The 57671-nt window shown below is 39.1% G+C and carries 50 protein-coding genes, 1 tRNA gene and 1 pseudogene (1 of these 52 running past the window's edge); 5 read left to right on the forward strand and 47 right to left on the reverse strand.

The window, feature by feature from the left end:
• Window positions 1–74: 74 nt before the first annotated feature.
• The 3 genes from EVJ47_08630 to EVJ47_08640 all read right to left on the reverse strand — a co-directional run bounded on the left by EVJ47_08630 (window position 75) and on the right by EVJ47_08640 (window position 1863).
• Window positions 75–569 carry a twin-arginine translocation signal domain-containing protein gene (locus EVJ47_08630; GenBank protein RZD13838.1) on the reverse strand — a complete coding sequence of 165 codons (495 nt, stop codon included), beginning with the start codon at window positions 567–569 and terminating at the stop codon, window positions 75–77.
• Between the two features lie 62 nt (window positions 570–631).
• Window positions 632–1189, reverse strand: a complete 558-nt coding sequence (locus EVJ47_08635; protein RZD13839.1) for a DUF302 domain-containing protein — start codon at window positions 1187–1189, stop codon at window positions 632–634.
• Between the two features lie 68 nt (window positions 1190–1257).
• Window positions 1258–1863, reverse strand: a complete 606-nt coding sequence (locus EVJ47_08640; GenBank protein RZD13840.1) for a TetR/AcrR family transcriptional regulator — start codon at window positions 1861–1863, stop codon at window positions 1258–1260.
• A gap of 337 nt (window positions 1864–2200) precedes the next feature.
• Here EVJ47_08640 and EVJ47_08645 point away from each other — a divergent pair, with 337 nt between their 5' ends.
• Window positions 2201–3847 (forward strand): peptide-binding protein, encoded by a 1647-nt coding sequence (locus EVJ47_08645; protein ID RZD13841.1) that lies wholly within the window; start codon window positions 2201–2203, stop codon window positions 3845–3847.
• A gap of 2 nt (window positions 3848–3849) precedes the next feature.
• Here the strand turns inward: EVJ47_08645 and EVJ47_08650 are convergent, their stop codons facing one another.
• Entirely contained in the window at window positions 3850–6300 is a 2451-nt protein-coding gene (locus EVJ47_08650; GenBank protein RZD13842.1) for a cation-transporting P-type ATPase, read from the reverse strand.
• Between the two features lie 347 nt (window positions 6301–6647).
• Here EVJ47_08650 and EVJ47_08655 point away from each other — a divergent pair, with 347 nt between their 5' ends.
• Together EVJ47_08655 and moaC are read left to right on the forward strand one after the other, a co-directional pair.
• The gene (locus EVJ47_08655) at window positions 6648–9005 is read left to right on the forward strand and encodes a cation-translocating P-type ATPase (GenBank protein RZD13843.1); all 2358 of its coding nucleotides are present in this window, start codon (window positions 6648–6650) and stop codon (window positions 9003–9005) included.
• A 125-nt stretch (window positions 9006–9130) separates the two neighbouring features.
• A complete protein-coding gene (moaC, locus tag EVJ47_08660) occupies window positions 9131–9616 on the forward strand; it encodes a cyclic pyranopterin monophosphate synthase MoaC (protein ID RZD13888.1) in 486 nt (161 codons plus the stop codon).
• Between the two features lie 27 nt (window positions 9617–9643).
• Here the strand turns inward: moaC and EVJ47_08665 are convergent, their stop codons facing one another.
• The 40 genes and pseudogenes from EVJ47_08665 to EVJ47_08860 all read right to left on the reverse strand — a co-directional run bounded on the left by EVJ47_08665 (window position 9644) and on the right by EVJ47_08860 (window position 53454).
• On the reverse strand, window positions 9644–10753 hold the full coding sequence (locus EVJ47_08665; protein ID RZD13844.1) for an N-acetyl-gamma-glutamyl-phosphate reductase: 1110 nt from the start codon (window positions 10751–10753) through the stop codon (window positions 9644–9646).
• Between the two features lie 83 nt (window positions 10754–10836).
• Window positions 10837–11232 carry a 30S ribosomal protein S9 gene (locus EVJ47_08670; GenBank protein RZD13845.1) on the reverse strand — a complete coding sequence of 132 codons (396 nt, stop codon included), beginning with the start codon at window positions 11230–11232 and terminating at the stop codon, window positions 10837–10839.
• Between the two features lie 87 nt (window positions 11233–11319).
• A complete protein-coding gene (locus EVJ47_08675; GenBank protein ID RZD13846.1) occupies window positions 11320–11727 on the reverse strand; it encodes a 50S ribosomal protein L13 in 408 nt (135 codons plus the stop codon).
• Between the two features lie 130 nt (window positions 11728–11857).
• Window positions 11858–12406 (reverse strand): HPP family protein, encoded by a 549-nt coding sequence (locus EVJ47_08680; protein RZD13847.1) that lies wholly within the window; start codon window positions 12404–12406, stop codon window positions 11858–11860.
• Between the two features lie 40 nt (window positions 12407–12446).
• The gene (locus EVJ47_08685) at window positions 12447–13049 is read right to left on the reverse strand and encodes a CBS domain-containing protein (protein ID RZD13848.1); all 603 of its coding nucleotides are present in this window, start codon (window positions 13047–13049) and stop codon (window positions 12447–12449) included.
• Window positions 13050–13138: 89 nt separating this feature from the next.
• The gene (locus tag EVJ47_08690; protein ID RZD13849.1) at window positions 13139–14254 is read right to left on the reverse strand and encodes a hypothetical protein; all 1116 of its coding nucleotides are present in this window, start codon (window positions 14252–14254) and stop codon (window positions 13139–13141) included.
• A 5-nt stretch (window positions 14255–14259) separates the two neighbouring features.
• A complete protein-coding gene (gene mobB / locus EVJ47_08695) occupies window positions 14260–14811 on the reverse strand; it encodes a molybdopterin-guanine dinucleotide biosynthesis protein B (GenBank protein RZD13850.1) in 552 nt (183 codons plus the stop codon).
• A gap of 23 nt (window positions 14812–14834) precedes the next feature.
• A complete protein-coding gene (locus EVJ47_08700) occupies window positions 14835–15824 on the reverse strand; it encodes a tRNA dihydrouridine synthase DusB (protein ID RZD13851.1) in 990 nt (329 codons plus the stop codon).
• Between the two features lie 26 nt (window positions 15825–15850).
• Window positions 15851–16087 (reverse strand): hypothetical protein, encoded by a 237-nt coding sequence (locus EVJ47_08705; protein RZD13852.1) that lies wholly within the window; start codon window positions 16085–16087, stop codon window positions 15851–15853.
• 5 nt (window positions 16088–16092) lie between these two features.
• On the reverse strand, window positions 16093–17421 hold the full coding sequence (locus tag EVJ47_08710; protein ID RZD13853.1) for an NAD(P)/FAD-dependent oxidoreductase: 1329 nt from the start codon (window positions 17419–17421) through the stop codon (window positions 16093–16095).
• 16 nt (window positions 17422–17437) lie between these two features.
• Entirely contained in the window at window positions 17438–17992 is a 555-nt protein-coding gene (locus EVJ47_08715; GenBank protein RZD13854.1) for a 4Fe-4S dicluster domain-containing protein, read from the reverse strand.
• Window positions 17993–18012: 20 nt separating this feature from the next.
• Window positions 18013–19014, reverse strand: coding sequence for a molybdenum cofactor guanylyltransferase (locus tag EVJ47_08720; GenBank protein ID RZD13855.1), 1002 nt, complete (start codon window positions 19012–19014; stop codon window positions 18013–18015).
• Complete coding sequence (locus EVJ47_08725) at window positions 19011–19499, reverse strand: hypothetical protein (protein ID RZD13856.1); 489 nt, start codon at window positions 19497–19499, stop codon at window positions 19011–19013. Before EVJ47_08725 ends, EVJ47_08720 begins: the two co-directional genes overlap by 4 nt.
• Window positions 19500–19684: 185 nt before the next feature.
• Window positions 19685–20527, reverse strand: coding sequence for a radical SAM protein (locus EVJ47_08730; protein ID RZD13857.1), 843 nt, complete (start codon window positions 20525–20527; stop codon window positions 19685–19687).
• A gap of 2 nt (window positions 20528–20529) precedes the next feature.
• Entirely contained in the window at window positions 20530–21816 is a 1287-nt protein-coding gene (locus EVJ47_08735; protein RZD13858.1) for a molybdopterin molybdenumtransferase MoeA, read from the reverse strand.
• A 94-nt stretch (window positions 21817–21910) separates the two neighbouring features.
• Complete coding sequence (locus EVJ47_08740) at window positions 21911–22156, reverse strand: hypothetical protein (GenBank protein ID RZD13859.1); 246 nt, start codon at window positions 22154–22156, stop codon at window positions 21911–21913.
• A gap of 88 nt (window positions 22157–22244) precedes the next feature.
• The gene (locus EVJ47_08745; protein ID RZD13889.1) at window positions 22245–22808 is read right to left on the reverse strand and encodes a 4Fe-4S dicluster domain-containing protein; all 564 of its coding nucleotides are present in this window, start codon (window positions 22806–22808) and stop codon (window positions 22245–22247) included.
• A 221-nt stretch (window positions 22809–23029) separates the two neighbouring features.
• Window positions 23030–25573 carry a hypothetical protein gene (locus EVJ47_08750; protein RZD13860.1) on the reverse strand — a complete coding sequence of 848 codons (2544 nt, stop codon included), beginning with the start codon at window positions 25571–25573 and terminating at the stop codon, window positions 23030–23032.
• A gap of 49 nt (window positions 25574–25622) precedes the next feature.
• Window positions 25623–26534, reverse strand: a complete 912-nt coding sequence (locus tag EVJ47_08755) for a hypothetical protein (protein RZD13861.1) — start codon at window positions 26532–26534, stop codon at window positions 25623–25625.
• 416 nt (window positions 26535–26950) lie between these two features.
• Window positions 26951–27382, reverse strand: a complete 432-nt coding sequence (locus EVJ47_08760) for a hypothetical protein (GenBank protein ID RZD13862.1) — start codon at window positions 27380–27382, stop codon at window positions 26951–26953.
• Between the two features lie 207 nt (window positions 27383–27589).
• Window positions 27590–28066 (reverse strand): annotated as a pseudogene (locus tag EVJ47_08765) (hypothetical protein).
• Window positions 28008–28394 carry a hypothetical protein gene (locus tag EVJ47_08770; GenBank protein ID RZD13863.1) on the reverse strand — a complete coding sequence of 129 codons (387 nt, stop codon included), beginning with the start codon at window positions 28392–28394 and terminating at the stop codon, window positions 28008–28010. Before EVJ47_08770 ends, EVJ47_08765 begins: the two are co-directional and overlap by 59 nt.
• Before the next feature lie 426 nt (window positions 28395–28820).
• Window positions 28821–28896, reverse strand: a tRNA-Phe gene (locus EVJ47_08775).
• Between the two features lie 99 nt (window positions 28897–28995).
• Window positions 28996–29319 (reverse strand): F0F1 ATP synthase subunit C, encoded by a 324-nt coding sequence (locus EVJ47_08780; protein ID RZD13890.1) that lies wholly within the window; start codon window positions 29317–29319, stop codon window positions 28996–28998.
• Window positions 29320–29440: 121 nt separating this feature from the next.
• Window positions 29441–30097, reverse strand: a complete 657-nt coding sequence (gene atpB / locus EVJ47_08785) for an ATP synthase F0 subunit A (protein ID RZD13864.1) — start codon at window positions 30095–30097, stop codon at window positions 29441–29443.
• A 400-nt stretch (window positions 30098–30497) separates the two neighbouring features.
• Window positions 30498–30713 (reverse strand): hypothetical protein, encoded by a 216-nt coding sequence (locus EVJ47_08790; GenBank protein RZD13865.1) that lies wholly within the window; start codon window positions 30711–30713, stop codon window positions 30498–30500.
• Between the two features lie 115 nt (window positions 30714–30828).
• On the reverse strand, window positions 30829–32628 hold the full coding sequence (locus tag EVJ47_08795) for a cytochrome c (GenBank protein RZD13866.1): 1800 nt from the start codon (window positions 32626–32628) through the stop codon (window positions 30829–30831).
• A gap of 22 nt (window positions 32629–32650) precedes the next feature.
• Window positions 32651–33757: a cytochrome bc complex cytochrome b subunit gene (locus tag EVJ47_08800; GenBank protein ID RZD13867.1), complete on the reverse strand. Its 1107-nt coding sequence runs from the start codon at window positions 33755–33757 to the stop codon at window positions 32651–32653.
• A complete protein-coding gene (locus EVJ47_08805; protein RZD13868.1) occupies window positions 33757–34278 on the reverse strand; it encodes a Rieske (2Fe-2S) protein in 522 nt (173 codons plus the stop codon). Before EVJ47_08805 ends, EVJ47_08800 begins: the two co-directional genes overlap by 1 nt.
• Window positions 34279–34567: 289 nt before the next feature.
• Window positions 34568–37402 (reverse strand): excinuclease ABC subunit UvrA, encoded by a 2835-nt coding sequence (uvrA, locus tag EVJ47_08810; GenBank protein RZD13869.1) that lies wholly within the window; start codon window positions 37400–37402, stop codon window positions 34568–34570.
• Window positions 37387–38415 (reverse strand): 4-hydroxythreonine-4-phosphate dehydrogenase PdxA, encoded by a 1029-nt coding sequence (gene pdxA / locus EVJ47_08815; GenBank protein RZD13870.1) that lies wholly within the window; start codon window positions 38413–38415, stop codon window positions 37387–37389. The genes uvrA and pdxA overlap by 16 nt, the downstream gene beginning before the upstream one ends.
• Window positions 38416–38432: 17 nt before the next feature.
• On the reverse strand, window positions 38433–39458 hold the full coding sequence (locus tag EVJ47_08820; protein ID RZD13871.1) for a hypothetical protein: 1026 nt from the start codon (window positions 39456–39458) through the stop codon (window positions 38433–38435).
• Window positions 39459–39467: 9 nt separating this feature from the next.
• Entirely contained in the window at window positions 39468–40436 is a 969-nt protein-coding gene (locus EVJ47_08825; GenBank protein ID RZD13872.1) for a hypothetical protein, read from the reverse strand.
• Between the two features lie 61 nt (window positions 40437–40497).
• Window positions 40498–43746: a transcription-repair coupling factor gene (gene mfd, locus EVJ47_08830; GenBank protein RZD13873.1), complete on the reverse strand. Its 3249-nt coding sequence runs from the start codon at window positions 43744–43746 to the stop codon at window positions 40498–40500.
• Window positions 43747–43763: 17 nt separating this feature from the next.
• Complete coding sequence (locus EVJ47_08835; GenBank protein ID RZD13874.1) at window positions 43764–46415, reverse strand: pyruvate, phosphate dikinase; 2652 nt, start codon at window positions 46413–46415, stop codon at window positions 43764–43766.
• A gap of 106 nt (window positions 46416–46521) precedes the next feature.
• Window positions 46522–48666, reverse strand: coding sequence for a glycine--tRNA ligase subunit beta (locus tag EVJ47_08840; protein RZD13875.1), 2145 nt, complete (start codon window positions 48664–48666; stop codon window positions 46522–46524).
• A gap of 65 nt (window positions 48667–48731) precedes the next feature.
• A complete protein-coding gene (locus EVJ47_08845; GenBank protein ID RZD13876.1) occupies window positions 48732–49598 on the reverse strand; it encodes a glycine--tRNA ligase subunit alpha in 867 nt (288 codons plus the stop codon).
• A 111-nt stretch (window positions 49599–49709) separates the two neighbouring features.
• A complete protein-coding gene (gene nadA / locus EVJ47_08850; protein ID RZD13877.1) occupies window positions 49710–50636 on the reverse strand; it encodes a quinolinate synthase NadA in 927 nt (308 codons plus the stop codon).
• 4 nt (window positions 50637–50640) lie between these two features.
• Window positions 50641–52776, reverse strand: a complete 2136-nt coding sequence (acs, locus tag EVJ47_08855) for an acetate--CoA ligase (GenBank protein ID RZD13878.1) — start codon at window positions 52774–52776, stop codon at window positions 50641–50643.
• 75 nt (window positions 52777–52851) lie between these two features.
• On the reverse strand, window positions 52852–53454 hold the full coding sequence (locus tag EVJ47_08860) for a hypothetical protein (protein ID RZD13879.1): 603 nt from the start codon (window positions 53452–53454) through the stop codon (window positions 52852–52854).
• A gap of 151 nt (window positions 53455–53605) precedes the next feature.
• Between EVJ47_08860 and trpS the strand changes: the two genes are divergently transcribed.
• Together trpS and EVJ47_08870 are read left to right on the forward strand one after the other, a co-directional pair.
• Window positions 53606–54649, forward strand: coding sequence for a tryptophan--tRNA ligase (gene trpS / locus EVJ47_08865; GenBank protein RZD13880.1), 1044 nt, complete (start codon window positions 53606–53608; stop codon window positions 54647–54649).
• A 110-nt stretch (window positions 54650–54759) separates the two neighbouring features.
• Window positions 54760–55137: a peroxiredoxin gene (locus EVJ47_08870; protein ID RZD13881.1), complete on the forward strand. Its 378-nt coding sequence runs from the start codon at window positions 54760–54762 to the stop codon at window positions 55135–55137.
• A 104-nt stretch (window positions 55138–55241) separates the two neighbouring features.
• Here EVJ47_08870 and EVJ47_08875 read toward each other — a convergent pair whose 3' ends face one another.
• From EVJ47_08875 to trxB, 3 genes are all read right to left on the reverse strand, one after another.
• Window positions 55242–55901, reverse strand: coding sequence for an ATPase (locus EVJ47_08875; GenBank protein ID RZD13882.1), 660 nt, complete (start codon window positions 55899–55901; stop codon window positions 55242–55244).
• Between the two features lie 168 nt (window positions 55902–56069).
• Window positions 56070–56978 (reverse strand): hypothetical protein, encoded by a 909-nt coding sequence (locus EVJ47_08880; protein ID RZD13883.1) that lies wholly within the window; start codon window positions 56976–56978, stop codon window positions 56070–56072.
• Between the two features lie 120 nt (window positions 56979–57098).
• A protein-coding gene (trxB, locus tag EVJ47_08885; protein RZD13884.1) for a thioredoxin-disulfide reductase crosses the window boundary here: on the reverse strand, window positions 57099–57671 show its 3' portion. The gene runs 342 nt beyond the window's last position; the window shows 573 of its 915 coding nt (coding positions 343–915); its start codon lies beyond the right edge, outside the window; its stop codon occupies window positions 57099–57101.

Genomic DNA, 57671 nt, shown 5'->3' on the forward strand with positions numbered 1-57671 from the left:
TACAATTAATGAATTTGATATTACCGTATCAAAAAATCCTTTTTCAAACGGCAGAAACAAATTCGGCATCGGTTTCAAAGTATCCATAGACGCCGGCGAAAATATTCAGGCTGTCGTCCCTTCGTAAGGAGGGCTATGCCCGTTCCCTGCCACGAATCCCCCGTATCGAGCATTATCGTCTTGCCGTGCCTTTCTTCCTTTATTTTATTAAAGACGGCTGCCATATGCGCGTAACCGCCCATAGGGCCGTACTGATTTGCATGCTTTGCGAAATTATTATATGAACAGAAATAATCCATTGCGGAACCGGGGTTTATATCGTAGTAAAGGTTGAAAGAATCGCCGACAAGGTGTCCCGGCCTGCCGTTCATTGCGCGGGGGCCGATATTGACGGAAGGCTCGCGGTATAATACGGGCTTGAGATGGGCGTGCGAATCGGAGTTCCACATTATGGTAAGGTTGCCCACGGGCTTAAACTTTAAGAGATTAACCGGATTAATCGCGGCAGCGCCCGCGAAAAGAGCCGTGCTTTTTATGAAGTCCCTTCTGGTAATCTTTCGTAAATCCATTTACTATCAGCCTCCTGTTTTTGAAAGTTTTGTATAAGTTTATATCAGGGATGCAAAGATCTTTAAAATCCGGTCTTTACGGAATCCATAATTTGAATAATCTGTTTCGTTACGGCTATGATTGTTTTTTTCTGCTCGGCATTATTCTTAAAAAATCTGGAGAAATAAGAGGGCAGAAATGAAATCATTACGGTGTATTTACCCTCCTTATAAATGGCAATCCTGCAAGGCATAAACGCGGCATAGTTCATATTGTATTTTAAAAGTTTATAGCCGTCCATCAATTTGCAAAAATCGATAACTTTAAGGTCCGGAATCTTGTATCCTATCCCTTTTATGCCGGTGGATATAGGGGCAATCGCAAGAATGCTGTAATTCGCATCTTCTATTCCCTGCTTCAGGTCGAACAGGGCGCTTTTAAAGCTCTTCTTGACCTTGACGATATAAAACGGCCCCTTGGGAATTTTTGTAGCAAACGAGTTTGCGGGAAAAAAAACCGCGATAAAAAAGGATAAACCTAAAATAAACGCCAGACCGGCAACGGGAGGCGTTACAGCAAGCCTTCTTTTCTTCATCTTTACCTCTTGGTTTGTATTATAGTCAAAGTGTAAAAATAACATTCAAAAATTAACTTACAGAATTATAGTTGTAAATTTCCATGACAAACCGACCCGACCCAGTTTTTGCATTAATCACTGCCTTCTGGTTTGAGAATACCCCAAACTATCTCAAAAACTTTATCTTTATAGTCGGCTATGTTGCCTTTAATAACACCATCCCAGCTAGAAATAATAAACCTTATCGCAATTCCGGTTAAACTAATAACACCTAAATTTATATCAATAACCCTTAATCTCTTATTTTTTATTTCAAACTTTAAAAATTCTTTGAGTAAATCAAGGGGCGCAGATGAACAAATGCTCTTTCCACCGGAAAATATATCTTTATGCTTCGTATAAAATGCATATTCCATCATGCCCCTATTAGTTTCAGCCAATATAAAGATAGTGTCAATTATTCCCCTTATCTTATCCTTTGTCGTATTTGCATTTTTAATCGAAAATTCTAATTTTTCCTTAATAAAATTTGATGTCATTTGAAAAAGCTCTTTTGCAATATCTTCTTTGCTTTTAAAATGAACGTATAAGGCGCCGGTGCTTAAACCCGCTCTTTTAGCAACATCTCTTAATGTAGTGTTAAAATATCCCCATTCAATGAAAAGACTCATTGCAGCATTCATTATGTTATTTTTTGTTACGATAGACTGTTGTTGTTTTTTATTATAATTAATCATAACAATGGCTATGTAAAGTTAAAATCCGCCATTCTCCTTTCACTAAAAAAATTAACGGGATATTATTTATGTTATTTCCCGTCATTATAGACTGCTATCTGTATTAGCCTTTGTTAATAGTTATACATAACGGATGTCCGTTATGTATAATATAATATTCTTTTTTTATACCGTGTGTCAAGCTTTTTTATTTTTTTTATTTTTGTGTAAATTTTTTATAAAAAGGCAAATTAGGCTGCACTTATTTCACTTTATTCTTTTTATTCAATTTGATTATTTCATTAAATAATGATATAAATAAAAAAAAGAGATTTCCTTTCCGATTTAAATAAATCCGATGATTTTTAAAAATAAAATAAAATCCGCATATATTTGGCCGTTTATAATTATAATCGCATTAACCGGCATTTTTGCTCTGATTTTGCACGCGAAATTTTTCCATAAGCCGCAAAATATATCGCCGGTAAACAATATCAGTCAAAACAACGGCAAAAAGAATGCCTTGATTATCGGACTGCCTGCGGATGCCACCAATCTTATCGGCAATATGGCCGCCGACGCCCCTACGGCGGAAGTTACCTCTCAAATTTACGACGGGCTCGTAAGATACAACAGGAATTTTAAAATCGTCCCGGATCTTGCAAAATCATGGAAAATCGGCAACGGCGGAAAAACTATAACATTTTACCTTCATCATAATATTTACTGGCAAAACGGGCAAAAATTCACAGCGAAAGACGTGCTGTTCACATATCGTTTAATGGTGAATCCAAAAACTCCAACCCCTTATTCCGCGGAATACCTTAAGGTTTATAAAGCAAGAATTATCGGCAGGTATATTTTCCGGGTAACTTATAAAAAACCTTATGCTCCGGCTTTATCTTCATGGGGACTAAGCATTCTGCCCGAAGCCCTGCTTAAGGGGAAAAACCTTTTAACCACAAAGTTAAGAAGCCGTCCCGTGGGCACAGGCCCTTACGAGTTTTATAAATGGGTTCACGGATATGAGATAATATTAAAAGCAAATCCGCGTTATTTTATGGGGGCGCCCCATATAAAACGGCTAATTTATAAAATAGTTCCCGATTCTTCCACAATGTTTCTGATGCTTAAATCAAACGGCATAGACTATATGGGTTTAACCCCGCTTCAATATAGATATGAAACGGGCGGCAAAAAATTCAATTCACGCTATAAAAAATATATCCATCCATCCTTAAGCTTTACTTTTTTAGGCTATAACCTCTTAGACCCGCTTTTTAAAAGCGTCAAAGTAAGGCGGGCTTTAAGTTACGCGATAAATAAAAAAGAAATAATCAAGGGGGCGCTTTTGGGATTGGGCATAAAATGCTACGGCCCGTTTATGCCGGGAACATATTTTTATAATAAAAATGTTAAAAAATACGGATATAACCCTCATAAAGCCCTGCAGCTTTTGAATAAAAAAGGATGGCGCCTTAAAAACGGAATTCTGGAAAAAGGCGGCAGACCTTTTAAATTTACCATATTAACCCCGCAGGGAAATTCGGAGCGGTTAGCGGCTGCCGAAATTATCCAGCAAAATCTAAAAAAAATCGGCATCAGTGCAGGCATAAGGGTGATGGAATGGACATCTTTAATATCAGAATTTATTATGAAAAAAAGATTTCAAACCGTTCTGCTCGGGTTTACCATTACACCAAACCCGTATGACAACGCATCCATATTTATGGGTTCTAATATCGTCCCGAAGGGATTAAATTTTACATCGTTTAACGACCCCGAAATAGACGGTTTATTCAGAAAAGCGCGCGGGACATTTAATTTAAAAAAACAAAGAAAATATTACTTCGAGATTCAAAGATTAATTGCGGAAAAAGAACCTTACACATTTTTGTATATCCCTTACGCAATGCCCGTAGTAAAAAGGACGGTTAAAGGAATAAAACCCGCCCCCGCAGGCATCGGATATAATATAAGGAAATGGTATTATGCAGGGCAATAATTTTAAACTTCAAGTCCGGCCGGATATTTTAACCACGTTTTTCCGATTAATTTTTTGATCTCCAATAAGCCTACAATGAAAATTGTTGCCGAAAAAATCGTCATTAATTGAACAAAGCTAATTTGAACAAGATTGAATCTTTCGCCAAAAACAGGAATATAAACCGCCGCCATAAGGAAAGTTATCGCTCCCGCCCCCCATATGTCTATGGTGCCGTTTTTCAGTAACCCTAAAGAAAATACGGATTCTTTATCCGAGCGGGAAACGAAAGCTAAAGAAATGTGCGCAAAAATCCAGGCGGAAAATGCAAAAGTTTGAATTTTACCGATATCAAAGCCCTGTATTCTTGCCCAAAAATACGCGGCCATTACGGCAAAGAATAACACCGTGCCTTTTAGCAAGACATCCCGGATAGATTTACCGCCGAACATGTTTTCTTCCGACTTTTGCGGCGGCCTTAAATATATCCCTTTTTCTTCGGGTTCGGCCACAAAACCGGCGGATGCGCCTAAATCCACAAATAGTTCCAGAACAATAATCTGGATTGGCGAGAACGGCAGAGGCAAACCCAGCAAAACGGCGGTAAAAAAAATCAATACCAGGCCTGTTTTTACCGAAAGATAATATTTCACAGCCTTTAAAAGATTGTCAAAAAACTTTCGCCCTTCAAAAATTCCGTGGGTGAGCGTAATATAATTATCATCGGCTAAAACAATACCTGCTGCGTCCTTAGCGACATCCGTCCCTTTTTGCCCCATTGCAATACCGATATCCGCGGCTTTAAGCGCCAAAACATCGTTGATTCCGTCTCCGGTCACGGCTACTACTTCGCCCATTTCCTGCAATATCTTCACTATACGATATTTATGCCCTGCGGCTGTCCGCGCAAAGACGGATGTTTCCTTCAAAACGGTTTTAATATCGTTATCGCTTAATTTATCTAAATCATCGCCGGTCATTACTTTATCTGTTCCAAAAATGCCTACTTTTTCGGCAATATAACCCGCCGTCAAAGGATGATCTCCAGTTACCATTATTGTTCTGATACCCGCTTTCTTAGCAATACCGATAGTTTCTTTTACTCCCTTCCTCGGCGGATCTTCAAAACTGATAAGTCCCGCAAAATCCATTTCTTTCTCCATAGCATCAAAATCAAAATCATTTTGATGGGGACTCAGCCTCTTTGAAGCTGTTGCAATAACCCTTTTTCCCCGGGAAGTCTCTTTCTCCAGCATCGCTTTTGTTTCATTATCTATATAGGAAGATTTTGAAAAAACTTCTTCGGGAGAACCGCTTACATACAATTTAATAACTTCTTTGTCCTTTCTGACGACTGCTTTCGTTTTTCTGTTATTATCTATATTGCTTTGGGCTAAAATTTCACCGGGAGAAAAAAGGAGGCTTTTTTTCACTGCCCTTTCTTTAATGGATTGTTCTATATGGGAAAAAGAGTATTCGGTCGTTGCCCCGAGAGCATTTTTTAGAATTTCGTCTTCTTTTGCCTCGGGATAAATTTTGTCGATATTCATCTTCCCTACCGTTACCGTTCCAGTTTTATCGGTAACAATACAGGTGGCATTGCCAAGAATTTCTGCCGATTTTATTTCCTTGATAAGGAAATTGTGCTTGGAAAGGGCATATGTGCCTAACCCCAACACCATGGTTATGATAATCGGCAACTCTTCCGGAATAGTTACAAAAGCAATCAGAAGCCCTGTTAAAACCATCCTGCGCAAATCCTCGCCTTGCAAAATTCCAACGACGGGAATTAAAATAGAGAAAAAAAGGGCCAGATATACCAGTTTTCCGGCTAATGATTTCATCGCTTTCTGTAATGCCGTCTTAGGCGGCTTTAATTCTTTAAGCGTCGCGGCAATCTCTCCCATCTTTGTCTTTTTGCCGGTTTTTACCGTTTCCGCCTCGCCTTCTCCGCTTATTAATATAGTGCCGGCAAAAATTTCATCCCCCGCAATTTTTCTTTGGGGAAAAGATTCACCTGTCAGGGCGGATTCGTCTATTTCCGCTCCAATCGCTTTTTTAAGCACGGCATCGGCGGCAATCTTTGTTCCGCGAGTCAATACCAGTATATCGCCCGGCACAATCTCTTCCGAGGCAATTTCTTGAACCTTTCCATCTCTTTTGACTTTTGTTCTGGGCGCGGTAATTTTTTCCAGAGAAGCAATGGCTTTCTTTGCGCGAAATTCATTATAAACTTCGGCTAAAACCATAAGAAAAATAATGATAAAAATTGCGAGCGAATCGTGTAATTTTCCCCAAAGGGAATAAAAAAATCCCACCGCAAGCAAAAGCAAAATCATCGGCTCCCTAATTTCATGCCAGACAATTTTAAAAAAACTAATTCTGTCTGCCTTAAAAATTTGGTTATGTCCGAACTTTGCAAGCCTTTCTTTTGCTTCTTGAGCGCTAAGCCCGCTGTCGAGCGATTGATTCATTAAAGCACCGTTATGCCGGCTGTCCGCGAATAAGCCGGATATAAACAATATAAACCGAAAACGAAAAGATTATTTCCGATAGTCTAACCAGATAATTTTTAGTATAATTTAATTAAATTATTCGCCTTGTTATAATATTATACATTAAAAAAACATATAAATATTAAACCCAAATCCCGACTTAGAAACTGTTTTTAAGTATTTTAGTTATAGTTAATTCTGGATTCCCGCCTACGCGGGAATGACGCCCAACGGGTGAAACGATAAATTCTCTTAAAGTCATTCCCGCGTAGGCGGGAATCCAGAAAATAAATTTCTAAATCGGGATTAGGGTTAAGGAATAACCTATGAGTTTCTCCGATACGGGATTGAGTTCCGACGAGGTTCGCCGGCGGATTGAGGCCGGACAAGTCAACCGGACGGATCGTTTCACGAAGCGAACTATTTCCGCAATTATTCGCAATAATATTTTAACATTGTTTGTCGCCATATTGACAGCCGCGGTAGGCGCTTTATTACTTATAGGCGCATACGACGATGCGGTTGTCCTTGGCGCCGTTACGGCGGCTAATATTCTTGCGGGTATAATTGGAGAGCTCCGCGCTAAACGAGCCCTCGACCAGTTGGCTATTCTTATTCGGCGAAAGATTACCGTTATCCGCAACGGGAGCGAAGAAACCATCTGGTTAGACGAAGTAGTTAAAGACGATCTGGTTGTGCTGCGTTCTGGTGACCCCGTTATCGCAGACGGCGTCATCGCAGAGTCGTCAGGCCTCTTTCTTGATGAATCCCTGCTCACGGGGGAAGCCGATTTGATCGCAAAACATAACGGCGATCCGGTATTATCAGGCAGTTATTGTGTATGGGGAGAAGGCAGATACTTTGCTGCCGGGGTCGGCGTGGCTTCAAACGCCGGCGCACTTACCGCTCAAGCTAAAACTTACAAGATATTCAGGTCGCCTTTAGAGCGGGCTATCGGTCAAATAATCAGGGTTCTTATTGCAATTATGATACTGTTATCCTTTCTGATAGTTATGGCTAATTACATTCAGGACTTGCCGGTTGTGGCGAGCATTCTTGAGATAGCGACAATGATCAAGGCTCTGGTGCCGGAGGGTTTAGTGCTGGTTACGACCACGGCTTTCGCGCTCGGAGCCTTTCGCTCAGCCAGACGGCATGTGCTGGTTCAGAAGCTGAATGCGGTCGAGTCGATTAGCCATTTAACCGTACTATGCCTCGATAAAACGGGTACGCTTGGAACAAACCGTCTCATATTCGATGGACTTGAGGTTCTCGATGCAACGCATGGCGATGTAGCCGATCAGCTGCAAGCATTTGTCGGCGCGGTGCGCGAGAAGAACGAAACATTGCGGACAATAGAGGCTGTATTTCCGGGAATTCCAAGTAATCTGATCGATGAACTCCCGTTTTCGTCCAAAACCAAATTAAGCGCCGTACAAATTCTATATAGGGATGAGGAAGTCTCCCTGTGGCTCGGCGCACCGGAGAGTCTTATGCAGGGGCGTGCTGCAAAGGCGCAGGAAGATAAACTTGCCGGGTTGCGCCGTTCGGGATTGCGCGTGCTCGCATTCGCAAGAAGTCAGGCCTCGTTAAAACAGCGGGGCGATTTAAATATTCTCGCCTTCATTATACTGCGTGACGAGCTTAGGCCTAATGTCCGCGAGACTGTCAGTTTTTTTGGGACGCGTGGAATTAAACTGAAGATACTTTCCGGCGACCATCCCGAAACCGTAGCGGCTATAGCGATGCAAGCCGGCTTGAATGTCGCGGACCCGGTTTATGTCGGCGCAGATCTTGATTTGCTCACTCCTGACGAGTTTAAAACAGCGGTAATGCGGGGTCAGATTTTTGGCCGCCTCGTACCGCAGCAAAAACAGAAGATTGTCAAATATCTACAGGAAACAGGTGAATTTGTCGGAATGGTGGGGGACGGGATTAATGATATTCTGGCGCTCAAACAAGCCGACATCGGTATTGCAATGAAGTCGGGAGCGGCGGCGGCATTAGATATCGCAGACATAGTTCTTCTTAAAAATACTTTTGCGCACCTGCCGACACTTGCACGGGAAGGAGATCGTATCATATATAATATCAAACGGGTTGCCAAACTATTCCTGACAAAAAATGTTTATAGCCTTTTCTTCGTGCTTTTTTCCGGCTTTGTCGGGCTGCCGTTTCCGCTGAGTCCAAGATTTATTACATGGATTGATTTGCTCACCGTCGGTACGCCTGCATTTTTGCTAACTTTGATGAGCGCACATGTTCCAAAACAGACGGTCAACGATTTCTTGCGTGAAACACTGGGGTTTTCCCTTATCGCAGGACTGATTATTGCACTGGTCTCACTGATAGTTTACACGGACTTTTTCCTTTGGCAGAACCCGATGGCAAACTACGATAAAACAGCTGCCCTGTCGATAGTCATATTGATGGGTCTTTATATCGTCTATTATGTTACTCCGGTAGAAAGGAAAAGTGATTCTTCGCTGATGCAAAAGGCGGTAGTCTGGGCTATACTGGCGGTTGGCCTGATTTTGAATGTCCTTGCCGTCTATTGGGGCAGGCTAAGCGGCTTCATCGGACTCGTGGCGCTCGATGCAGTTTCATGGTTCATAATCATTGCGGCAGCCGTAGTCGGCAGCATTGCCTTTCATATTTTGCTTAAATCGTTTCGAGGTATATAATTTTATTTTTTTTATTATTTTTGATACAATTGTTTTAAATTATTTTAAAGAGACGCAGGCAAAAACGAAGGTTATTTGGTATATCATTAAATAAAATTAAAGGAACAGTATTTATGAAAAAAGAAATGAAATTAACCCATCTCGATGAAAAGGGAATGCCAAAAATGGTCGATGTTTCTCAAAAAGCGGACACCGTCAGAATCGCTTCCGCCCATGCAAAGGTATCGATGTCAAAGGAGGCATTTAACCTTGCGGTAAGCAAAGGCGGCAAAAAAGGAGATGTGTTCGGAACGGCTAAAATTGCAGGCATTATGGCTGCAAAACAAACCTCGGGGCTGATTCCGTTATGCCATCCGTTGAATATCGAAGATTGCGATATTACCTTTGAACCGGATGAAAATGAAAGTGCGATAAATATAAAATCCACCGTTAAAATATCCGGTAAAACAGGGGTAGAAATGGAAAGCTTGACTGCGGCGTCCGTTGCCGCGTTAACTATTTACGATATGCTAAAGGCGGTCGATAAATCAATCGAAATATCGGAAATTTATCTTATCACGAAAGAGGGTGGAAAAAGCGGATTATACACAAGGATAAAAGAAAAAGTCTGATTTAAAATCAGACACCTTTTCCCGCAATTACGGAAAGGGCGAATATTCCGGTATCCCGAAATCCGGCTCCAGATTAAACATAAGGTTCATATTCTGGACGGCTTGAAGCGAAGCACCTTTGCCAAGGTTGTCTATCACGCTAAAAATCTTTAAAAATCCTTCTTCGCCCTTATTTTTGCCTGCTTCAAATGCTATATGGCAATTATTAGAATAAATAACATTTTTGATATCGCAGTTTTGAATGCTTTCTAATATGGAAACAAACGGGCTGTCTCCGTAAAAATCATTATACAAGGTAAAAATCTCTCCTTCGGAAATACCGTCTTTTAATTTTAAGTATATCGTGGTCAGTATCCCCCTTGCAATGGGAATCCTATGGGGGGTAAATAAAACTTTGAGTGAAATACCGTCTTTATATTTATTATCCTTATTATTCGCTAAAAAAGCGGCGGTTATTTTTTCCTTAATTTCCGGCATATGCCTGTGCGACCAAATATTGTACGCTTTAACGGAATTTTCGACCTCGCAGAAAAGATTTGATAATTTTAAGCCGCGTCCGTCGCCTGAAATTCCAGATAGGGCATCGATTATAACAGGATTTTTTAGGTCAACGGCGTCTTTAAAGAAAAGGGGGAGCAAGGGTAAAAGAGCGCCTGTCGGATAACAGCCCGGGTTGGCGACAAATTGAGAGTTTTTTATTTTTTCATAAAAAACATCGCTAAGACCGTAAATAAACTTAGAATTTAAGCCGGCAAAATTGTGTTTCCCGTAAAATTCTTCATAAATCTTTAAATCGTCAAATCTGAAGTCTGCGCCTATATCCACGATTTTAACCCGATTATTTTTTTTCAAAATATTCGGGATAAGTTTGGAGCTTTCCCCATGCGGCAGGCAAAAAAATACTATATCGGATGATGAGGAGATAGTATCCTCATCGTAAGCGCTAAATAATAGATTCGAAATTGGATTTTTTTTAAATGCGGGCTTTATGAATAAAGGAAAAGCCTCCGAAAGCTTTTTGCCGGCAAAACTTTGGGATGTTATGAAGGATATGGAAACATCCTGCCTTAAAGAGAGCGCGTGGATTAAGTAAATGCCGCTATAACCCGAGGCGCCTATAACAGAGACTTTTATCATTAAGCATTAAAATCTTTACAAGCTGAATTTAAAAGCTAAATTTAATAAAGATTAAACAAGATTTGGCTAAAATAATAATAAAATTATCTTTTTGAAAACTGGAATCTTGCACGGGCACCTTTTTGGCCATATTTTTTCCTTTCTTTCACCCTTGGATCTCTTGTAAGCATCGAGGCTTTTGCAAGAGTTTCCTTTGTGTCGGGGTTAATTAAAAGAATCGCCTTTGCAAGAGCAAGTTTTATGGCGCCTGCCTGTCCGCTTAGCCCCCCGCCGGCAACATTAATATAAATGTCGAATTTATTTTCTATGGGATAAAATGCTAAGGGTCTTGTGGCAATCACTCTTAAACTTTCAAGCGGAAAATATTTATCAAAATCTTTTCCGTTAATCAGAATTTTGCCTGTTCCTTCTTTGAAATATACCCTTGCAATCCCTGCCTTTCTTTTGCCGACCGAATGTATAATGCTTTTTTTTGCCATAATCAGATTACCTATTTATTTTTATTATTTAATTTAACGCAATTAACAAAAACTTTGTATCCCCGCAAAGGCGGGCTGGAACATTGTTTACTTAGCTATTTCAATCTTTACGGGCTGTTGAGCCGTATGCGGATGATTTTCATCGGGATACACTTTAATTTTTTTAAGGAGGGCATCCGAAAGCCTGTTTTTAGGAAGCATTCCCTTTACGGCTTGTAAAATAGGATATGCAGGGTCTTTTTTAACCATATCTTTATAATTATAAGACTTAAGCCCGCCGGGATACCCGCTGTGAAAATGGTATTCCTTATCCGTTGTTTTTTTACCCGTCAACTTAGCCTTTGCGCTATTTATAACGATAACAAAATCTCCGTTGTCGGCATAAGGCGTCCAGTCAGGTTTATCCTTACCCATGAGCTTGTTGGCGGCAAAACCGGCAACCCTTCCCAAACTGACACCCTTTGCATCTATCAATATCCATTTGCTTTCCGCCATATTTATCCCCCTGCGCTTCCTTACTTACATGAATATAATTTTAACCAAATTAAGTGTAGCTTAATATTATTTAATAAATTTACTTTTTTGTCAAGGATTTTTTTGGGTTGGGTTGTTTATCTTGCTTTTACTACCACCAATATTCTGGATATTTTCGGTATTTAGAAAGATTGTTAACGAGAAGCGCCACCATTAAAAGAATAAAAGCTCCCAAACCTGCAGGCATTAAAGCGTAAAGAAAACCAAGCTTGTATATTCCTTTTCCGCCTATAACGGCTATAAGCGCGGTAGCCCCTCCGGGAGGGTGAAGCGTTTTTGTCGCATGCATAAGCATAATCGCGAAAGAAACTGCAACGGCAGAAGCTAAAGGCATACTGATATGCCCGAGCAGCTTATAACTTGCCACGCCTACAAAGCCTGAAAGTATATGTCCCCCTATAAGATTTCTCGGCTGTGCAAGGGGAGTTTTTATCGCGCCGTATATAAGAACGGCGGAGGCGCCGAACGAACCTATAAGCAGAGTCAGGTCGTACGGATTGAAAAATTTTGCCGATAAATATGCAACTACGCCTATACCTATAATAGATGCGAATCCCGACCAAAAAATTACGTGAAAGCTTACGCCGGTCGGACTCTGCCCTCCGCCTTTCATTCTGCTTACGTATTCCTTAAACCACATTTTTAAAATCCTCACAGATAACTTAATTTACTTTGTAATTTTAATTTTTCCCGATATATTTTATTATATCGGTCATAGATATTACCCCTGCCAGTTTTCCGTCTTTGCCTATAACCGGCATACTTTTTATTCTCTTTTCGTTAAATATTTCCGCCGCCTTTTTTATGCAAGTATCTACGGATACGGTAATTGCCGGCGAAGTCATTATGTCTTTAATATTGTTTACGTCTATAGTCCTGTGAAGATGCGGGGTAGGTTCGCCGATAAGATGCCTCACCACATCTCTGAAGGTATGTTTCTTTACGACTCCCGCGCTGGTTAAAATATCCGAATCCGAAATAAACCCCGTAACAAAATTTGCGTCGTTAACTACTGGGGCGCAGGTTAAGCCGTTTTCCGCAAGTAAATTCATCGCCGAATTTATACCTGAATCCTCGGATAAGGAAATAAATTTTTTGGACATCACCTCCCCCACGGTAACACTGTGAACCCTCTCTATCGCTAAGTCGAATGCATGCCTGTAAATCTTCATAAAATCGTCGATAGTTATGTCTATAAAGGTTTTGTGTTCTTCAAAGGCTTCTCTGATGTCTTCTTCCGTTATTTCGACACAGTTTTTCTCTTTCTTTTCTCCGTTTTCCATAATGATAATGTAAATTTGATTAATTAAATTTTTATTAAGTTATAATATGCGGCATATAAAAAATATGTGACTTTTGTCATATATTAAATTCAAAAATTTATTTCGAGCAAAACTCTTTCTCCAGAAATATCTTTTAAGTTTTTAGCCTTATACATTCTTACCGCCCCAAAACTGCATATATCCTTACACAGGTTGCATCCCGTGCATAAAAACGGCTCCAGTAATATCTTGCTTTTTTTACGGCTTAAAGCGCCTGTCGGGCATAATTCCCAGCAATTTCCGCAAAAAACACAATTTTTATTTAGTTTCGGAAGCCTTATATTTAGCGGCGACACTAAGTCTTTATTGTTTTTTAAAAAAAGAAAGATGCTCCTGCGCTTCTCGATAAAAAGTTTATTAATTTTTTTATCGTTTTTATCGCCCAAATCTATATAATTAGAATAAAGCTCGGAAAAAGGCAAATCGTCGACGGATAAGTCCTGCGCAAATTTTTTCGCGTTATCTTTAATACCTTTAATGGAATTTTTAAAAAACTCCCTTCTGCCCAAACTTTCATTTTTACCCTTACCGCCGTCATTTTTACCGCCTGTTTTTATGCCGTCTTTCATCCCTCCTGTTTTATTATCGTCATTTTTTAAGGCATCCAAAAATGAACGGGCATCGAACTCGCTAATGTTTATCTCTTTGAAATTTTCCTCCGCATTCAAAAATCCGGCTATTTCTTTTATCCTTTTAATAGTTTTGTTATGAAAATAGCTATATTTGCACGAATCGCAATCCCCCGTAATAAAAAATAAATTATTCCCCTCTTTCAGGCAGGTAATTATATCTAAGGTATCCGCCTCATAAATACATTCGGCCTTATCATTAATTTTTTCTATGTTTGTTTTGGAGCAAAAATAGTATATGCCGTCATTTACCGCCAGATATTTTTTTGGCTCTTCTTCTGTTTTTTGTTTAACGCCGAACACATAATTGGGACACATATAAAGGCAGGCATTGCAGTTTGTACAGCTTTTAAGAATTTGAATATCGGTATCGGTTATTTTTATCGACAAATCGGGGCATCTGTCTATACATTCATAACAACTCGCCATCGGGCTTTTCAGCCTGACGCAATAATCCGGGCTGACGGATATGCCGCCGCTTCCGCTTCCGTTATTTAAAAATTTTTCCAATAAATTAAAAAAGCTTAAGGGATTCATGGTATTTAAACGCCTATTATCTCTTTTTCAATGAAACCGGCGATCTTTTCGGTATCGTTTATATTTATTTGGGGTATTTTTAAATCTTTAATAAAATCGTCCCCGCAAACAAGAATCAAATTAGGGTCGTTTTTATATTTAATATCCATATCAGGAGAAATTTCTTTTCTTAAAAGTTCTATCTTGGGTATATTTAAGTCCTTAAACCCTTCTATTATAACTATGTCGGAACCGCCGAAAAATTTTAAGACTATATCTTTAACTCCGTGCGGCTTTTCCGCCTCCTTTACATCGCTAAAAAAAGCCATTTTTTTCTCCGAAAGAAGCATGGTTGAGTAGGCGCCCGCGTTTTTATGCCTCCATGAGTCTTTTCCCTGAATATCGGCATCGAAATCATGGTCGGTATGCTTGAGGGATGAAACCCTGTAGCCCTTTTCCGCCAGTATTTTTATTATCTTTTCGATTAAGGTAGTTTTGCCCGTACCCGATTTGGCGATAAACGAAACGATTTTAGGAGGGGGTTCCGCGTTATTAATATTTGCGTTATTTTTTGCCATAATCTTAGTTTATAACATTAGTTTCAGGCGAAATCCCTCTCGTCTGTTATCGTTTTTAATATGCTTACCAATTCTTTTTCATTTTGGGCATTATTGACCCCACTTCTTAAACCCTTTGATCCCTTAAATCCCCTTAAAAAACTGTACAGATGAGGCCTGATGAGTTTATGCCCTCTTTCTTTTCCGTAAAACAGGTTCATTTCTTCCATAAGCTCTATAATTATGTCTGTTTTTAGCTTAATATCGATTAAATATATTTTTTCCGGAAGAGTTCCCGCGTTCAAATATTCCGTAAATATCCACGGCTTGCCGATTGCGCCCCTTGCAAACATAATTCCGTCGGCAGAGATAAAATCCTGTATCCTCAAGGCGTCATTTATGGTAAAAATATCGCCGCTTGCATATACCGGAATAGCAATTTCTTCCTTAAGCTTTTTTGTCAGCGAGTGGTCTGCCGCTCCTCCAAACATAAGCGACCTTGTCCTCGGATGAAAAAATACCGCATCGACGCCGTATAATTCCGCAGTTTTACCGATTTCCAAAAAATTGACCGAATTTTCATCAAATCCGCTTCTGATTTTAATCGTAAAGATAGAATCTTTAACTGCCTGCCTGACGGCTTTAACTATAAGGGAAAACAACTTTACATCTTTCAAAATTGCGCTGCCCGCCCCTGTTTTCACAACCTTTTTGACGGGACACCCCATATTCACATCGATAACTTTAAAACCGTTATCGGCCGCCTTTTTTGCGGCTTGAGCCAGAATAACGGGGTTGCTTCCAAAAAGCTGGATACCGGTTTTATCTATGTCGTTTCCGGCTTTAAGCAGTTCCAGCGTCCCTCTGTCGTTATGCAAAAAACCGTCGGCGCTTATCATTTCGGTAAAACAAAATTCCGCTCCGTATTTTAATGCCATTTTCCTGAAGGGATAGCCTGTTATCCCGGCCATGGGGGCAAGAATAGAACTTCCTATATGTGGATTTCCGCCTTCGCGGGAATGACAATTTTTCATTTTATATAATAAGCAGCAAATAAATATTAATTAGGAAAGCTTGCGGGATTGTCCTGCGGATATAAGCTTACGGCATAATTAAGGTATTTTATAAATTCTTCTTTTGTAGGCGCTTTTCTGATTCCTATGTTAAAAACTTTCCTCTTTTTTTCGTACCATTTGCCGAAATCTTCTTCGCTAACATCCCTGACCTCTAAGAGCAGCTGTTCTATTATTATGCTCAATCCCGTTTTATTGTCAAAGCTTGCGCTATTTTCATCCATAAACTTTATCTCCAATTTGTTCTTGAAAACTCCGGCAGGTCTTCAAAATCACCCCTTATAGCATACCCTTCGTTTATATTATATATTTCAAATTCGTTATCTATAACAAAGGAATATATATTTCCGTTTAAAAATTCATCTTTATATTTAAGACATTTTAACCCCTGCCTTATAATAGCCGATAATATTCCGCTGCCGGCAATATCTCCGAGTAAAATTGCCCCGACTAATACCTCTCCGTCATAAACAAGCTTTCTATATACCTTTTCGCCGTCCTGAAAAATATATACTTTTTGCGACTCGTTGGCAGGATTTGTAAGGCCTATAGTTACTATAGGCAATCCGTATATTTCAACCGAATTTAGCCCCATCCCTCCCGGATATTCCCTGTAAACCCCCGCCATATTTGTGCCCGCCACCCTTCCTTCTTCGCACGCAAGCGGAACAATGGCAATAATGTTCGGGCGTTTATTAATAACATCGTAAATAACCGCGGCATCCCCTCCGGCGTAAACATCTTTTACGCTTGTCATCATTGTTTTATCGACAATAATACCTCTGTCTATCTTTACGCCGCTTCCCTCGAGAAAACCTACATTGGGCCTGACGCCGACGCCGACCACGACAATATCCGCAACAAGTTCTTTCCCGCTTTTCAAGATAACGCTCACAGGGTTGCCCGATTCATCCAGATTGATTTTTGTAACGGTTTCGCCAGTTGCGGTATCGATTCCATTCTCGTTTAACCTTTTTGCCGTCATATTTCCGGATATTTCATCTAATGCCAAACCTAAAACGCGGGGTAAAAGCTCCACGATAGTAACATGAAGTCCTAACCCCCTTAAACCTTCCGACGCCTTTAAACCTATTAATCCGCCTCCGACAACGATAGCTTCTTTATGTTTAGCGGCTTTGGCCGCCCTTTCCATTTTTTTCGCGTCATCGAACCTTGTAAATGTCCCCATCATAGGGGACTCAGGATTAAATCCCTCGGTCGGCGGAACAAAGGGGGTTCCCCCCGGTCCGACAAAAAGTTTATCGTAGCCTAATTTAGTCCCATCCTCGATAATAACCTCTTTGGAGGCTGTATCGACAGAAACTACTTTTTTTCCCAGCATCAGTTTAAAATTGTTCTTTTCGTAATAGTCGTCATCTTTGTACCAGATGGTTTCATCCGTTGTTTTTCCTTCCAAATAGTAAGAAATTAAAGGCCTCGCGTATGCCCTATAATTCTCATCCGATATTATCGTAACCTCTCCTATTTTATCGAACCTTCTTATAGCATCGGCACAGGATAAACCTGCGTACGAATTTCCAATAATTACATATTTCATAATCTAATCCCCTTTTTTATCCTTTTATGTTGGATTTTATATACGGACCGTAAATTTTTTTTGCTACCATAAGTCTTCTTTCGTAAGAATAGTTTTTAATCCCGGTTCTCTTTAAAGCCCCTTTTTTGCATGCTTCTACACATTTTGGAGTATCTTCGTCGGCACATCCGTCGCACTTTGCGGCAAAATGATCTTTCCCTACCCTTTCAATCGCCCCGAACGGACATGACATCACGCACATCCAGCATCCGACGCATTTTTTATAATTAGTAACAGTCCAGCCCGTTTCCATATCCTTATATCTTGCTCCGGGCATGCAGGCATCCACGCATGGCGCTTCCTCGCAGTTATGGCATATTATCGGAAAAAATTTATCGGCCTTTTTCTTTATATTAATCCTTGCCCCTGCGTATTTAGAACCATATTTCTCTCTCATATGCGTTTCGCATGCCTTAATGCAGGACATAAATTCCTCGCCCTCGCAACCGTTGCATTTTGAGGGATAAAGCATTATTTCGATCTGGTTTTTCTTGAGATCTTCTTTTAGGTTGGTAAGTTTATTTTTATTCATAAAAACCTCTTATTATATTATTATAATGTTATTATATTCTTCAAATCCGGCAATATTTTTATTAATTTATTGCCCATAAAATTTAATCCGTTTTTAAGATAAGCGGCGCTGTCCTTTTTAAAAAAACCGATAGATTTTTCAAAATATATATAATTCTTTGTTGTAGCATAAACCCACCAATAATATAGCGCCTTTGCCATAATACCGTAAGGTATGTTTTTAGGGTTTTTAACATCAAAAAATTTGTTTACTTTTTTAATTTTAACACTTTTTGCATTATCTTTCATTAAAGATTTATTATATGCCGAAAATACTTTTTTACCTTTCGCCATTTTATCTAAATCCTGTTTATTATTTATATTTATAAATATATAAGGCGGCAGATTTGGGCTATTTTCTGCTATATCCAAAATGGAATAATAATACACGGACGGCAGAAGTCTTAAAATATTTATCGCATCGTTAAACAAAAAATCATCTTTTAGACCGAGAGAATAATTATTGAGCAAGTCTAATATATGAATAACATCCTTTCTTTTATAGCATGCAAGCAAAGGTTCGACAACGGAATCCGGCCACAGCGGCACAACAGCCCCTGCCTTCTCTGCTTTAGCCTTGCTTATCAGCGCCCTTGCAGCCTCCGTATTAAAAAACGGGGCATCGCACTCCATGACCAAAATAAATTCGCCTGTCAGACTCTTAATGGAACTAAAAATACCCTTGACGGGACCCCTGAGCCCGCAATTTATATCATCGGAAATTAACTTAATATTAAATTTTTCTTTTTTATTTTTTCCGCATCTTTTTTTAATTATTTTATCCACCGCCAAGCCATACTCTTTTTTTTGTATCTCTTCCCTGACGGATATAACTATATCGGCGCTGACATCCAATGCGACATTTAATGCCCTTTCAATAAATGTAAGTCCTGCAAAATGAAATAGCGCCTTATTTTCCCCAAACCTTTTGGATTCGCCGCCCGCAAGAATAAGGCAGCTTAATTCCTTATGTTGTTTAATCATTTCAAATCCAAACGCAATTTTCCGCGTTGACCGTGTCCTTCGCTGAGTGTAACCTCAACATAGTTAAGCGTTTTAAATAATTCGTCTTCCTTCAGATCGCGGGCAAGCTCTTGAGCGAAGTAAACCGTGAGGTCTTCGATGTTCAGAGACGGGATTTCGATTTTAAAAATATCGGTTTTAGGAATCAGGTAAAGCTTATTATTTATTTCTATCCTGTAATGTGAATCCTTGTCCTCAATACGCTGAACACTTTCGGGATAATTTGCAACCAGAATTCTATCTTCAAAAGCAGCGCATATTCTTTTAGTCACGGCTTTCAACTTATATAAATGAACAATCCTTCTTTTATCGTCAAACTCGCCGTCAACCAGAACATCGACATAATGAAAATGGGGATGTATCCTTGAACAATCGCCTTTTCCCGGCACGATGTGCATGCATTCGAATGTTAAATCGGCCTCTTTCCCGATTAGTTCTACTATCATAGTCTATAAACCTCTTAAATTATTCATAAAAAATCTTTTAGTAAACAAAAAATCTGGATTAACGCTTCGCTCTCGGCTTTTCAAGCCTCGTGAAGTCTTTTTAAGGACTTTCCTGCCTTCGCAGATATTCCCGTCTGCGTTTATCAAAGCATGTCTTTGATGCAGACGGGAATGACAATCTAAAATTATTCATAAAAAAAATCTTTTAGACAGCCGTTTGGAAGAAGCCTTAAGCCTGAGCATCTACCGCTGGAAGATTCGCGCAAATTTTTTATGTTTTTGCAAAGGGTTGCTTTAATTCCATTTATTTTAAAAAACTTCCTGTCGTTTATTTTTTCGGCATTAAAATCTAAACCGATTTTTCGTAATGTTTTAATCGGGTCGGCATAATATTTTCCGTAAATATCTGCCGTTGTTTTATCCGATAATTCGATAAACTGCAAGTCAAATTGATTTTTTGCGCAGTAATCTATCATGTTTTTTAAGCTTCGTTTATTCGTATTTAAACCCTTTAACAGCAGGTTATCTATCTCGACCCTGTATCCGTTTTTTTTTAAAAGATCAAGTCCCGATAAAACATCGTTAAACAAGTTTTTACCTGTAATGAATTTATAATTTTCTTCATTCAGCGTATCGAGGCTCACCGATATTTTGCTTATTATGTTTGGGCTTAAATCTTTTATTCTTTTTTTTATAAGCGTTCCGTTAGTCGTAATAAATATGTCTATGTCTCCGATATGCTTCACGCTGTATAAGAGATTCTTCAAATCCTTAAACAAAAGCGGCTCTCCGCCGGTAAACTTTACCTTTCTCAACCCATAATCTTTTACCGAATATATCGTGTTGATTATGTCCCCTGTTTGAATAACCTTAAGGCTTTTTGACGAAATCCCCTCGTTATGACAATAAAAACACTTCTCGTTGCAATTACCCGCAAGAGATATTCTCAAAGAAGGTATTTTAAATTCGAATTTACCGGTTTGAAATTCTTCTTTGCCTGTAAATGTCCTGAATAAAAACGGTCTCATTTTTACCTGATAATATCGTAATCGTTTAATGTGACTTCCACAGTGCTTCCAGCCTTAATAACGGTTGTATTTTCATCCATAACAAAACTTCCCGCCGCCTTGATCATGGGACTTAAAGACCTTGCCGCTGAAGGGGGTTTGGGAGACGGTATAACGGAGGCAAGCAAAACGCCTTCCTCCTGAGCTATTTTAACCTGAAAATATTTCCTGACGCCCTCTTCGGATGACGCGTCCTCCGTAAGTTTGGCAAAAACCGCAGGATATTTTTTATAAATATTTTCGCTATTCATCATCTTTTGCATATACGGTCTTACAAAGATATCAAATGTTATTATAGCCGAATACGGCCAGCCTGCAAGAGCAAATATAGGCGTTCCATAATTTAAAACCCCAAAAGATGTAGGCTTGCCCGGCACAAGCCTGACTCCGTGAAACAGAAGTTTTCCAGTCTTTTCGATAGCGGACGGCATCAAATCGTAAAAGTTGGTAATTTCTTTATTTTCTAAGACTAAAAAACTGGCGCCTGTGCCGCCGGTTGAAATTATCAAGTCATATTTTTTGGATTTATCGGAATAGGCAAGGGTATCGATTAATTTATCTAATTTATCCTCTATCGCTCCGATAACCTCTGGAATACCGCCGGCATCTTTAATAAGGGATTTAAGAACCGTCGTATTTATATCATAAATTTTGCTGCCGCTTATATTCTCGCCGGGGGATGCCAGTTCATTTCCGCCGGATAATATTCCCACTACGGGTTTTTTGTAAACGGAAACATATTTCAACCCGATGCCGGATAGCGCCGCAATATCGCAAATTCTTATCTTATGTCCTTTTCTAAAAAGTAATTCTCCCGCTTTAATATCGTCGCCGACAGGAGATATATAGGAACCCTTTTCTATTTTTTTTCTATATATCATTTGTCCGCCGGAATATTCATCGGCGTCTTCGATCAAGATTACGCTGTCCGCATTAGGAGGGACAGGGGCGCCCGTAGTCACAAAGGCCGCTTCGCCTGAAATTAAAGGCTTTAATTCATCCTGGTAACCGGCGGTGATTTGACTTTTAACTTTAAATCTGTCCAATTTTTTTTCGGAAACATCGGAATACATTAAAGCAAAACCGTCAACCGCAGACCTGACAAACGGAGGGACATTATTCGCAGGAACAATATCTACGGATATAATCCTGTCTAAGCTATCCTCGACGGGTAATTCTTCCGATAACTCTACCCTTTTTATATTCCCAAAGGCTAATTTTAATAAGTCTTGCGTTATTTTACCCTGCATATTTTTATGAATAAAAAGCCGGCATAAAATAACCTGCCGGCATAATAGTTTAATTTTAATCCAAGCTATAGTGAAACAGCGAAATCAAGCTTAATTAAAAGTATGGCTCTACCGCGTAAGTCTTAATGCCTGCTTTTTTAACTAAATTTATTGCCTTTTCTTCATCTTTTAAACCAACGAATATAGTAGCATGATAAGGCGTCACGCTTGCAACATTCCTTCCCACAATATGAATATTGGCTTTTTTTAGAATTTCTTCGGCCTTATCGAAGTCTCCGTTAAGATATTCAACCCTTATTGGCGCGTTATAAATGGTTCCAACAACTCCAATATCTGCCATATAAAATCCTCCTTCTTTTAAGTTTCAAAATAATTAATCATTAAAATTAAAAATCCGGCGGCTACGACACGAGCCGCCGCAAATAATTTTAGCCGACCTTGACGGTGTTTTCCGTGTCCTGTACATTGGAAGTACCCATCGTCGAATGAGGGGTAATAAATCCAAAAAGATGTTCGGTCAGTTTCCTTGCCGTCTTTTCTCTATCGATTGTCGATATCCTGTTTATATTGCCAAACCATAATGCATCGGTCGAACAAAGCGTAACGCATGCCGGCAAAAGTCCTTCGTCAACTCTGTGCTTGCAATAATCGCATTTTGTGACCTTTCCGGTTGCGTCGTTAAACTGGGGAGAACCAAATGGACAGGCATGGATACAGGATTTACACCCGATACATGTATTTGGGTCGTTAAACACGATACCGTCGGCGCGTTTTTGCATAGACCCTGTCGGGCAGGCTTTTACGCAGGCTGCGTCGTCGCAATGAAAGCAGTTCATAGGCAGATACACTGTTTTTAACTGTCCTTTTTTTACGAAATAAGGCCCGACCTGAATGACTCTCATTCTGCGGGGACCTACGGGAAGATTGTGCTCCTTTTTACATGACACTTCGCATGACATACAGCCTATACACCTATCTACATTTACCTTCATTGAATATTTTGGAGTGGAAGATTGAAGCGTAATCCTGGACGCCCTTTCCTCTCCAAGATGAAACCTATCGAATCCGTATTCTGATGACATATCTATACTCCTAATTTTAATTTTATTTAATTAATTTAATCGATGTTTTATATTTTTATAAATAAATTTATAAGAGCCGGGCGGAGGCGGCTTTCATTGCCACAACCGGGCATATTATTTTATTTATAATGTTAATATCTGCGAACATCACAGGAATCAGGCGTACATTCTACGGGTTCTTTGAAGTTTACAAGCTTCTTCCACCCTATGCTAAGCTCATGGTATTCCTTCCAGTGATCCTTCCATTTTCCGACGATAACATTTTTATCCTGAAACTTTGGATCCCAAACCTCCGGGAATTTCTTTTGCAAGAATTCCGTGACCCTTTTGGCCGTCTCATCAGGATTAGAGTCGCCCTTTCTATAAACCCTGCAAAGGATAGCCTTAAATTGTATCTGGCTATAAACAGGATCTTTTATTATATCGTCTATAACGGTATTAATAGACTCGTACGGATGAAAGGGCTGATACCTGTCAAACCCGAAGTTTGCCCATATCCCGTCTTCGGGAACCATCTCTGTAACCCATGCCGGACCCTCTACCCAGCCTCTGTCATTTTCTACGATAACCATGTCTCCATCCTCGATACCCATAACAGCGGCGGTTTCAGGGTTTATTTCGATATTCCTATCCGGTTCGAGTTCGTCGTTCCAAGGCCACCAGTGTCCGCCTTCATGGAAGGACTGAGCAATACGCGTTGTATTTAGCACCAATGGAAACTTTTTGGCCCTTTCTATATTTCCGAGCGGGGATTCCGATCCCTCAACCTGGGTTGGGACGCTATACCAGCCGATTTTTTCCAATGCCTTTGAGGCAAGTTCGATTTTTCCTGACGGAGTTGGAAACCTTTTATCAGATTCGGGATAGTTTTCTCCCTCTTTATACATTATCCATTTTCCTCTTAATACCGCTTCGTCATCCTGGAACACGGCCTCTTTCTTTGAGAGGACAGGCCACATAAGTCCGCCCTTGGGATTTTTTTCAGGATTTAAAACATCATAAGTAATGCCTCTTGTAAGCGGCTCCTGCTCATTAAAGAAGTCGGTCATCTTAATTTCGTTAACCCTTCCTTTATCTGGACCATCTTGATAATAGCCCCATGGATTAAACTCTACCTTATCGAAATGTCCAACCTGCCCTTTAAGCCTTTTTGCAAGACCGTCGAACACATCGATATCTGGCCTGTGTTCATGCTGATAAGGTATTATTTTATTGTGCCACTGTAATAATCTGTTATTGCCGTGATGGCAGATACTGTCGGTTTCCACGGAAATCGCTATCGGAAATGCGACATGGCTGAACATATATGTATGGTTTGGGTATATAGAAAGATGAATATTTATAATATTCCTCTTCATCGCCTCCTCCATTTTCCATGAATTCGGAAACTGGGGCAGATGATCGCCGTTCCATATTATACCTTTAACCGGATACGGTTTTTCATACATCATCGCATTTATTATGGCTGGAACGGAACTGTCCCCCCATGATATTAATTTATCGGTTATCTGAGGCCTTTTAGACTCGGGCAGAACTTTTAAATCGTTTCCATAATTTAGCGGAGGACGACAATTATGAAGCCAGTTCCAACCGCCGCCTTTAACGCCTATAGAACCTGTAAGGGCTAAAAGAGCCGCGATAGATCTGTTTACATTGTTAGAGTTATAAATCTGCGCGGTGCCTAAGTTGCCGGTAACCGATGCAGGCCTTGCGGAACCGAATCTTCTTGCTGCCTCTACAATCATTTCTTTAGGCACATATGTAAGCTTTTCCGCCCTTTCGGGTGTCCATTGAGCGCATTCTTTGGCGTACTCTTCAAATCCGATAACCCATTCATCGACAAATTTTTTATCGTAAAGTTTCTCTTTAATAATAATATTCCCCATTGCAAGGAACAAAATTGCATCCGAACCGGAACGAATTCTCATTCCAATATCGCACTTCGACAATGTTGCGTTAAAGCGGGGGTCAACGCCTATTACAAACGCTCCGTTATCTCTGGCATCTAAAAGATGGGTCATAGTTATTGTTTCCTGAGCCGCCATATTTGTTCCCACGACTAAAATGCATTTTGAATTCTTCCAGTCCTGGGATGGATTCATAAGCCTGCCAAGACCTTTTGCGCCAAAGACATAATTCATCGATACACCGGGACTTTCGCAGCAAATAGGACCCTGTCCGTAAACATTAGGAGTGCCGAATATTTTTCCAAACCTTGCACCCCCCTCTTTGTTTCCAAAGGAAGACCTTCCCGTTCTAAAAACCGTCAAGGCCTCAGGTCCATATTCTTTGGTTAATTTAATTAACCCTTCGGCGGCAAAATCGAGGGCATCATCCCATGAAACTCTCTTAAAATCATCGGTTAACGATTTTCTCATCACAGGATAATGCACCCTTAAGGGGTCATACCACCATTGAATCTGCCCGACGCCTTTTGAACAAAGTCCGCCCCTGTTCTGGGGATGCTCTGAATCACCCATTACATCGACAATCTTGCCGTCCTTTAAAAATATTTTAAGCCCGCAGCCGCTTTCGCACATATTGGTGCAGGTGGAATAACGAACGGTATCGTAATCTTTGGATGATTCTTGCGGACGATGGTCAGGTTTTATTTTCATCAGCCTGTTATCTTTGACGCGCAAAAACTTTTCACTTTTTAACTCCTCAAAATCCATTTTTTTACCTCCATTTTTAGAATTTTTTAAAATTTTATAAGCAATATTGTTAAGTTAGCTGAGCAAAATGACCGCTTCGCTTTCGGAAACCTTCTGCTTCCTCATGAAGTTCCAAAGGAACTTTACCTTCTTTAGTTTCGTCGTTAATTATCAAATCACCGCAACCATCCATGCCGAACAAAAATCCTATAAACTCGATAAGTCCGATTACCGGTGCAAAAACATCGAGGTCCGATAATTCGACGCCGTCCTTAATATTTTTTTCGCACATAGAGCATACCGTAACTATATAATCGGAATCGGTCTCGTCAGCTTTTTGGTTGATTAATTTAAAAAAGGTGCTGATGCTGCCTACGTTTTCAACTCTTTTTGAATGCACAGGGGTAGTGTTCTGTAATTTTTCGCCGCCGCAACATTCTCCGTATAAGTTAACATTTGCGCCGAGAGAACTTAGGATATCTTTTAAAATATCAATTTTTTGTCTGTCGTTATAACAACCTGTATAAAGCAGTATTGAATGGCCTTTTAATTTCCTTGCGGCGTTGTTTAAGAGATTTTTAGATATATCATGGCAGGCGATAATATCGATAAGATGAACAGCTCCCGTAGAGCCGTTCGTAATTTTTTTCAGGTTTGCATTGAAAGGTTTAAGGCTATACTCGGCTTGATTTTCGAACATTGAATTTGAGTTTATTATTTTAAGGGCATCGTTTACCTGCTTAACGCAAACCCTGCAACCCGAATACAAAAAGTCACCGCCTCTCTTCTGTGAAATACCCAGGTTTCTAAGCGGCATTACAACTTTATTAAAAAAACTCGGCTTATAATGGGATGGCGGGGCTCCGCAACAGTTCCATTCAGAAATCAATTCAACTTCAATACCTAATTGTTCGAATATGACTTTTAAATTTTTATTGGGGGATTCTATGCAACCCGGGAAATATGTAATCTTTTTATTCATTTATTCAATAGTATCAAACCCTTATTTTATTTTAAGGCAAAAAATAACCTGAGAATCTACGCTTGATTAAATTTTAAAATTAGATAACAATATTGTAAGGATTATATTGTAATATAAAACGGAAGTTGAAATCAAGAATTTTTTTTATGACCCGAAAAATAAAAATTAGTTTTATTCATGTTGCGGTCAAGAGGAAAATCTTAAAGAAAGGCTTAAATACTACGGTTTAAGGTGGTACCGAGAGGCGGAATCGAACCGTCGACACGAGGATTTTCAGTCCTGCGATGTGGCTTATAACATATTAAAATTATTAATAATGCAATGTGACATATTTTTTATGTAGGGGTTTTTGCAGTATTACCGTCGGAATTTAATTGTAGGCTTCGGCCGGTTCCGAATATCTTGGGATAAAAAATTTACGAGTTTCTTAACTCTTTCAATGGAATCTTGTGTAGAATTTTCGTCCATACCATGCTATTTTCTTTAAATTCTTTTAGTTTTACGGTACCGGGAGTTTTAAGTTTAACAACCCCGCTCTCTACTAATTTTCCAAGTTCTTTATTGGGTGTTCCGCCATAATATTTATCGTCGTAAAATATATATTTAAAAGCATAGTAAAATGTAGCGGCTCTTTCAAGCGATTCTCTAATAATCGGATTGTTTATTATTATAGAAGTTGCTTCCTTGACGGCATCGCTGTTAAGAATGAATTCCCCGAATATATATTTATTAAGGCGATCAATTCCGATAATGCGCTCAAGCGTTATAGGCGCGGGACCGATAAAATCGCTTAAAAAAATAAAATTTATTGACTTGCAACCTTTATTTTTATCTAATATCTTTTCCATAATAATTAATTATAGGATATTTACCGGCGGAATTTTCTTTTAACCTGCCTGTTTTGAAGGTCTTGAGAGAAGGCATCTGGTTTAGGGGTATTTGTTTCCTGTTGTTTCCTGCTCTTTCCTTTTTAAATCCTCAATTTCCTCTTGTATTGTTTTTTTATTGCCAATAAAATCACACTTAATTGTCTTTGAAATATTATTTTTTTTAATTTCACTAATAGGAAGTAACTTAGCGAGTTCAAGAAGTTTTTCTTTATTAACATAACCATATTCTATACAGAGTTTTGCGAATTCGATATCTTTCTCACGGCCGGCAGCATATTTTGATAAAACCAAATCATGGACATCTAGACACAGCCCTTTCACTCCTTTTGTATTTTCGTTTTCAACGGCCACAAGGCGACTTTCCCATCCGAGAGGTAAAATTGCCGTTTCTTTTCCTACCCCATGGGCATAATATCCAAAGGTATCTTCAAAGAACGAAGCTTCGCCTATACTGCCATCGACTAAATCCGCAAGTTCCGGCTTATTTTTCGGATAAACATCCGCCTCCTGGGATGTCAATAAATCAGGTTTAGCTTCAGGAAACTGCCCCAGAATAGATTGGCTTCCTATAACTACTATCTCTTTATCGTTTGATATCGCTCCAGCTGCCCTTATTATATGTTCCAATTGTAAACGATTCATAAATATTTTTTCTCTCTTTAGGCGTTAAAATACCGGTAAAAGGCGTGGATTGCCTTAATCTTGCACTTTCTTCCGTATTAGCCGTTATAATCCTAATAACATTATTTAATCCGCTATCTATAATATTTTCCCATTCTTTAAAAGCGGAAACTTCTACACCCTGCATGCGCCATCTTTTAATATTGTCTTTAGCTTTTTGCAAGAGTTCCGGATTTTGCATAAGTTTTTCGGCAATAACCCTATGCATAACTAAACTGCGTGTATCTATACGATTATGATCGGATACAAAAAGATTGCTTTCTATGTTTTTATCTAATATCTTTTCCATAATGATTAATTATAGCATATTTTTAGTTTACTTTCTCCAGTCGCCTATTCCCCGAATCCCGATTTAGAAATTTATTTTCTGGATTCCTGCGTAAGCAGGAATCCAGATTTACTTAGCATTGGAATATATAAATATTTTCTAAATCGGGATTCGGGTATTCCGTCCCATTCAATCGTTAAATATCCCGTTTTTCTAATTATTATGCAAGACAGGGCCAGCGCAAGCTTTTTGTCCTTCGTCCTGCAGGATATCGATAACGCTTGTTATCGACTATAAATTCAGTCCAGTACACGCTTCCGCGTTTATAAATTCTCATAAAAAAGCGTAGGGGTTTTTGTAGGGAAATTTTGCATAATTTTACCTATTTTTTACTTTTTGCCAAACTGAGTGATTTGCTCGGAAAGGTTTTATTTCAGTGTTAAGAAGTGGTGCCGAGAGGCGGAATCGAACCGTCGACACGAGGATTTTCAGTCCTCTGCTCTACCGACTGAGCTATCTCGGCATATAAATGCTGTCAAAATCACCAACTGTGAAATGGGGATTTAAGTTCAATAATTTTAGCATAAAAAATTTTATAATTCAAACAAAAAAACCGCTAAAGCTATTTTAAAAATATTCCCTTAAACGGATTTGCGTAGAAAAGAATAAAGGTGATTAAAAGCGCGTAAAGAGCCAGAGACTCCATAATTGCCATACCCGTAATCATCCATACTATAAGCTTTTTTTCCATTCCTGGATTTCTTCCCATCGATTCTAATGCCCCCCTTACGGCATTACCCATGCCGATACCTGCGCCGATAACGCCCAGGCCTATTGCAAGGCCGCCGCCTAAAGCCGATAATCCGAAAAATAAACTTTTCGAAAATAAAACAGAATGCGCCGATATAGCCGGTATATGATGTTGAACTGCGGGCGCTTTATCCATGGTTTTCTCGGCAAAAGCCTTAACGCTGAACATAAACACCGTTATAAATGTAAAAATTGAAATAAAATACTTAGACATCTTAGACATTGGGCCTCCAACTATTATTTTATTATTATAAATTTTAATGTTCTTCTTCCAAAGAAAGCGCAATATAAATAATTGCAAGCAAATAAAACACAAACGCCTGCATTAAGTCTGTGAAAACTTGCATGTACATCATTATAACAGGAATTACCCATGGAAGTAAGAACAACAGAACCGTCACCATAAACTCTTCTGCAAAAATATTTGCAAATAGCCTTAACGCATGAGAAAAAGGGCGTGATAAGGCGGACATAACTTCGATGATTATCATTATCGGAGCAATTATTATAAGCGGACCGAGGAATTTTTTTATATATTTTGCTCCATGTTTTTTAATTCCTACGATATGCGAAAGAAAAAACACGATTAATGCCAGCGTTGCCGTTGTGTCGATAGTAGCCGTCGGGGAGGTGAAACCGGGAATGCTGCCGATTAAATTAGAAAAAAGGATAAAGATAGCAAAGGATGCTATTAAAGGTAAATATACGCCGCCTTCCTCGCCGATTATTTCTTTGAGGAAGTATTCGGTCATAATGAATATTAATTCAAAAAAGCTCTGGACGCCGTTAGGGATAACCTTTAAATTCCTTCCGACAAGAAAAGCGGCCAATAATATTAGACACATCACAAGCATAGTCATCGTCCAATATATAGGTATGCCTGGAATACTAATAAGTATAGGTGCCTTTAACATATTCGTACGGTGGTTTCGTTAATCTTTTGCATTAATTAATTTTAATGGGAAAAACAGCCAAAGGATTATCATAGAAACAGGAGTTATCGTAATTCCGACAGCCTCAAAAATAAAATTCGGTTTAATAAATTTATAAGATATTATAAAAAAAAACAAAATGATGAGCAAGTCTTTTATCAAGGACAAATTAATTTTAATTACGCTTAATTTCTTTATATTTCTGAATAAATACATGGCCGTATCGATAAATAAAAAATAGGAAAACCCAAAGCCTAAAAATATGCTTATTAGAGCGTTATTTTGTTTAAAAAACAGTTCCGATGCAATGCCCGCAGTTAAAATTAAAATTAAGCCGATTATAAATTCCCATAAAATTAAGTTAAACTTTAACGATTTTCCATTAAAGTTTTGTATTAAGTTCTCTTTTAATTGCCCTATATATTTCATAAATTCCCGCCGAAAAACCTAAAATAGAAAAAATTACCAAAAAAAGATATTCGTAACCAAAGTATTTATCGATTTCAATCCCTATAAAAATTCCGATTAATACGGAAATTATTAAATTTAAACCTAAAGAACTCATTCTGGCTATCTGCTTAATAAACTCTTTGTCCATTTTTAATTCCAAATAAAAAAGGCATTTACCTGATATTATTATATCTTAATTATATAAGATAATAAAATGGTAAACGCCTTTTTATTAAACAATTATCAAATATTTACGGCAATATTTATTTAAGCGATTCTAAATACTCGGCTACCGTTTTCAGCTGTCCCTGATTTAAGTTATGGTCAGGCATCATGGTTGACGGGCTATGAACCTTTGGCGTATTAATCTGCACTTCGAGCCAGTGCAAACTATGTCCTTTGGTTCCTTCGTTCGAAAGGTTAGGGCCAACCGCCCCGCCCTTGCCGTTAATTGTATGGCAGCCTAAACACCCCTGCGCATCAATTATTTTCATTGCCGCCTTTTTGATATTTGCATTACTCCGGGCAGCCGGTTTCTTAACAGGCTTTCCTGCCTTTTCCGGCGCGGACGTCTTGGATGCCGATGCAGGCTTTCCCCATGGAAGAGAAGCGGGCGGAACCCATTTTTTATGCTCTTTTTCAAGGTGTTGATTATAGGCGATAATATTTAAGGAATCTAAATAATGAACGACTTCTTTGCCTTCGGCAATCGTTATCGGACAGCCGTTTACATCTTTCATTTGATGTAAAACGGTATTTTTCCAATCCCCGTAAGACTTTCCGTTATACCTTTCGACTCTGTTCAATGTATGGCAGATAACGCACTTGTCATGCAGCAGGCTGAATCCTTTTTTAACGGGCCACGGATAAACAACAGGCGGAACATATTTCGTTCCGTTCAAATTCATGGTTTGATATATAATCCTGTTGGTCCCTCTTGCGGCAATCTTCATATAACCCATAACGGGGACATTGACCGCAACGCATAACCCGCTGAATATTAAAAGGATTTGCGGAAATTTTGAAATATTTCCAAATTTGAAATTCGGGGTAAGATCCTTTAGATAATATCCAAGCACTAAAAAACCTGTTACAAAAAGTCCCGCCAGCGATAGATATTTAACCGGCTGCATATTTCCCAAAATGCCTATGGACAAAGGAAGCATCCCGAAGGCCAATGAAACTATTCCTGCTACTATCAGGAAAAGTATCAAGCCCACCGAAACGGTAGGCCTTTTTTTGTCCCTGCCGTTAATTAATTTCCACAACATATAAATATAATTAAGAATAAGGGCGCCGCCCATTGTTCCCATAAATGTGTACATAATCCACTGATACTTGCCGAGCATTATCCTGTTGAATCCGCTATCGGCGGTAGCCCTGAAATGTTTAAACCATCCAAAATATATTATGGGATACATTATTAAAAACATTAAGGTTATAATACTGGCAAATGACCCAAGCCAATCGTAATACTCTTTGTCCGATTGTTTGGAAGAAGCTATATATTTAACTCCTGCCCATAATGCCAGTAAAGCGCCGGACAGGGCAAATATTTCGATATTTTTTTCTATTATTAAAAGCAAAACCATTGGAGTCCTGATAGCGGTATCCGGCGTCGGTCCAATAGTGTAACTTTCGGAAATGGTATAAAATACATCCGAAGTAAAACCAAATAGAAATGCCATAATTCCGATAAATACATTCCATCCGTGATGCTTATTCGATGCCTTGCCGTCAAACCCGTAATAATATACCGCGCCTAAAATCAAAAATGCCAAAAGAAACTCCATCGAATAGCCGATAACCCCGGGCTGAAGTTTATTCATAAGTATCCAGAAATTCGGGATTCCGTCTCTCAATAGACTTAAGAAATAGAAATAGAGTATAGTTTGGACGGTGCCGATTATTAAAGATGCCAGAATGAGGGGTTTTGCAAGGCGGAAATATCTGCCTTCTTTCTTAAATATCCCTATATAATGGGATATAAAGGCTATCGCCATAAACCCCAGCGCTAACCTGTTTATAAATAGATTTACTATATTGATAACTCCTAAATTCATCACATTTACTCCTCTTTTGATTTTATACGGTAGCGGGCGCTTTCGGTTCGCCGCCGATTAATGTTAAATAGACTAACAAAAGGAGAAACAAAATCCCCAGAACCGTCGCTGCCGGTCTTTTAAACGGGCTTCTTTCATGCCCTCTATCGATAAACGGCAACGCAAATAATATTGCAAACCCGATTGTAGGGACAAGGAATGTAGAAAATATAATCAGTCCGTTACCCGGGAAATATTTTAACAATTCCTCGTTTGCAAGAAAATACCAGTCGGCCTCGGGAGCAAAGTTAAGAGCCAGAGGTCTGTACATCGGCCCGATTGCCGCCCCATAGTAAACTGCGAGGAAATAAACTACCGCAAATACCCCTAAAGCTACTATCATATCTTTATAGAACTGATCCGGGAAAAACGGAACCGTTCCATCCGGTTTAATCCATTTATTCGGGTCGTCATCGGATAATTTGCTGTTTTTGTATTCCAGTGCCATACCCTGATGACCTGTTTTTCTTATTAAAAATAGGTGCATCGGAATAAACATAATAACCACAAGCGGCAAAAGCCATACATGAACGGCAAATATATGCTGCATAGTTAAAACGGATGTTTCCGTCCCGCCTCTTACGACAATTCTTAAAAAACCGCCGATAATCGGGGTATGCGATGCGACATTCGTAAGAACATTAATCGTCCACCAGGAGTTTTCGTTACCGATAAGCATATATCCCGTCAAACCCAGAACGACGACAACGGAGAATAGAACCATGCCTGCGACCCATTGAAGCTCCCTCGGCTTTTTATAAGCGCCTGAAAAATATACCCTTGCCATATGAACGAGCAGGAAGAATATCATAGTAAACGCGCCCCATAGATGAATGCCGAGAAGTATATTGCCGAGCAGGACATGGTGTTTTATATAATATGTCGCATTCCTTGCCATCGGAAAATACGGAACATAATAGAACAGTAAAAATATTCCCGTTACGACCTGAATCGTAAAAAGAAACGCAAGAAGGCTCCCAAAAGTATATGCCCATCCCCCTCTTCTCGGTATTCTTTCGCCGTTAAATTCATTTATTAATTCGGTAAGCCCGATTCTTTCATCAAACCAATCTTGAATTTTTTTAAACATTAGATCCCCCTCTCTTTTGGATTATTCAAAAACTTATTTTGAATAAATACGGTATCTTTTTCTATTTTATGAACCCATTCATACAATGGTCTGGGCGGAGGACCTCCGACAACTTTACCGAGAACATTAAACATCCCGCCATGGCACGGGCACAGGAACTTTTGTCTTGCAGGAATCCAGTGTAAAGGACACCCTAGATGGGTACACTGATTTGAGAAGAAATAAAAATTACCGTTAATATCTTTAACTACAACAACCTGCCTTGGAAGAGTATTTACCGACCACCCCTGCTTAACCCTGAAATATACAGGAACAAACTTCGGCGTCAAGGGTGCAATTTTTTGTAAGTCGTTCATGCTGCCAAGTTCAGTCCATACAATATCCCTTTTTTTAAATAACGGGCTTAAAACCACTCCCAGAATAGGAACTGCCACCGCAACGCCTACTATGGCAGAAATTAAACCGATAACAACCGTCATAAAAGTCCGCCTTGAAGGCGACTCTTCTGAACTTTTTGCCATTTTAACCCCCCTTTGGTTTATTATTTAATTAAATTATTCGATTATTCGACTTTACTAATTTATAAAGCTGTTATCATTGCATATTTATCTTATTTAATATGGTTTCTAAACCTTATCTATTTGATATATCGATATATCGGTAAAATTTTAAATACTAAATAAACTTTTTTATCACTATAACCTCAAAAAGTCAATAATTTTTTTAATTAATTTTTTATAAAATTTTATGTCTGCGTAATATTGCCATATTCCGCTTCAACAACGCAAACCGCATATTTATTAAGCCAATCTATTGATTCCAAACTTTGCTTATTGCTGTTTTTTTAATGGCATTAGCCAGATATTTGCCCGTTACCGAGTCATTATTTAAAGCTAAGTCTTCCGGTGCGCCGCACGCCACAATATAGCCCCCTTCATCCCCGCCCTCTGGTCCCATATCTATAACATAATCGGATGACTTGATAACATCGATATTATGTTCGATAACAATAACGGTATTGCCTGAACCTACAAGTAAATTCAGAATATGCAGCAGTTTATTTATATCGTCGAAATGCAGACCCGTGGTTGGCTCGTCAAGTATATACAGGGTTTTAAACTGGCCAGGCCTTGACAATTCTCTTGAAAGCTTAATCCTTTGAGCCTCCCCGCCTGATAAGGTAGTTGCAAGCTGGCCCAGGTTTATATAATCAAGCCCTACATCGATTAAAAACTTAATTTTATGATTAAGCGCGGGTATATTGGCAAAAAATTCATAAGCTTCCCTGACCGTCATATTTAAAACATCATAAATATTTTTGTTTTTATAAGCTATCTCTAATGTTTGTTTATTATACCTCTTTCCCTTGCAGACATCGCATACGACATAAACATCAGGCATGAACAGCATCTCTATCTTTTTTACGCCGTCGCCGCTGCATGCCTCGCATCTGCCCCCTTTTACATTAAAGCTGAATCTGCCGGGGTTATAGCCTCTTGCCCTTGCCTCTTTGGTTCCCGCAAAAATCTCCCTTATCAGCGTAAAAATACCAGTGTATGTAGCAGGATTTGACCTTGGAGTTCTTCCGATAGGAGATTGGTCTATATCGATAATTCTATCGATTAAATCGATATTTTCTATGTTTTCTATTTCAAACCTCTTAAAATCCTTTATGCCGTTTTTGTAATTGGAGACAGCGGCATAAAGGGTGTCGATTATAAGCGTGCTTTTTCCCGAACCGGAAACCCCTGTTATGCAAACCAGATTTTCAAGGGGGATGCGGGCATTTATATTTTTTAAATTATTCTTTTTTGCGCCTTTTATTTCTAAAAAATTCTTATCCTGCTTTCTCCTTGCACCCGGAATATCGACCGCCGCTTTTCCGCTTAAATATTTGCCTGTCAACGACTCAGGATTACTCATAATTTCGGCAGGGGTTCCCTGTGCCACCACATACCCTCCGTTTTTACCCGCCCCGGGACCCATATCTACAATATAATCGGCTTCCAACATCGTAAGCGTATCATGTTCCACCACAATAAGACTATTTCCTTTATCCTTAAGGTCTATAATAGTTTTTAGCAAGCGCTCGTTATCCCTCATATGAAGCCCGATACTCGGCTCGTCGAGAACATACAGCACGCCCGTAAGGCCCGACCCTATTTGCGAGGCGAGCCGTATCCGCTGAGATTCGCCGCCAGAAAGCGTTTGAGCAGGCCTTGATAATGTAAGATAGTTAAGCCCTACATTTACGAGAAACTTCAACCTGTCTTTAATTTCATTAATTAACCTGACGGCTACATTTTGCTCATATTCATTCAAATCGACATCTTTAAAAAATTTTGAGGCGTCCTTAATGCTTAAATTGGCAATATCTATAATCGACATATTATTAATTTTATAACTTAAGGACTCTTTCTTTAATCTAAAACCATGACATTCGGGACAAGCCTTTTCGTTCATAAATTCGTGAGCGTTGATTATGTGGTTAGAACCGTTTATGCTTGCCTCCAGCATTGGAATTATTCCTTCCCATTTTTTTAACCTGAAAGAAGTATTTTCGGTTACGGCATCGTAAAATTTTATTTTATCATCGCCTGAACCGTACATAATTGCATGCCTATCGTCATAAGTTAAATCTTCGTAAGGCGTGTCCATCCTAAACCCGTAATGTTTCGATAATGCGCTTATTATCTGGTTTTTATAAACGGGGCTTGAATTGTTTAAAACGGTTATCGCCCCTTCTTTTAACGACAATCCCTTATTTGGGACTATGAGATCCTCGTCCAAATATTTCGTATATCCTAAGCCGTCGCAAAAAGAGCAGGCGCCCTGGGGGCTGTTAAAGGAAAATGCCGCAGGTTCAGGTTTTCCGTAGCTTATACCGCAATCCAAACAGATAGAATTTTCGGTTAGTATTTCTTCTTTATCTTCGAACTTTAATTTTAGAATGCCCTGCGATAATTTTAAAGCAAGTTCGATAGAATCTGCCAGCCTTTTTTTGTTTTCATCTTTTATAAAAATTCTATCTATAACTAAGTCGATATCATGTTTTTTATTTTTATCTAAGGTTATAGCATCCTCGAGATTATACTCCTTTTTATCTACATATACCCTGTAAAAGCCGTGCTTTAAATATTCCTCGAATTTTGCCTTAAATTCGCCCTTTCTATTAATCGCAATAGGCGACAATATAATTAATTTTTCACCGATTTTGTGTGAAAAAACCGCCTCCGTCATCTGGTCGATAGTCTTGGGTTCTATTTTTTTACCGCATTTATAACAATATGGAACTCCGATACGGGCAAATAGAACTCTTAAATAGTCATATATTTCGGTAATAGTTCCTACGGTGGAACGGGGATTTTTACTAACAGACTTTTGCTCTATGGAAATGGTGGGAGACAACCCCTCTATGGAATCGACATCGGGCTTATCCATCTGCTCCATAAACTGCCTTGCGTATGAAGAAAGAGATTCTAAATACCTTCTTTGCCCCTCCGCAAATATTGTATCAAATGCCAGCGACGATTTTCCCGAACCGGAAAGACCTGTTATTACGACAAGTCTGTCCTTCGGAATTTCTAAATTTATATTTTTTAAATTATGCTGCCGCGCACCCTTTATTATTATTTTTCTTTCCATTTCAATCTATTTTTAGAAATTTCATAAGCTAATTTTATAGATTCTTTCATACTGTTAGAATCCGCTAAATTTTTCCCTGCTATATTATAAGCCGTTCCATGCACGGGCGATGTCCTTACTATTTTAAGTCCCGCGGTTACATTTACTCCCTCATTAAAGGAGAGCAGTTTAAAAGGTATTAACGCCTGGTCATGATACATTGCGACTATCAAGTCGTAACCTTTATATACTTTAGCAAAGAAGCTGTCGGAAGGAAAAGGGCCGTCGATAAAAAAACCGTTATTTTTAAATTCCGTTATAACCGGGGATATAATATCTTTCTCTTCCGTCCCTATCTCCCCATTTTCTCCCGCATGCGGATTTAAACCTAAAACGGCAATTTTAGGACTTCTTATGCCAAAATCGTTTGTCATGGACGAGATAGAGATTTTTAGTATATTTCTTAAAGATTCTTTGGTGATGCTCCTTGAAACCATAGATAACGGAATATGAATTGTCGCAAGAACGGTTATCATTGTTTTTGAATAAAAAAGCATTGCATAGTCTTTTGAAGAAGTTAAATATCCCAAAAGCTCCGTATGTCCGCCGAACTTTGCGCCTCCTTTTATCATCATTTCCTTATTTATCGGGGCTGTTGCAAATCCCGAAATTCTTCCGTCCAATGAAAAATCCACTGCGGCAGAAATAAATGATTCGACATCTCTAGCATATTCGGGATTAATTTCGCCGTATTTCACGGATTGATACGATTTAGAAGATAAATCTATTACATTGATATGGGTATTTTTGTAAGAATATTCAAGGAGAGAGTCCTGCCTGATTAAATTTACAGGGGCATCTTTTTTGATTATACTTTTTAAAACATAATCAATATGTTCAAAAGACCCGAAGATAACCGGTTTAATTGGCGTGTTGATTTTTATGAAGTATTCCGCAGCCTTAACTGCTATTTCAGGACCGATGCCGGCGGGATCCCCCATTGTAATGCCGATAAAGCTACTTTCCTTAAGCAATTTTATTCATGTAATCGTTAAACAGGGATTTTGATTTTAATATAAGCATTTTTTCTGGCTCTTTTTAAAAGCCTTGCAAGATACTCGTTTGTTTTATGTTTTTCAAGAATCGAAAATATCTCCGGCTTTACCTGCTTAAAGGTTTTAAATGCCCCCATTTTTTTTCCGACAGATTTAAATATGGTATAGCCGAATGGAGATTTTATAACCCTGCTTATCTGCCCCACCTTTAACCTAAAAGCTATCTTAGAGAAATTAGGGGATAATTTATCTTTATAAACATAGCCGATTCTTCCTCCATTTTTTTCCGAAGGGTCTTCGGAATATGTTCTTGCTAAGGATGAAAAACCGGTATCGCCGTTTATTGCCAGCTTTCTAATTTTTAACATTTTTTCATAAATTTTTTTCTTTGCTTCTTTACTTGCGTTACGAGGCACGGCTAAAAATATAAGCTTCAGGTCTGCCATAGGCATACCTCTGAATTCTTCTATGTTTTTCTTATAATAATCCTGCATTTCTTTTTGAGTTATAATCATCTTATTGCCGTAAACCTTCCTCAGAAGTTCCATCTGGATAAAGTGGGCTCTAACCCGTTTAATGTACGCCTCTTTACTTATCCCCCTTTTTTTTAAAAAATCGAAGAACTGATTTTCGGTAAAGTTATTTGCATGGGCGACATCCTTTATATAACCGCCCAATTGTTTTGGAGATACATAAATAGCTGCTCTTTCCTCTTCCTGCTTAAGTAAAATATTATCCGCCAAAAGATTGATAACGCCTTTTGTTTTCGACATTATCAAGGAATCGGAGCTTGTAAAAATACCCTGAGAGGCATTGTTTTGCATCTGCTCATATTCTTCGAACGCCTGCCTGTTAAATTTTGCAAAATCATACAGCGTTATAGGGGTTTTATTTACAACGGCAATTACCTGGTCTATTATTACGGCGTTTGCATTTTTTGCGCTTACCGGAAATAAATTAATTAAGAAAATGGAAGCGGCTATAAATGCGAAAATCCTGCCCTTTTTTATTATACTTTCCATATTTAAATTTTAACCCTGCTTTTTACCTGCAACGCCCTGCTTTTCAGGAACGGGAGCGGGAACAGGAGCAGCTTCAAAGTTTGGTAAATTATTGTAATAATATTTAATGTTTGACTTAGCCCTTAACTTTTCCACAAAGTTTTTAAGAATTTTAGAGGCTTCTTTTTGTTTCATCATAACGATAATATCGTTCTTTACCTTAGAAAACGGTTTTGGCTTGCCTGCTATTATATTATTAAGCCTTATTATATCAAAGTTGTTCCCGACCTTAACGATATTTGAGTACTCCCCTATTTTGCGAAGGTTGAAGGCGGCATTGTTAAATGCCGGCGTTGTTTCTTCGAATTTAATCCACCCCAAAGTTCCGCCCGATTTGGCATTTGGAGCGGTTGAGTATTTTTGCGCAACGGCGGCAAACGGTTTTCCGCTTTTAAGTAAATTGTAAGCGGTCTGAGCCTGTTTGAGCGAACTTGACTGAACATAACTGACATTAATCTTTGACGGCAGATTAAAGCTTAAGAAATGTTTTTTATAGTAAGCCTTTGCATCTGCGGCTGTCACGCTGACTTTATTCGATATCTCCTTGTGCAAAAGAAGCTGCACCAAAAGGCCCTTTTTAAAATCAGACACTTGGGATTTATAATCTTTCGACTTATTAATCCCTTCTTTAACGGCTTCGTTAACCAATATTTGCCTATCGACAAGACTTCTAATAAACCTCTTTGAACCTGCGGGGGTTTGAAGATAATCTTTTAAATTCGGCGGAAATTTGGCGATTTCGGATTTAAATTTGCCGACCGTTATAGGCTTTCCGTTAACCGTGGCAATAACATTTGAAGATGGAGCACTTTTTTTGGCGCAGCCATAAAGACTCATTGAAATTATAACCGCAAATAACGCTATAAATAAAATTTTACCCTTAATTTTAAATTTTTGAGCTTCGCTATAAAAACGCATGCCGTCTTTGTTCGTTTCCATTTTTCCCTCTGAATATTTTTAATATTAAATAGATTGTCTCAAAATTGCCTTTAAATTATCTTTAAATATTAACATAGCTATATAATCGTTGCAAGATAATTTTAGAAGCATTAAGTTTATCAAGCGGCGTAGGCCCTTTTTTTGGCCTAAGTTTAATTATAAATTCCCCGAGAAAGTTCATAACATATTCCGATGAAATATCTCTGTCATTTACAAACCTGATTAAACCATCCGAAAGAGCTTCCGCCGAGCCGTGAAATTCGATTATAAATTCATTTTCTTTTATCTCTATGAGTTTAACCCTTGAATTTTTCATATAAACCTTGAGTTCTTCCACCGATAAAAGATTATTTACCGTCTCAGGAATTTTCCCAAATCTGTCGGCGAGCTCTAACCGTACCGCCTCAACATCGTCTAAGCTGTTGCAATTCGCAAGCTTTCTGTAAATGGATAATTTTATTTTACTATCATTTATATAAGAATCCGGGATATATAAAGATAGATTAGTTTTTACCTCGGGGTTAATTTGCGGAGGAAGTGTAATGTCCTGCATTTTTTCAACCTCTTCTTTAAGCATTTGCATGCACATTTCAAGCCCAACAGCGTCAATGTGCCCCGACTGGGCGCCCCCCAGAATATTGCCTGCCCCCCTTATCTCCAGATCTGCCATAGCAAGTTTAAAACCCGCCCCCAATTCGCTGTATTCTTTTACCTTATTCAGCCTTTTTCTTTGTTCTTCCGTTAAATCGGCCAAACCGCACCCGATTACAAGCAAACAATAAGCCTGAAGATGGGACCTGCCTACCCGTCCCCTTAGCTGGTACAGCTGGCTTAAACCAAGATTTTCCGCATTATTTATAATAATTGTATTAACATTGGGGTTATCGAGCCCCGATTCGATAATCGATGTGCTAAGAAGCATGTCATACCCTTTATTATAAAAAAGGTGCATCACCTGCTCGATATCATTTACGCCAAGCCTCCCGTGAACGACGCCGATTCTTATATCCGGCATTATTTTTTTAATCTTTTTAAATACCGCGTCCAGATGCGAAATCCTGTTATCGATAAAATAAACCTGCCCGCCCCTTGCAAGCTCCTTAAAAACGGCATCCTTAATGATTTCATCGTCGTAACCGACAATATCGGTTATAACATTCTTTCTTCCTGCGGGAGGGGTATCGATAATGCTTAAATCCCTGATGCCGGACATGGAAAGATATAAGGTTCTTGGAATAGGGGTGGCGCTCATTGCAAGAACATCTATAGAAGAACGGATTTCTTTGATTCCTTCTTTCTGCATCGCTCCAAACTTTTGTTCTTCATCGATAATTAGAAGCCCGATATCGTGAAATTTAATTTTTTCGGATAATAGTTTGTGCGTCCCTATTATTATGTCGATTTCTCCGCTTTTAATCTGATTTAAGATTTTCTTTTCCTCGCCCCTACCGACAAATCTTGAGATATAGGCTACTTTAATCGGATATTTTTCAAATCTTTTTTTAAAATTATTGTAATGCTGCTCAACTAAAAGAGTAGTAGGAGCAATAAGAGCCACCTGCTTTCCATCCATGGATGCCTTAAATGCCGCTCTAATCGCTACTTCCGTCTTCCCAAATCCCACATCGCCGCATATTAACCTGTCCATAGGTTTATTAAGATGCATATCCGAAAGGACATCTTTGATTGCCTTTGCCTGATCTTCTGTTTCTTCAAACTCGAAGCTTTCTTCAAATTCTCTGTAAACCTCATCTTCTTCCGAAAAAGCAAATCCCCTCCCGGTCATTCTTTTGGCGTATAATACTTTTAAATCAAGGGCGACTTCCTCTATTTTTTCTTTAGCCTTTATTTTTGCCCTTTCCCATGACTTATTTCCCAATCTGCTTAATTTTGGCGAATTTTCCTCTGAAGAGGCAATATATTTATGGATTAAATAAATCTTATCCGCAGGAACAAAAACCTTGTCCCCGCCTTCGTACAGGAGTTCGAAATAATCCGATATGGCGCCGCTTACGGTAATTTTTTTTATCCCTGTAAATTTTGCCACGCCGAATTCATTGTGAACTACAAAGTCGCCGGGATTAAGCTCGCTTATTTCGTTAAAAAAATCCGGTTTTGAACCCTTATACGGCGGCTCTTCAATCAAATTAATATGTTCCCTGAAAAGTTCTTCGCCGGTAAATATCAGAAATTTATGTTTTTTCGATATAATTCCCGCTGAAATCTCACCGATAACAATATGAAACCTGCCTTCCGTTTTATCCTTATCTAATTGAACGGAAGCAAAAATCTCTTTTAATCTTTGATGATGAATTTCGTTTTTAGAAACTAAAATTATTAAATATTTTTTTTCGATTAATCCGGAAAATACCCTTTTTATTAGTTTTAGATTTAGCTGCCCGTTTTTATATTTAAAATTTTTAATAAAATTTACATCGTTAAAATTTTCAAACAAAATATAAGCGTTTTTGGAATTTTCAAAACTTTCATCGCCGTAATAGACCTTTAATTCATTGAGGTCATAATAGAATAATTTGTATGCTTTATTTAATGCTTCTAAATAAATAGTTCTGTTGCCTGCATCATGATTTAAAAAATTTTGAAGTTCCGTTTTTGGTTTTTCGACATAGAATACGGGACTTTCCGTAATATCCAATAAATTAAGTTTTTTTTCATAGATGCCTTCTTTAACGGGAAATACGGTAAAACCGTCTATGCTTTTAACGCTCCTCTGAGTATTAAGATCGAAATATCTTATGTCTTCCACTATTTCATCAAAAAAATCTATCCTGACGGGTGAAGAATTTTCTGCATCGAACAGGTCGATTATTTCCCCTCTAACCGCAAACTCCTTTTGACTTTCTATCTGGCTTACAGGGTCATAACCGTAAGATATAAGAGCGGAGATAAATTTATCTCTGGAAAGTTTTAAACCCCTTTTGATATTAATGCAGGATTTTGAAAGGATATCTAATTCTGGAACTTTTGAGAAAAAAGAGGCGGGGGTTAAAATTATAACAGCGTCTTTTTCCGTCTTTATTTCGTATAATAAACTCAGCGGGATAATCTCTTCGCAAAAAAAAACCTTTTTTTTCTTTAACGAAGAGTCCGTCAGGAATAATGCATTTTCAAAAAATGTTAAATTTTTATATAAATCCCTCGCCGATAAATAATTGTCGCACAAAAAGACCGATAAATTATTTTCTGAATTAAGCGTGAGGGCTTCTTCCAGCGCAAAAGCCGTTGAAGCCCCCTTTTTTAATCCCCGTACTTCGTAAACATTATTTTTGAAATCCAAATCTAAATTCAACTTTAAATCCTAAAATCCTAATTTTTAAGCGCAGCGTGGGCGGCGGAAACGATAGCAACCGGAACTCTGTACGGAGAACAGCTGACATAGTTAAGCCCCAAGCTGTGACAAAATTCGATGGAACCAGGATCTCCGCCGTGTTCTCCGCATATTCCGAGTTTAATATCAGGCCTTGTCCCCGTTCCCTTCTGCACTGCAATCTTCATAAGTTCGCCTACGCCGTTTCTATCAAGCTCGATAAACGGGTCGGTCTTTAAGATATTTTTATTTAAATAATCCGGTAAAAACGAACCTATATCGTCTCTCGAAAAGCCGAAAGTAGTCTGCGTCAAGTCGTTTGTGCCGAACGAGAAAAACTCCGCCTCTTTTGCAATCTCATCCGCAACCATGCATGCCCTGGGAAGTTCAATCATGGTTCCGACAAGAAAGTTAAACCCGACTCCGTAACTTGACATAACATCATTGGCTTTTTTAACGACTAGTTCCTTTAGCAATTTTATTTCTTCATAAATACCGACGACCGGAATCATAATTTCTGGTATTATAACATTTCCGCCTTTATGGAATTCACACGCCGCTTCCATAATAGCCTGAACCTGCATTTCATAAATCTCTGGATAACTCACCCCAAGCCTGCACCCTCTGTGTCCAAGCATAGGGTTGACCTCATGAAGCGATATGACCTTTGTCTTTAACCTTTCATACGGAACATTCGTAATATCTGCGAGCTCTTTTATCTCCTGATCCGTTTTCGGCAAAAATTCATGAAGCGGCGGATCAAGCAAACGGATGTTAACGGAATATCCTTTCATTTCATTGTATAGCTCTATAAAATCAGACTTTTGCATCGGCAATAGCTTGTTCAGGGCTTTTTGCCTTTCTTCCACCGTACCCGCAAGTATCATTTCCCGAACGGCTTTTATTCTGTCGCCTTTAAAAAACATATGCTCCGTCCTGCAAAGTCCGATTCCTTCCGCCCCGTAATTTCTAGCAACTTTAGCATCTTCCGGGGTATCGGCATTTGCCCTTATTCTTAATTTTCTGAATTCATTTGCAAAATTCATTATAGTTATAAAATCCTCGTTTATCTCGGGTGTCACCATCTTCACATATCCCGAATAAACTTCACCGTTGGAGCCGTTCAAGGTTATAACATCGCCCCTTTTTACCGTTCTGTTTCCAACGGCTATTTCACCTCTTTTTTCATTTATTTCAAGAGAAGAACAGCCTGTTATAGCGCATTTTCCCATTCCCCTTGCAACGACAGCCGCGTGCGATGTCATTCCGCCTCTTGCCGTAAGGATTCCTTCCGCAACGCTCATTCCGTGAATATCTTCGGGCGAGGTTTCCATCCTGACTAATATTACTTTTTTCCCCTTTTTTGCCTCTTCTTCCGCTTCCTCCGCCGAAAAAACAACTTCTCCGCTTGCGGCGCCCGGGGATGCCGGCAGTCCTTTTGCCAGAACATCCTTTTTAGACTTTGCATCTACCGTGGGATACATTAATTGGGCAATGGAGTTGGGATCTATCCTTAGTATAGCGGTTTTTTTATCTATCATGCCCTCTTTTTCCATATCTACGGCTATCTTGACAGCGGCCTTAGCGGTTCTCTTACCTGTTCGAACCTGGAGCATGTAAAGGACGCCTTCCTGTATCGTAAATTCTAAATCAAGCATATCTTTATAATGTTTTTCCAAGAGCGCCGCATATTCTAATAGGTCTTTAAATACCGAAGGCATAGCATGTTCAAGTGAAACATCGTTCGGGTTTTTCTTCGAGATCTCGTTTATAGGCTGGGGGGTCCTGATTCCTGCAACAACATCCTCTCCCTGAGCGTTTATAAGATATTCCCCGTAAAACCCGTTTTCCCCTGTTGACGGATTTCTCGTAAAAGCGACGCCGGTTGCCGAAGAATTCCCCATGTTTCCATATACCATGGAAACGACATTTACGGCCGTCCCCCAATCTTCAGGAATTTTGTTAAGTTTTCTGTAAGTAATAGCCCTGGGCACATTCCATGATTCAAATACCGCCGATATTCCCATCCACAGCTGCGTCTCTGGATCGTCGGGAAAAGCTATGCCTTTTTCTTTTTTAACCACATCCTTGAACTCGTAAACAAGGCCTTTGAGGTCTCCTGCGCCAAGCTCGTTATCATTTTTAACATTTCTTTCTTTCTTTTTCTTTTCGAGAATGGACTCCATAATGCTTGAATCTATGCCCAAAACCACATTCGAAAACATCTGGATAAATCTTCTGTATGTATCATAAGCAAATCTTTCATTTCCAGATTTATTTATAAGCCCTTTAACCGTTTCATCATTTAATCCTAAATTAAGAACCGTATCCATCATGCCGGGCATGGAAATTCTTGCACCGCTTCTAACGGAGACCAAAAGAGGATTTAATGTATCGCCGAATCTTGCGCCCATAGCTTCTTCAATCATTTTGAGGCCGCCGTTAACTTCGTTCCTTAACTCTTCAGGGTATTTTTTATTATGTTCATAATAATATGTACAAACCTCCGTTGTAATAGTAAAGCCTGCCGGCACCCTTATACCGATATTGGTCATCTCGGCAAGTCCCGCCCCTTTTCCTCCTAAAAGATTTTTCATCGAACCTTTGCCGTCGGCATTCTTATTTCCAAAAAAATAGACATACTTAGCCATAACATCCTCCAACCAAAATGTAATTTTTTATAATTTTTATAATATAAAATAAATATAAATAGAATATTTTTGGCCCGCCATTCCTGCGCAAACAGGAATTACGCAATTAGTAAGACAATTTTGAGAAATCGCACAGATTTTTTAGCAAATTCAAAATGTTGTTCAACAGTCCAAGCCTCGAATTTTTAACGGCCGCATTATCGGTTAACACCAAAACCCCGTCAAAAAAATCATTAATCGGTTTTACGAGGGTATAAAAATGATTCATGACCTTATAATAGTCATTTTTTTTCAAAAAAGAAACGGTATCCCGTTGAACGGCCTCAAATGTTTTATAAAGATGAATTTCGTCCTGCAAAACGAGTTTACTAATGTCAAAATCTAAAATATTGCCGTAACTTAAGGTAATATTGTTAATTCGTTTATACGCCTGCGACAATTCGTAAAGTTCCTCATGCAGCTTATGTTTGGAAATGAAATCTATTTTTAAATATGATGTATAAAAATCGTAGCCGCCGTCTTCTCTAATTACGGATGTTATTGCATCGGGTTTATATTCCGAAGACAAAGACATAAGAAAATTTTTAAATCTTGTATTTGCAAAATTAATAAAGGAGGCTTTTAATTCATTTAAATTAACTTTTCTCTCCTTAAAAAAATTATTGAAGTAAAAATCAAAAACATGCTCCATCCGAATAATATATTTTTTTTCCAGAATAATTTCTATTATTCCTATCATAGCTCTTCTTAAATAAAAAGGATCGGATTCGCCGGTCGGAAGCCTTTTCAGCATTACAAACGAAAAAATGGTATCGAATTTATCTGACAAAGAGCATAAAGCCGATAAATCATTGGAAGGTAAAATCCTTTTTTTAGCTTTAACTATAGGGTAATAATGCTCCTCTATTGCAAGGCATACGACTCCCTCTTCTTTTGCCCTTTTTGCATAAATTTTGCCCGCTATTCCCTGCATCTCCGGAAATTCATATACGACATGGGTTGCAAGGTCAAATTTTAACAGGTTTGCCGCACGGTTAAATTGTAATGCATCATTTTCGGTAAAATTGCATTCTTTGGCTATGAATAATCCTAATGCCTTTATTCTTCCCGTTTTATCTAAATATGAACCTAAACCTTCATAAAATAGAATATCCTTAGTCTTTTCCACAAAATACGAAAGAGGATGTTTGATGTCTTCTTTATAAAAAAAGTCCGCATCGGCAAGCCTTGCCCCTAAAACCTTCGAATAACCGGAACGAATGTTATTTTCTATTTCCTCTTTATTTTTATTTATTTGCCAAATTGAAATATTTGAAATGCCTATAAAAGAGGGCGCCAAATTAGCTCCGCTTTTTACCGAATCATCCTTATTTTTTAAAGGAAAAAACCTCTGATGTTTGCGCATAACTATCGATAAAAGCTCTTCGGGAATGGACAGGAATTTTTTGTCAAAATTGCCTGTGATTGCGTGCGGCGTTTCGGTCAGTCCGACGATTTCATCCATAAAATCATCTTCATATTCGGCTATGTCTAATTTTAATTTTCCGGCGATAATCTCAAGTTCTTTTTCTATAAATAACCTTCTGTGCCCATTTTCTAAAATAATCCCGCTTGAAGAAATCAATTTAAAATAATCCTTTGAATTATTGACTTTCGTATATGATGTTTTATATGACCTGTTTCTTATAAGATAGGTGTAATCCGCCGCTTTAATATCCCCGTAATAAAATCTAAGGGGTTTTCCGTCGAAAAGCGATAAAATCCATAAAACCGGTCTTGGATAACGAACATCTTTATTTAGCCAGAACATAGACTTCTTAAAAGGAAGATCGGCAATAATATTTGGAATACTTTCGCTTAACAAGTCTTTTAATAATCTTCCTTTTATAATTTTTTTATAAGCTACATAAGGTCCTTTTTTTTGGTTAATTACATATAGCTTTTTATGGTTTAAAATCCCGTTTTTTTTCATGAATTGAGTTAAAGGCAACGCCGGCAAATCCCCGTGGTAAGATATATTTAAAGGGGGACCTACTATCTCGGTTTCTCTATCAAGCGTCTTTAAAGGCAGGCGCTTAATGAAAACAACGACGCGCCTCGGCGTCGAAAACGATTGGATAGCGGGCTTTTCAGGGAGCGATAAATCTTTTTCAAAAAAACTTTGAAGGCGGTCCGAAAGCGCGGCAGGAATAGCCTTTACCTCGCCGTAAGGGAGTTCTCCCGAACCGATTTCCAATAAATATTCGCTCACGGTATTATAACCATTTAAATGTTACGGTTAAACTTAAAAATAAACCTTGCAAATCCGAATCTATTTTATTCAACATCATCTTTTTTTGTGTAAAGTTTCGCGCAGCCCTCGGCCAAACTTCTCACCCTTAATATGTAATTCATCCTTTCGGAAACGCTTATAAGTCCTCTTGCATCCAATAAATTAAAAACATGGGAACACTTGAGGCAATATTCATAGGCTGGTTTAATGAGTTTCATATTTTCTAACGCAAGAAGTTCTTTCGATTCCTTTTCATAAATATCGAAAAGCGAAAATAATGTTTTTCCGCCCGCAAATTCAAAGCTGTATGTAGAAAACTGAAGCTCGTCATCTTTATGAATATCGCCGTATTTCAGATTTTGGTTCCACTGCAAATCAAAAACATTGTCTTTATCCTGAAGATACATAGCTATTCTTTCTAATCCGTAGGTTATTTCGATCGCGGGTTTAATAAGAGTGATGCCGCCAATCTGCTGGAAATAAGTAAACTGGGTAATTTCCATGCCGTCAAGCCAGACCTCCCAGCCAAGACCCCATGCTCCCAAAGTCGGAGATTCCCAATCGTCCTCTACAAACCTTATATCGTGCATATCCGGATTAATTCCGACACCCTCTAAACTTTTAAGGTAAATCTCCTGAATATTTTTTATGTAGGGCTGAATAATAACCTGAAACTGGTAGTATCTCCCAAGCCTGTTAGGGTTTTGGCCGTATCTTCCATCGGTGGGCCTTCTTGAAGGCTGAATATAAGCAACTCTCCAGCCATCCCCCTTTAAGCACCTGAGAAATGTATAAGGCGAAAAAGTGGCGGCTCCAACTTCCATATCAAGGGGTTGGAGAATAACGCACCCAAAATCGGACCAAAAATTTTGGAGTTTAAATATTAAATGTTGAAAATCTAAGCTTTTAATTTTGATATATCGCGCCCTTTAAAATTTGGTATAAAATTTTTATGTATATATATAATATATAAATATGATGTACATATTTATATATTAAAGATATTAAAAGATAATATTATACTAAAGGGCAAGCATATTTTCAATAGATTTTCTTGCTTTAATCCTGATATCCTCGGAAATCCTGATAATATTTTTCATATTTGCCAAAGAATTCATAACATCTTCCAGATGGGTTTTTTTCATATTCGGACAGATAAGGCCTTTGTTTGATGAAATAAAAACCTTATCGGGATTTTCCTTTTTCATCTTATACATTATGCCCTGCTCCGTCCCGATGATAAAATATTTTGCATTAGATTCACGGACAAACTTATACATGCCTGAGGTCGAAGAAACATGATCCGCAACATCGATGGTTTCGGGAGTTGATTCGGGGTGGGCTACAAACACGGCTCCGGGATACTTTTCCTTGAGAGTTTTAATATCTTCGGGCGTGGTTCTTTTGTGAGGAGGACAATATCCCGGCCAGCTTATTACTTCTTTATCGGTAAATCTTTGCACATAGCTTCCCAAATTTTTATCCGGAACCATTATGACCCTTCCCGCCGGCAAGGAATTCACGACCTTAACCGCATTGGCGGAGGTGCAGCATATGTCGGAAACCGCTTTGCATTCAGCCGATGTATTCACATAGGCGACAACAGGAGCGCCCGGATAATCGTTTTTTAAATTAATAATATCTTTGGCGGTTATCATATCGACCATCGGACATCCCGCATTTTCGTTCGGAAGAATAACAATCTTATCCGGGTTCATAATAGCGGCGCTTTCCGCCATAAATCTGACCCCGCAAAATACGATAATATCCGCATCGGTTTTATTTGCCTTGATCGAAAGTTCCAACGAATCCCCTTGAAAATCGGCAATGTCTTGAATCTCCTCCCTCTGGTAATTATGTGCCAGCAATATTGCATTCTTTTTTTTCAACAGGTCTTTTATTATCCCCTGTTTTGTTTTTATATCGTTTTTGTCATCTGTATTCACCATTTTTTTATCTTTCCTCTCCAAAATGTTCAAGATCTTCCGGCCTTTTCCGCGTTATAACCGGTGCTTCCCCCTGCACGAGCAGTCTAATCTTTTCCACGGCTTCTGGATTGGCAAGCGTTGTAATATCCCCTATATCAAATTTATTCGGTATGGCGGAAAGCACGCGGCGCATAATTTTACCCGAACGCGTTTTTGGCATATCGGGGACAATGTACACATACTTTGGCCTTGCTATTTTGCCAATCTCTTTTTCTATGGTTGAAATCACCTTTTGGGTAGTTTCCCGTTCTTTATCCTCGAAACCCGGTTTGAGCGTTATGTAAACGGCAGGAACCCTGCCTTTTGTTTCGTCTATAACCGGCACGGCGGCGGCTTCCGCTACCTCAGGCACTGTTAAGCACGCAGATTCCAGTTCCTTTGTTCCGAGGCGATGCCCCGAAACATTTATTACATCGTCTATTCTTCCTAAAATCCTATAATATCCGTCGGAAGCGTCCACGGCACCGTCGCCCGCGAAGTACGGCCAATCGCGCCAGTCTTTGCTATCTTTGTTTTTATTATATTTTGAATAATAAGTATTTACAAAGCGCTCGGGGTCGCCCCAAATCGTTTGCATAATGCCTGGCCATGGGTTTCTTATGCATATATTCCCAGCCTTTCCCGAACCCGCTTTAACCTCTTCTCCGTTTTCATCATAAATAATGGGGTATATGCCCGGCAAACCGGGACCGGCGCTTCCGGGTTTCATTAAATCGAGAGCAGGAATAGTACTGCACAGGAAACCGCCGTTTTCCGTCTGCCACCATGTATCCACGATAACGGCCTCTTTTTTGCCGGCAATTTCGTAATACCATTTCCATACATCCGGCTCTATCGGCTCTCCAACCGTCGTCATATGCTTGAAATGATAGTTATACTTCTTTGGCTCATCCGGGCCAGTTTTTCGCAGCATACGGATGGATGTGGGAGAGGTGTGAAAAATATTTACATTAAGTCTTTCCGCAATTCTCCATACCCTGCCCGCATCGGGATAGGTCGGCACGCCTTCATAAATTACGCTTGTAGCCGCCAGTGCCAACGGACCGTAAACAATGTACGAATGGCCGGTAATCCAGCCTATATCCGCCATGCACCAGTACACATCCTCCGGATGTATATCCTGTATATATTTGGAGGTGCCGGCCACATAGGATAAATATCCGCCCGTGCTGTGCTGCACGCCCTTAGGCTTGCCCGTCGTTCCGCTGGTGTACATGATAAACAAAGGTGCTTCCGCCGGCAAAGATACGGGTTCGATATGTTTGCCGCGAAAATCTTTAAGGACATCGTCTATAAAAAAATCGCGGCCTTTTACCATCGGAGATTTTGAAACATATTTACCAGGGTATCGCCTCCATACAAGAACCTTATCGACGGGCTGACCGAGGCTTTTTGCTCTTTCCACCGCTATATCGGCATTTGCTTTATGATCTATCAGGTTGCCGGATCTGTGGTAGCCGTCTATCGTAACAAGTACCCTGCTTCCCGAATCGGCAATCCTGTCGCCGCATGCTTGACCGCTAAAGCCGCCGTAAACCTCGGAATGGATAATGCCGAGCCTTGCGGCCGCAAGCATGCTGACCGGAAGATCCAGAACCATCGGAAGATGAAAAGTTATTCTGTCGCCCGTTTTAAGTCCGGCAAAATCCTGTAAAAGCACAGAAAATTCGTTTATCCTTGCATAAAGCTCCTGATATGTAATTACTATATTGGATTCCTCTTCCGGCTCAGGTACGAATATCAATGCGGCTTTATTTTTATACTTTGCTAAATGCCTGTCGACGCAGTTATAGGACGCGTTTATTTTACCGCCGACAAACCATTTCCAGAAAGGCGGATTGTCGGCGTCGAGCGTTGTATGCCAGTATTTATCCCATGTAAGCATATCGGCGTATTCCCTGAAACATTCGGGAAAATTTTCCATCTTAAAGCGTTCGCGGATATCCGGATCAGCCATGTTCGCCTGCGCAATAAATTTAACGGATGGACTGACCAGCGCTTCTTCTTTCCAGTAAACGGAGATTTGTGCTTCAGTTGCCTCAACGCCTTCCGAATTAACGGCATTTTTATTATTTTTATTCTTATTCTTAATATCGTTCATGGATATTCTCCTCATATTTTTTATCTTTTTATTCCTTTTTGCAGCCCGCTCATCTTAGGCATTGTTTATACGATATTATTTAGTTCCGAGCGGCCATACGGTTCTTCCGTAAATTTCATTCAAAACCTGGGCAAGTCCTGCATAAATAGCCGATAATCCGCAAAATATCCCTTCCCAGCCGGCAATAGTAAGAATAGCAGGATTGTCTGTTCCTTCACCGATGGCGAGAAGGAAGAATAAAATAAACAGCGTGAAAAATACAACTTGCAATGCCCTATTAAGCCTGAGCGTTCCGATGAACATAATAAATGTAAAAAGACCCCACATAATAAAATAGGCAACCATGCCGCCTTTGTCCGTCGCGGGTATCCAGCCCCATTTCGGAAAGAATATTAAAGCTACCAACGAAAGCCAAAAAGCTCCGTAAGAAGTAAATGCGGTTGCGCCAAATGTATTTTTCTTTTTCCATTCTTCTATGCCCGCGATAATCTGCGCAAGCCCCCCGTAAAAAACGCCCATTGCGAGAATCATGCTTCCAAGACTATAAATTCCTGCATTTGCCAAGTTCAACAGCACCGTCGTCATACCAAAGCCCATTAAACCAAGCGGAGCTGGATTTCCGGTTGTATCCTGAATTGTAATCATAGTTGAAAGAACCCCTTGTTTTTCTTCAGGCATAATTACCTCCTTATTGTTTATATTATTTTTGTTTTCGCAGAACTTGCGAAATCGATTTTACTCCTTGATTTTATTCTTGTTTATATTATTATAACATATTATAATTTAACTTCCACATATAAAACCAATGTCTAAACAGGTGCAAACAATAATGGATTTAAAAACGGAAAACGCCGCAATAGCCGATGAATCTAAATTTGAATACAAAAGGATATTAACTGGGGACAGGCCCACAGGCCCCCTTCATCTCGGACATTATGCCGGTTCGTTAAGAAACAGGGTAAGGCTTCAGGGCAAGTATGAAACATTTATATTAATTGCGGACATTCAAGCGCTTACGACAAATTTTGAACATCCGGAAAAACTGCAAGAAAATATTTTTCTTGCCGCTCTCGACTATCTTTCATGCGGCATAGACCCCAATTTGTCCACTATAATCATTCAATCGATGATTCCCGAGATTTCGGAACTTACGACATTTTTTTCAATGCTCGTATCTATAAATCCCTTAAAACACAATCCGACGATTAAAACGGAAGCAAAGGAAAGGGGATATAAGGAGCTAACTTATGGTTTCTTGGGCTATCCCGTAAGTCAAACCGCCGATATCGCAATTTTTAAAGCCGATTTGGTGCCTGTCGGCATTGACCAGCTTCCGCATATAGAACTTGCAAGAAAAATAGTTAGAAAATTCAATGAATTATATAATGGAAACCTGATAGAACCCTTTGCCCTGATAGATAAATTTCCAAAGTTAGTCGGGCTTGACGGAAATCTTAAAATGAGCAAATCTTATGGAAATGCGATTAACCTTTCCGATGAGTTTGATCTGATTAAGTCGAAAATAAGAGCGGCTTTAACGGATAAAAATAGAATTCACCCGACCGACAAGGGAAACCCCGAAATTTGCACGATTTATTCCTATCACAAGGCTTTTGCAGGTGAAACCCTTATTAAAGAAACGGACTACAATTGCAGAAACGGAAAAATAGGCTGCGTGAAATGCAAGGAGAACCTTTTCGAGGTAATTAAAAAACTCCTCGAGCCGATGAATGAAAGACGGGCTTGCTATTTAAGCAATAAAGACGAAATATGGGATATACTGCTAACGGGAACCGCCAGAGCCAAGGCTATCGCTTCGGAAACCATTAAGGAAGTAAAAGAATCGATGAAAATATTATATATTCTTCCGTAATCCAAATTATGGACGTGATTTTGCTATTGCAAATAAACGGTTTTTAATGCTATCATATCATATTAAAAACTACTGCTTATTTGCAAAAATTAAATGGAGGATTTATTGTAATGGCAAACAAACTTTTTATGATGCTTCAAAATACTACGCCTTCTAACCCCCATGCGCTCGGAGCGCCATTCTTTCAGGCTGCCGCAGCTGCAACAATGGACTATGAAGTGGAGGTCGTACTAACGGCTGATGCAGGTCTCTTAATGAAAAAGGGAGTAGCCGAAAACTTAAGGGTCAAAGAGGGGAGCCCGAAGTCTGTCTATGATTTTATCAAAGACGCTTACGATGCGGGCGTCGTGTTTAAGGTATGCACGCCGGCTCTTGAATTAAACAATTTCACAAAAGACGATCTTATAGAAGAATGCAGCGGAGTTGTAGGTGGGGCTTATGTTGTTGAAATGGTAATGGATGACGATGTTAAAACCCTTTCATACTAAACAGGTTTAGGAAAAAGGGTCAGGAAAAAGGGGTCAGCAACTGTGTTATTTATTCGAATAAATAACACAGTTGCTGACCCCTTGACCCCTTTTCTTCTTTTTCTTTATTTATTATTTATAAGATTATTGAGCGCATATTCTTTCACCCCTTCCAATAAGGTAAACCTGTCGAGGGTTACGGTTTCGCACGGCATCGACCTTACAAAGAGCTGGTTATTTACAAGCCCGCCGGTTAAATATATCTTTTTGGGCTTTCTTGCAAACCTGTACATAGAAATACACACGCCTTTGATTAACATTGCGGCGGCTATCCCCGGCTCTACGCCTGTCGCCACGGAATCAAAAACATGTCCCATCCCGAGAAGTCCGCATGTGGCGGTTATAAATTCTTTCTGCGGCTCAATCTTTGAATAATCTACATTCAGGTAATTACCCAAAATTTCGATAGCCTGACCCGTAAATGCGCCGCATTCGGTATTCCAGTCCGAATGTATAAAATTCCTATTCTCAAAAACGACATATTTTGCATCTCTCGAGCCTATATCAAGCAAGGTAAAAGAGTCTTCTCCTATAAGTTTTTTACCGGCATTAGCTAAGGCTATAATCTCATTAACCGAATGATTGGCAAACCTGTTAATGTTATGACCCGTGCCTGCGTCGGCTTTAAATGTTTTTTCAAGGTCAGACACTCTTTTAACCGTCCTTTCGTCTGTTTCGGTATCCAGTATCTTGGCATAGGTCGTTCCCGCATCAAGTAGTATCATATTATATTTGTATCTCCGCTTTGCTGGATTCCTGCTTACGCAGGAATGACGATATGCCTGTATTAAGCAGTATCTTTACCGCATCTGCATTATGTCTAATTGCAACCTTTTACCGTCATTCCTGCGCAAGCAGGAATCCAGCGTCATTATTAAATTTTTAAGATAATTTTATATAACATTATTTAATTGCAAGAATGCGGTTAATTTGGCTACAGTACTTCTCGTAAGCCCGATGTCCATATCGATAAAAATCCCCCTTGGATGCTTGTTTGCAAGATAAGATGCGAGACCCGCCTTTGGGCAAAAACTCTGGGAAAAAAATACCGTCGGCACATCCGGGTTGAATTCCAATTCTAATTTAAGATCGCCGGGGGTAAGGTTTTCGACGCACCTTGTCCAGCCGTAAACATGGGTTTCGTCAGGAAAATAATTTGCGATACTAAAATCCCCCCAGGGCGGAGTCCCCCAGAAAGCGCATTTCGGTTTAACGTACTCCGGCCTGAACGGTTTTTTCTTCTCCATATCGCGGTAAAAATAGCCGGCTATTTTGCCAAATTTTTCATCTAAAGGAATACCGCTTTTACAAATAAAATCCCCTTTTCTTTCCAAGTCGTTATTTTTTACCCGCCTTAACTTAATTTTAAGTTCATTTTCGATAAAATCGGCAACGAACCCCATTTCGTTGCATCTGCAAATCTCGGAATCCTCGATAATTATCTCCGAAATCGGATTTCTGCCGACCAAAACCGAATCCATCACATCCTCGGTCCAATAATCCGTAACCGACAAAATATTGGCAATTATTCTTTTTATTTGAGCGCAATATGCTTTGGGAAGTATATTGTCGGTCGGCTCCGTTATAAGCTGGTCAACTTTATACATATCGAGCGATAAAATTATGGCGCTTTTTTGTATTAATTCGTCCATAACTTCTTTAGGCGGAATACCTATAATACCGACAAACGGCTTGTCTTTGGGATTTTGAAGAAAAGATTGTTCCTTTCCTTTAATAAACCCGTGTCTCGTCAACACCATATCCTGCATCGGATTGTAATTTTTATCATCCTTATTTTTCAATATTATACATACCCTTTTTAAATTTAGCGGATAAAAGTATCTTACAGGATTTTAAATTATAGGTAAATGACTTTTGTCACGAAAATTGGTTTATTAAACGGCTGCCGTTCCCATTTTAAGCTAACAAACACCGCAAACAAACTCTATTGCAGATGTTGCGGCAAGAGCGCCTTCGCCGACCGCCGTTGCAACCTGGAGTAATTTTTTTGAATGGGCATCGCCTGCGCAAAATACGCCGGGCATTGAAGTCATTAAGGTGTAATGATCGGTTTTTATAAAACCGTTTTCATCCTTTTCTAAATTTTTTAAAAATGACGTCTGGGGTATTATTCCGATGAAAATAAAAACGCCTTTTACTGGAACAGTTGTTCTTTCTTTGGTCTTAACATTTTCGATCGTCACAGATTCCACGGTTTTTATTCCATTAATAGAAACGGGTATATGTTCTAATTTTAAGATGACATTTTCAGCATTATGAAGCCTTTCCTGGATTATTTTCTCTGCCCTTAATTCCTTTCTTCTGTGAATTAAAACAGTTGATTTTACGATTTTTGTAAGATAATTAGCCTCTTTAACCGCCGTGTCTCCTCCGCCGATAACGGCAATATCCTCATCCTTAAAGAATGGACCGTCGCAGGTTGCGCAATACGACACTCCTCTTCCCGTAAATTCTCTTTCCCCTGGTATATTAAG

Origin of the sequence: Candidatus Acidulodesulfobacterium ferriphilum (assembly GCA_004195035.1) — a bacterium.
Lineage (GTDB): Bacteria > SZUA-79 > SZUA-79 > Acidulodesulfobacterales > Acidulodesulfobacteraceae > Acidulodesulfobacterium > Acidulodesulfobacterium ferriphilum.

Excerpts from the sequence above, each read along its gene's own strand:
- EVJ47_08630 (RZD13838.1), bottom strand. The coding sequence starts at position 569 with ATGGATTTACGAAAGATTACCAGAAGGGACTTCATAAAAAGCACGGCT.
- EVJ47_08635 (RZD13839.1), bottom strand. The coding sequence starts at position 1,189 with ATGTTATTTTTACACTTTGACTATAATACAAACCAAGAGGTAAAGATG.
- EVJ47_08640 (RZD13840.1), bottom strand. The coding sequence starts at position 1,863 with ATGATTAATTATAATAAAAAACAACAACAGTCTATCGTAACAAAAAAT.
- EVJ47_08645 (RZD13841.1), top strand. The coding sequence starts at position 2,201 with ATGATTTTTAAAAATAAAATAAAATCCGCATATATTTGGCCGTTTATA.
- EVJ47_08650 (RZD13842.1), bottom strand. The coding sequence starts at position 6,300 with ATGAATCAATCGCTCGACAGCGGGCTTAGCGCTCAAGAAGCAAAAGAA.
- EVJ47_08655 (RZD13843.1), top strand. The coding sequence starts at position 6,648 with ATGAGTTTCTCCGATACGGGATTGAGTTCCGACGAGGTTCGCCGGCGG.
- moaC (RZD13888.1), top strand. The coding sequence starts at position 9,131 with ATGAAATTAACCCATCTCGATGAAAAGGGAATGCCAAAAATGGTCGAT.
- EVJ47_08665 (RZD13844.1), bottom strand. The coding sequence starts at position 10,753 with ATGATAAAAGTCTCTGTTATAGGCGCCTCGGGTTATAGCGGCATTTAC.
- EVJ47_08670 (RZD13845.1), bottom strand. The coding sequence starts at position 11,232 with ATGGCAAAAAAAAGCATTATACATTCGGTCGGCAAAAGAAAGGCAGGG.
- EVJ47_08675 (RZD13846.1), bottom strand. The coding sequence starts at position 11,727 with ATGGCGGAAAGCAAATGGATATTGATAGATGCAAAGGGTGTCAGTTTG.
- EVJ47_08680 (RZD13847.1), bottom strand. The coding sequence starts at position 12,406 with ATGTGGTTTAAGGAATACGTAAGCAGAATGAAAGGCGGAGGGCAGAGT.
- EVJ47_08685 (RZD13848.1), bottom strand. The coding sequence starts at position 13,049 with ATGGAAAACGGAGAAAAGAAAGAGAAAAACTGTGTCGAAATAACGGAA.
- EVJ47_08690 (RZD13849.1), bottom strand. The coding sequence starts at position 14,254 with ATGAATCCCTTAAGCTTTTTTAATTTATTGGAAAAATTTTTAAATAAC.
- mobB (RZD13850.1), bottom strand. The coding sequence starts at position 14,811 with ATGGCAAAAAATAACGCAAATATTAATAACGCGGAACCCCCTCCTAAA.
- EVJ47_08700 (RZD13851.1), bottom strand. The coding sequence starts at position 15,824 with ATGAAAAATTGTCATTCCCGCGAAGGCGGAAATCCACATATAGGAAGT.
- EVJ47_08705 (RZD13852.1), bottom strand. The coding sequence starts at position 16,087 with ATGGATGAAAATAGCGCAAGCTTTGACAATAAAACGGGATTGAGCATA.
- EVJ47_08710 (RZD13853.1), bottom strand. The coding sequence starts at position 17,421 with ATGAAATATGTAATTATTGGAAATTCGTACGCAGGTTTATCCTGTGCC.
- EVJ47_08715 (RZD13854.1), bottom strand. The coding sequence starts at position 17,992 with ATGAATAAAAATAAACTTACCAACCTAAAAGAAGATCTCAAGAAAAAC.
- EVJ47_08720 (RZD13855.1), bottom strand. The coding sequence starts at position 19,014 with ATGATTAAACAACATAAGGAATTAAGCTGCCTTATTCTTGCGGGCGGC.
- EVJ47_08725 (RZD13856.1), bottom strand. The coding sequence starts at position 19,499 with ATGATAGTAGAACTAATCGGGAAAGAGGCCGATTTAACATTCGAATGC.
- EVJ47_08730 (RZD13857.1), bottom strand. The coding sequence starts at position 20,527 with ATGAGACCGTTTTTATTCAGGACATTTACAGGCAAAGAAGAATTTCAA.
- EVJ47_08735 (RZD13858.1), bottom strand. The coding sequence starts at position 21,816 with ATGCAGGGTAAAATAACGCAAGACTTATTAAAATTAGCCTTTGGGAAT.
- EVJ47_08740 (RZD13859.1), bottom strand. The coding sequence starts at position 22,156 with ATGGCAGATATTGGAGTTGTTGGAACCATTTATAACGCGCCAATAAGG.
- EVJ47_08745 (RZD13889.1), bottom strand. The coding sequence starts at position 22,808 with ATGAAGGTAAATGTAGATAGGTGTATAGGCTGTATGTCATGCGAAGTG.
- EVJ47_08750 (RZD13860.1), bottom strand. The coding sequence starts at position 25,573 with ATGGATTTTGAGGAGTTAAAAAGTGAAAAGTTTTTGCGCGTCAAAGAT.
- EVJ47_08755 (RZD13861.1), bottom strand. The coding sequence starts at position 26,534 with ATGAATAAAAAGATTACATATTTCCCGGGTTGCATAGAATCCCCCAAT.
- EVJ47_08760 (RZD13862.1), bottom strand. The coding sequence starts at position 27,382 with ATGGAAAAGATATTAGATAAAAATAAAGGTTGCAAGTCAATAAATTTT.
- EVJ47_08770 (RZD13863.1), bottom strand. The coding sequence starts at position 28,394 with ATGGAAAAGATATTAGATAAAAACATAGAAAGCAATCTTTTTGTATCC.
- EVJ47_08780 (RZD13890.1), bottom strand. The coding sequence starts at position 29,319 with ATGGATAAAGCGCCCGCAGTTCAACATCATATACCGGCTATATCGGCG.
- atpB (RZD13864.1), bottom strand. The coding sequence starts at position 30,097 with ATGTTAAAGGCACCTATACTTATTAGTATTCCAGGCATACCTATATAT.
- EVJ47_08790 (RZD13865.1), bottom strand. The coding sequence starts at position 30,713 with ATGGACAAAGAGTTTATTAAGCAGATAGCCAGAATGAGTTCTTTAGGT.
- EVJ47_08795 (RZD13866.1), bottom strand. The coding sequence starts at position 32,628 with ATGAATTTAGGAGTTATCAATATAGTAAATCTATTTATAAACAGGTTA.
- EVJ47_08800 (RZD13867.1), bottom strand. The coding sequence starts at position 33,757 with ATGTTTAAAAAAATTCAAGATTGGTTTGATGAAAGAATCGGGCTTACC.
- EVJ47_08805 (RZD13868.1), bottom strand. The coding sequence starts at position 34,278 with ATGGCAAAAAGTTCAGAAGAGTCGCCTTCAAGGCGGACTTTTATGACG.
- uvrA (RZD13869.1), bottom strand. The coding sequence starts at position 37,402 with ATGGAAAGAAAAATAATAATAAAGGGTGCGCGGCAGCATAATTTAAAA.
- EVJ47_08820 (RZD13871.1), bottom strand. The coding sequence starts at position 39,458 with ATGGAAAGTATAATAAAAAAGGGCAGGATTTTCGCATTTATAGCCGCT.
- EVJ47_08825 (RZD13872.1), bottom strand. The coding sequence starts at position 40,436 with ATGGAAACGAACAAAGACGGCATGCGTTTTTATAGCGAAGCTCAAAAA.
- EVJ47_08835 (RZD13874.1), bottom strand. The coding sequence starts at position 46,415 with ATGGCTAAGTATGTCTATTTTTTTGGAAATAAGAATGCCGACGGCAAA.
- nadA (RZD13877.1), bottom strand. The coding sequence starts at position 50,636 with ATGGTGAATACAGATGACAAAAACGATATAAAAACAAAACAGGGGATA.
- acs (RZD13878.1), bottom strand. The coding sequence starts at position 52,776 with ATGAACGATATTAAGAATAAGAATAAAAATAATAAAAATGCCGTTAAT.
- EVJ47_08860 (RZD13879.1), bottom strand. The coding sequence starts at position 53,454 with ATGCCTGAAGAAAAACAAGGGGTTCTTTCAACTATGATTACAATTCAG.
- trpS (RZD13880.1), top strand. The coding sequence starts at position 53,606 with ATGGATTTAAAAACGGAAAACGCCGCAATAGCCGATGAATCTAAATTT.
- EVJ47_08870 (RZD13881.1), top strand. The coding sequence starts at position 54,760 with ATGGCAAACAAACTTTTTATGATGCTTCAAAATACTACGCCTTCTAAC.
- EVJ47_08875 (RZD13882.1), bottom strand. The coding sequence starts at position 55,901 with ATGATACTACTTGATGCGGGAACGACCTATGCCAAGATACTGGATACC.